The sequence below is a fragment of the Methyloterricola oryzae genome, from assembly GCF_000934725.1.
Lineage (GTDB): Bacteria > Pseudomonadota > Gammaproteobacteria > Methylococcales > Methylococcaceae > Methyloterricola > Methyloterricola oryzae.
Map to the genome: position 1 here is coordinate 1 of NZ_JYNS01000009.1, position 55733 is coordinate 55733.

Here is a 55733-nt window from a genome sequence, read left to right on the forward strand (position 1 = left end):
CCGCCGGATATCTGGAGGCACTTACGCTGCCCGATTCGCGCAGCCAACGCCGCGCCAGGTTGGCGTTGATGCCGTGTGCCAGCGCGACCGCGGCAATTGAGGCACCGGGCTGTCGGCAGGCGTCCACCACCTGCCGCTTGAAATCAACGCTATGGAAGCGTCGGGTACGCTTGGGAGATGAGTCCATGAAAGTGTCCACTAAAAACTGAAGTGGACACTATCTTGCGCAATCCATCGGGCGCCTTACAGATGGGATTACCGGACGGATACGGTGCACATGCCTGCCAGCAAAGTAACCGAGGCCAGTTCGCTGGGGGGTCAACTATACTTTTTCCATCAGAGATCAGCGTTTAGCTTCCATCGGGGCATGCGCCGACCTGACCGATGTGAGGGTGCTGCAATGGCACTCTGTCGTAACCCCCCGTATGTGAATGACCGAGTGGTCGGGAGTGTTTTGCTGTGGCTGAACAAAGCGGATCGGTGACAGAGGTCGTGGACCGGGCTCATAACGAAGAATTTGAAGTTTATTCCTCCCCCAAGCCAACGGTAGCGGAAGAAGCGCTTCCCTCGCTGCGGCTTCAGTATCTGGTCGATAACACTCCAGCCATCATCTACTGCGCGGTACCCAGCGGCGATTTCGCCATGACCTTTGTCAGCAAGAACGCGCTCAACGTGTTGGGGTATCGACCGGAAGAAATGGTGGCGGATCCCAACTTCTGGTTCGATCACATTCATCCGGATGACGCCCCCAATATTTTTTGCAGTTTGGCCTCGTTGTTTTCCGAGGGGGAACGGGCATACGAATATCGATTCCGGATTGCCGATGGCAGTTACCTGTGGATGCATGATGCCTTGCGCCTGATCCGGGATGAGCAAGGGGCACCATTGGAGGTGATGGGGTCCATGACGGACATAACGACCCGCAAGCAAATGGAGGAGGAGCAACAGCGCCTGATTTCAGAGTTACAAACGGCCCAGGAGCAACTGCTGCAGTCGGAGAAAATGGCAGGAATTGGACAACTGGCTGCCGGCGTTGCTCATGAAATCAATAATCCGATTGGCTTCGTCTATTCCAACATGAGTTCGCTGCAGCACTATGTTGAAACGCTGTTCAGGGTGATCGAGCAGTACGAGGTAGCGACGGCGGCCGTTCCGGAACTGGTCAAACAATTTGAAGTGATTCGGAGGGACGCGGATCTGGAATTTTTGAAAGACGATATCGGGAGCCTAGTGGAGGAGTCGCGGGACGGTTTAGTGCGCGTCAAGGATATTGTCCAGGCCCTCAAGGACTTCTCGCGCGTCGGCGAGATGGAGTGGCAGGTGGCCGACTTGCACCAAGGTTTGGAAAGCACCCTGAAGATCGTTGCCAATGAACTCAAGTACAAAGCAACCATCCGTAAGGAGTTCGGAAATCTTCCGCAGATCAAGTGCCTGCCTTCCCAGTTGAATCAGGTGTTTATGAACCTGCTGGTCAACGCAGGACATGCAATCAAGGACGATGGGGTGATTACTATCCGTACGGGGACTGAGTCCGCCTGGGTATGGATTGAGATCGCTGATACCGGCTGTGGCATTGCGCCGGCCAACCTCAAGCGCATTTTCGAGCCATTTTTCACCACAAAGCCGATAGGAACTGGCACGGGGTTGGGTTTATCGCTGTCCTACGGCATCATCAACAAACATGGTGGCAAGATCGAGGTTGACTCTGAGGTCGGTAAGGGCACACGATTCGTCATCAGGCTTCCTACGACACAGGATTAGTGCCGCTTGCCGGCACTCATTGGTTAATGCCAGCTCCTCTTGGCCGGCTGTTAGCTCCATTTGTCTGCTCAAGCCCCCTGCTCTGCATCCGCGGCGTCCAAGCGGACATAGACATTCAATTTTATATCCTCGGTTTTTTCCAGACTGATGAGGTGCTCGATCTGGAATTCCGTGAGCTTTTGTCCTTTCGGCATGAGCAGGAAGCCGCCTGGTGTCACGAGGTGCCGCGCGAGGACCATACCGGGTTCCAGCCGGGCAGGCCGTATCGCCGTCATGGTTTTAGCGCTGGTGGTTTCGGGCTTTTCATCAAGGCCGCTAAGAGCGGCGCCTTTCTTGACTGCAACGAAGGCATCGACGACAGCCGGGTCGTATCGCTTGCCTTTGTGCTCCTGCATGTAGGTCAAGGCAGCCTGTGGATCATATTTTCGGTTCAGGAGTTTGCCCGAGAGCAGGCCATCATACTCGTTGGCCACGCAGATGATTCTGGCGCCCAAGGGAATCTCATCGCCTTTTATGCCTTTGGGGAATCCGCCACCGTCATAGTGTTCATGATGGGCGGAAATCAACGGCATTGCAGCTTGAAACTGCTCGAGGCCCATCAACACCGCGGCACCGCGCTGGGGGTGCTTCATGAACTCCTGCTTTTCATCCGCGGTCATGGTTGGGAAGGGGCGGTTGAGTAGGGGGGATGGTAGTCCTATGTTGCCGATATCATGCAGCAGACTGGCAAAGATGATGTCTCTGATCACGGGTTTGGAGCAATCTAATGCTTCGGCGATGTTCCGGGCATCCTCTGCCACGCGCCGTGCATGGCCGGCCAGTTCCTTCTCGCGCAGTTCAAGCAAGGAGGCAAAGGTTTTCACGGTCGCCATGAAGCCCTTTTGCAATTGGTCCTGGGCGAGTTCGAGGAAGGTGACGGTCTGCCGCAACTCCTCAGTTCTGGCGATGACTTTCCGGTCCAGGCTCGCATTCAAGGCCTTGAGTTCTTCGTTCTGCTGACGCGTCAGTTGCTCGAGTCTGCGTTTCTCCCGCTCCAGTTTCTTTTGGTCGAGGGCGTGCCTTACGACCAGCAGGATGTCATGCTCCTCCCAGGGTTTGGTGATGTATTGATAGATCTGTCCCTGATTGATGGCTTCTATGGTCGATTCCATGTCCGCGTAGCCGGTCAGCAAGATGCGCACAATCTCCGGGTAGTTCTGGCGCACCTTGCCAAGAAACTCTGCACCGCTCATGTTGGGCATGCGCATGTCGGAGATGACCAGATCGACACTTTCGCGCTCAAGCAGGGTTAGGCCATCCTGCCCGGAGGGCGCGCTCAGAATGCGATAACCGTGGGGACGGAAGAGCCGCGTGAGCGATTTCAGGACACTGGCTTCATCATCCACCAGCAACAGGGTGTCCAAATGCTCGGACCGGCTATCTGATTCTTTCGTTTCCGTTTCCATGGCCGTACTCGCTTAGCCTAGTTACCCGAAATGCCGCTGAACCGTGCCCGTACAGTGAGCAATTTGTCGGACCGCAACCGCTGAGTCACTTTTAGGGCCACAGCAGCGATTGCAATTGAGCACAACTGCTTCTGGCCAATTCGTTCAGTGCGTCGGCCTCGGCGCCCGCCAAATCCATCATTTCCAACGCGTAGCGATAATCTTCCGAATGTAAGGCCTCAGGCAATTGGTCGCGCTCCAGTTCGTCGCCTATCACATTGGCCAGATAGACCACGGCATTAAGGGACATTGCGGTCTCGCGGGTCGGTCGTTCATGGTGGCTGCGGATAGCGTTTTTTATCGCAATGGGAAAATTCCAGCGCTCGGCCACCTGTTCACCCAGCGTCATGTGGTCCATGCCGATTACGTGCCGCTCCGCCTCGATAAGACTGACATTATTCTTGCTCTGAAAAGTTAAAATGCGGGCATACCACTCCTGAAAGCGGCAGCCCAGAACCAGATGGCCGATGTCGTGCAACAAGCCTGCGGTGAATGCCGCTTCTTTGCTGATACCCGCATGGCCGGCGATCGTTCGCGCACACGTTGCGACCACCAGGCTGCGGCACCAGAATTCTGCCGGCTGGAATGAGCCGTTTTCGAATGGAATAACCCGAGGGAAGCAGGCGCTAACAACCAACTCACGGATGCGATCGATGCCCACCAGAATCAGCGCTTCTCTTAGTGAGGCGATCTGTCGGGGCATTCCGAAGAAGGGCGAATTGGCTACCCGCAATAACCGCGCCGAAAGTGGCGGGTCTTGACCGATCTTCTCGACGAGTTGGGTGGCGGCGGCACTTTGATCATCCAGATGTGCGAGGGCATCCATCAAAACGGCGGGCAACGAGGGCAAGTCGCCTACGCCGGCAAGGATTTCGGTCGCTGGAACGCCGTTGGCTACAGCTCTGGACGAAGAATTCATTTCGATCACCCCTCGCTGCCGGAGACGGGTAGAAACATGACAATAGTCCCTTTGGAACGACTGCTTTCACCCATGGTATGCATAAAAACTTGGTACTCGTGCTCGTTCTCCAGGCGCACCTTTCCCGCATCCACCAATGCGCCGCCTGATTCGGGAGTGTTCTGCACTAGCGGCAGAATGGATGGGGGAAAGCGACCGTCTGCCGTGTCTCCAAGTAAGCCGCCCTGGAAAAGACTATCGGCCTGTCGGTTGGAGAAAGCAATCATGCCGTGCTCGTCTATTCCGACGATGCCGATAGGCAGAGACTCCAGTATTTCCTGCGAAACCTGCAGCATACCGATGTTGTGCGCAATTTCCTGCACCTTCTCCGCTACTTGCTGCTCAAGCGATCGATTGATGCGTGACAGAGCGTCATTGGCCAGGCGCAACTCATCGGTGAGGCGCTGATTTTCCTGCTCCATCTTGAAGCGGCGGAATGCCTCATTGACGTTTTCCCTCAACTGTTCATCCTCCCAAGGCTTGGTGAGGAACTTGTAGATGGCGCCTTCATTGATGGCCGAAGTGACGGAATCCAGTTCGGTGTAGCCGGAAAGGACGATACGGATGGTTCTCGGATAGAGTTCCTTGACGCGACGTAGAAACTCCACCCCGGTCATTTCGGGCATGCGCTGGTCGGAGATGATCACCCCGACTTCCTCTCTGGCGAGGATGTCAAGTCCCTCGCGGGCACTGTTCGCCATGAGGACTCGGTATCCATCCAGCCGCAAGGTTCGCCACAGCGCGCGAAGCAGGCTGGGTTCGTCATCCACGAGCAGCAGTGCGGGTTGTTGTTCGGGACTGCTCATATTCGAATTTCCTGGATCGGCAAATTTTTTCAATATCTCCGTACATGTCTCGGGCGGAACGGGGGGGCTTATGAGGTAACCTTGGATCCCATCGCAGCCGTGGCGGAGTAGAAAGGTTTTCTGCATGTCCGTCTCGACACCCTCCGCTATAACCCTGAGTTTCAATCCGTGCCCCATGGATATCACGGCGCGCGTGACCGCAGCATCTTCCGGCTGGGTCGTCACATTCGTAATGAAAGACCGATCAATCTTGACCTTGGTAACCGGGAAGCGCCGCAAATAGCTCAAGCTGGAATATCCCGTGCCAAAATCATCGACCGATACTTGCAGACCCAATTCGCGAAGCTTAAAGAGCGCCCTGGATACATCGTCGGGATTGCTCATCAGGGAACTCTCCGTTAACTCGAGTTCGAGGTAGCGAGGGTCCAAGCCGGTTTCACTAAGGATAGTCTTTATTGCGCCAACCAGGTCGGGCTGTCGAAATTGATGAGCCGACAAGTTAACGGCCACAGTGATGGAGGGGTGTCCCCGCTGATGCCATGCGACGGCTTGCCGGCAGGCCTCGCGCAGGACCCATTCACCCAACGCAATGATCAATCCGCTCTCTTCGGCGGCAGGAATGAACTCGGCAGGAGATATCCAGCCCAATTGGGGGTGCTGCCAGCGCAGAAGACTTTCTACTCCTGTAATTCGGCCCGAAGCCAGTTCCAACTGCGGCTGATAATACAAACACAATTCCTGGCGCTCGAACGCCAGTCGGAGATCGTGCTCCAGCAGTCGGTGCCGGCTGGCAGCCTCATTCATGTTCTGGGCGAAGAATCTGCAGTTGTTCCGGCCCTCCAGCTTTGCCTGATGCATGGAGATAGCCGCGTTTTGCACCAGGAGTTCCGGGTCATCGCCGTCCGATGGATATACCGCAATGCCAAGGCTGGCGGTGACACTTTGTGGTGCCGGTGCCATGGGAAATGGAACGGCGAGACATGCTTTGAAGTGAGCAACCGACTGGGAAATCGATGGGGTATCCTGCACACCTTTCAGCAGCATAGCGAACTCGTCGCTGCCGATCCGGGCCAGAGTATCACCGGCACGCAGGGACGCACTGAGTCGGTCGGCGGTTTCCTTCAATATTGCGTCTCCGACGGCGTAGCCCAGGCTCTCGTTGATAACCTTGAGCCGATCGATCCCGAAATAGAGGACTGCGCATTGAGTCCCGGCGGCGGCACTCTGCGCCATGGCCTGACCGACTTTGTCAATCAAGAGGGCTCGGTTGGGTATTCCGCACAGTTCGTCGTGGGTCGCGAGATACAACAAGCGCTCTTCTGCTTCCTTGCGCTCCGTTATATCGTTGAGTATGCCGATGTAGTGGGTAACATGGCCGCGGTCGTCCTGAATGGGCGAAAGCGCTATTTCGTTCCAAACTAAGCGGCCGTCCTTCACACGAGTGCTAATGACCGCGTGTCCATCGCACTGATGACTGAAGGTGTCCCGGATTTTCACGAGTTCCGGCTGATTTTGCTTGCTTTCCAGAATGACCGTGACATTTTGCCCCACCGATTCATCGGGCGAGGAGCCGGTCACCGCTTCGAAGGCCGGGTTTGCGTAGATAATGGGGTGCCCTTCCTGGCGGGAATCAATGATGATGATCGGCGTCTTGCTGCAGTCCAGGGCCTTCTTGAACAGGTCACCATGGGCGAGTTTGTTAGTGTCGTGGGTATCCTCGGCACGCATGAAAGCGAATAAAGCCGGCCCGTTACTAACTGGCCGAAGGGAAACGACGGTTGCTGAAGCCTGTACGCGATAACCGTCCCGGTGTGTCAGAACGACGGTCCCTTGCCAGTTTCCGCCACTGCTTGCCAGAGATGCCAGCAAATCTTCAAAGGAGGCGCTGGCGTCTGCTAACTTCAAATTGTCGAGCCGTGCTCCGAAAATGTCCTCGTCGGCGGGAAAACCCAGCATTCTGCGTCCTGTCGGATTCATGTAGTGAATGTTCCGGCTCGCATCGAAAATCACAAATATGCCTTTCATGGCATTGGCGATGCCGACGTATGCGCTATCCGGCTGGTCAGATACTGCGGGGGTCGGCCTATCGGGTTTGTCTGGGCGCATCCAATCACTCTCTGAAGTTTTGATAACAGCGCTCTGCTTTCAGGTGAGCCAAGGGCGCGGGACTTGTATGGCTTGTCGAATGCTTGAATTCCTCGGTTTTGGCCAGCGTCAGCCCGACTTGGCTTCTTGTGCCAGCGATCTGTGCGCGGCCTGACGAAGGCGCCGCACGGATCGAACATTTTTTCGGAAAGCAACCGCAAGGGTTCTCTAAACTGGAAATTGCCGGACGAGCGCGCGCTTTGGACTTCTAACACGCGAAGCTATTGATCTTGAAATATAGTCCAGAAGTTTCAGCAAGCTGTTCTGCCGGGTATTGGCACTGCGGGCTTTTTTGCGTCGAGGATGAGAGCCGCGGTAATGGCAAGCAAGGGGCCGATTAGCTGACATACTTACACTAGTGCGCCTGCATGCGCATCGAGCCCTCGAGCCAACCATTTCCGCTGATGAACGTCTTCAGTGCGGTCGTATTGAATTCATCCGATCTGCGGTGCTTTCTTTCGCAAGCGCCGGTATTAGATGCCGTGCAGGCAGCGTCGAATAGCCTGGTCCAGTTCTATGTGGGCAGCAGTGACGTCGCCGACGTCCAGTGCCTCGCAAAAGTGGTCGCGGAGATCATCCCCCACGCTGTCGTGGTCGGGGCGTCCTCGGCGGGCGAAATCTGTCAGGGTAGCGTGTCGCAGGGGACCATCCTGGTCTCCGTCGCAAGTTTTGCGTCGAGCCAGCTTTCCAGTTTTGGCGCGCCATGCAGCGCAGGGCAGGAGTTTGAGGCGGGACAATCGGCAGGCATTGCTTTCAAAGCGATTCCGCACCTGCGCGGGATCTTGTTGCTGGCGCCGCCAACACGGCTTGATTGCGCGCGAATCCTGGCCGGCCTGCAATCAGTCCTGCCGGATATAACGGTATTTGGGGGCGGAGCCGCCGACTCCGGCCATGACAGGATACCGCGCGTGTTTCTGGGTACGGATGTCTATGAGTCGGGGGTGGTCGCGGTCGCGCTTGCCGGCTCTGACCTGTGGCTGGAACACCATGTGATCTCGGGGTGGAAGGCCCTGGGGCCGAGCATGACCCTGACCGATGTCAGGGGGTTTGAGGTGTGCAGCATCGACGGCCGACCCGCGGTTGAAATGTATCGAAGATACTTGCGTATCGAGCCGGATGACCAGGATATCTTCCTGCTCGAATTTCCCCTGCTCATCGATCGTGGCGGAGTCCCCATTGCACGCAATCCTGTTGCCATGCATAAAGATGGATCGGTGGAGCTGGTGGCCGATGTGCGCGCGGGAGAAATTGCGCGCTTGGCGTACCTGGATATCGATGCGGTGCTCGCACGGGTACGCGGGCTTGTGGCGGAACTGGAACTGGCGGGCGCAGAAGCGCTGTTTCTGTATTCCTGCGTCTGCCGCCGCTTTACCCTGCAGCAGGATGTGGAGTTCGAGACACGCCCTTTTCGGACGATTGCGCCGGTGTCCGGGTTCTTCACTTACGGAGAGTTCTGTAGGCTGGGGCAGCAATTGCAGATTTTGAATTCGAGCCAGGTTGTGGTCGCCATGCGCGAGAGCGAGGCCAGGCCGGTCGGGCGTATGACCAGCGAATGGGCCCGGGCCGAAGAGGACAAGTACAGCTTCCGCCATTCCCGCATCACCAGTCGCCTTTTCGCGCTGGTTTCGGCATTGACCGACGAACTGGAACAGAGCAACAGCCTGCTACGCTTCCTGTCAGAGCACGATGCGCTGACCGGGGCGCTGAATCGCCGCTCTATGGACGACAATCTTGCGACCGAGTGGCAGCGTTCCCATCGCTATGGCTATGAATTTTCCGTGTTGATGCTGGATCTGGACAACTTCAAGCGCCTGAACGACGAATATGGGCATGCGGTGGGCGATTCCGTGCTGGGCCAATTCGGACGCGTGGTGCAGGGCAGCATCCGCGCCAGCGATTCCTTTTATCGTTATGGCGGGGAAGAGTTTCTTGTGCTGCTGCCTGAAACGGCGACAGTGGGTGCGTTGGAAGTGGCGGAAAAGATTCGTGCGGCTGTTGAATTCATGCATCAGGATAGAGGGGTTGCACTGCCCGCGGTGACCTGCTCGGTCGGAGTGGCTTGTTCTCCCGAGGATGGCGCCCAGGTCCAGACGCTACTGAAGGAGGCAGACCGGGCGCTTTACCGGGCCAAGGCAGAAGGACGCAACCGTATCGCGCGCTCGCCGTTTTCGGCCGAGCACGACCGCTTCGGCAAGAACTAAGCCTTAGACCGAAGGCTCTCGACGCGGCTGGTGCGTCGGCGCGCATCATGTCTCAGTGAAGAAAATCCTGATGCAGGAGCAAAGCTGCCACTCCCGTAAGGCGTGGAACGTTGATCCGTGCCGAAGGAAAAAATTGCAGCGTGGCCCGGACTAATTACCATGCATATAGTGGGTTATTTGGGGGCTTCGATGGGGACTCATTTACGCGAAGATTACGGTGCGCTGGCCTTTTTCAAGGCACAGAAGCACGCATTTGCCGATACGCTAAAGCGGGGAGCCGCGCGAGAGAGCCTGGTGGACGCCCTGTTGGGCCAGGCCTACGATAGTTTCGAGCGCAATGTGGAGATCCAGGGGGATGGACTGCCGCCCCTGGCGTGCCACAAGGGCTGCGCCACCTGTTGCACGCTGCGCGTGACCGCCACGGCGCCCGAAGTACTGATGATCGGCCGTTATATCCGCTGGAGCGCGGGTGCACTGCGGGAGATGGAAATCGACTTGGTGGAGCGGATCTACTCCGCCGATGTAAAGACGCGGGGACTTGACGAAGGCGATCGCGTAAAGCTGCGGCTGCGCTGCCCCTATATACACAAGGGCAACTGCCTGATTTACCAAGTAAGGCCGTTGGCCTGCCGCGGACATGCTTCCTATGACGTCCGCACCTGTGTCGAGGCTGCAGGCGGTCGAATTGCCGAAGTGCCCTACTCCCTGCCGCACATGACCGTGCGCAGCCTGGTTCAGAATGCCATGCAGGCAGCCTTGCGCGACGCGGGGCTGGCTTTTGGCCTGTACGAACTGAATCACGCCGTGGTTCTGGAATTGCAGGATGGGCAGGCCTGCGCCGGATGGCTGGCGGGGGCCGATATCTTCGCATCCGCCCGGGTGCACGAGGTCAGCGACGAGGAGATGGCCCGCACTTACGATTCCCTCAACGCGCTGTAGAACAGCGTCCCGAGCGGCCTTCGGGGCGCTCGTCATTGTCCTCTGGATAGGTTGCGGACTGGCGTGCGCTCAGCCCGCACATCCCCGCATGGCAATCGAGTTGACTCCCATCATGGAAGTCATGGAGAATGCCATCTTTTTTATACCGAAAACCAATTCGCCTCATGACGGATCTTTTTGCCGAAGAAGACATCCTGGTGTCCATTCGCGACCTGGTGTTCTTTCGCGGCGGCAGGAAGATTTTCGACGGAATCAACATGGACATTCCGCGCGGCAAGGTCACGGCGATCATGGGACCCAGTGGCACCGGCAAGACCACCTTGCTGAAGCTGATCGGCGGCCAGTTGCGGCCCGCGCGCGGCACCGTCCATGTGGATGGCGAATGGGTACATGGTCTCAAGCTCGGCGAGCTTTACGAATTGCGCAAACGCATGGGCATGCTGTTCCAGAGCGGCGCCCTGCTGACCGATCTTAATGTGTTCGAGAATGTCGCATTCCCCTTGCGCGAGCATACCCGGCTGCCTGAATCGATCATCCGCACCGTGGTGCTGATGAAGCTGCACGCCGTGGGCCTGCGCGGCGCGCGGGACCTGATGCCGAGCCAGCTCTCCGGCGGCATGGCGCGGCGGGTGGCGCTGGCCCGCGCCATCGCGCTGGATCCCATGATGATCATGTACGATGAACCCTTTACGGGACAGGACCCTATCTCCATGGGCGTGCTGGTCAAGCTCATTCGCACCTTGAACCTGGAACTGGGGCTGACCAGCATTGTCGTGTCCCATGACGTAAAGGAAACGGCCTCCATCGCCGATTACATCTACCTGATTTCCGATGGCAAAGTGGTCGGACAGGGGACCCCCGCCGAAATCGAGGCGTCCGGTTCACCCTGGGTCGATCAGTTCATGCATGGTTTGGCGGACGGCCCTGTGTCGTTTCATTATCCTGCACCCGATTACGCGGCGGATTTGCTGCGTCCTTGAAACCTGCCCCCATCGGTTGCTGATTCCGCATCTATGTTTCTGACTCCACTGCAACATCTCGGGCGTGCCACTTTGGTGGCCCTGCGCAAGCTGGGGCGCGCGAACCTGTTTTTGCTGCACATTCTGTCCGGTTTGCCCGATGTGCTGAGGCGGCCCATGCTGCTGGTGGCGCAGGTCTACTCGGTCGGCGTGCTCAGCATCCTCATCGTAGGCATCTCCGGCCTGTTTGTCGGCATGGTGCTGGCGCTCCAAGGCTACTACGTGCTCTCCGATTTCGGGGCCGAACAGACCCTGGGCGTGATGGTGGCCGCCTCCCTGGTTCGCGAACTAGGGCCTGTCGTTACGGCCCTGCTGTTTTCAGGGCGCGCCGGGTCCGCATTGACGGCGGAGATCGGCCTGATGAAGGCGACGGAGCAACTGTCCGGCATGGAAATGATGGCGGTGGATCCGATCAAGCGCATCATCGCGCCGCGCTTGTTCGCTGGCGTGGTTTCCATGCCGCTGCTCGCGGCGATCTTCATCATGGTGGGCGTCATCGGCGGGTTCTTCGTCGGCGTCGGCCTGTTGGGGGTGGACGATGGCGCCTTCTGGTCGCAGATGCGCGCCAAGATCGATTTTTATGATGATGTGATCAACGGCATCATCAAGAGTTTGGTGTTCGGGGTGGTGGTGACCTGGATTGCGGTGTTCGAGGGCTATAACGCCCTGCCCACCTCCGAGGGGGTGAGCCGTGCAACGACCCGGTCCGTGGTCAATTCGGCCTTTGCCGTGCTCGGTTGGGACTTCGTGCTCACCGCCCTGATGTTTGGAGACTAGCGATGCAGCAAGCGAAAGTATTGGAAACCTGGGTGGGCGTGTTCGTGGCTTTGGGCATCGTGGCCCTTTTCTTCATGGCCATGCAGGTCAGCAACCTGGGCGAGATCAGAACCGATGCCAAGAATTACCGGATCACCGCGCGTTTTTCCAATGCCGGTAGTCTGAAGGCGCGGGCGCCGGTCTCCATGGCCGGCGTGCGTCTGGGCAGGGTGGAATCCATCCGCTTCGACAAGGAAAGCTACGACGCGGTGGTCGAGATGCGCATCGACGCCCAGTATGACAGCCTGCCCGCCGACACCACCGCGAGCATTCTGACCCAGGGCCTGTTGGGTGAGCAGTACGTGGGGTTGACCCCGGGCGCCGACAGCGAATACCTGAAGGACGGCGACGAATTGGAGCTGACCCAGTCGGCCCTGGTGCTGGAGGAGGTGATCAGCCGCTTCCTGTTCAACAAGGCCGAAGGCGACGGCAAGCCCAAGGGGGAGGGGGCTGACGCGGAGGATGCCAAGCCGGTCGACGTTCAACCGACAGCAGCCATTCCCTCTAGTACGCCCGCGCCGCATGCCAAGCCACCAGCGAAGCCGGCTGAGGGCGGTGGCCGGGCTAACGTGCATCCCAAGGCGGAGGCCAAGGCGGGCGGTCCTGGGAAGAGCGACGCCAAGGCGGGTACGCCGGCGCGAAAAAATGCTGTCAAGCCGTAACCCGGGGGCGCGTGCTGTGTTTCAGTGGTGCGCATGAACAGTCGTCCCGAACTGTTCTCCCTGCAGGAAATGCAGCCCGGCCGCTTTCTGCTCAAGGGGGAATTGACCTTCAGGTCGGCGCAAGTCGCGCTGCGTCAGGTGGACGAGGCCTTCGACGCTCACCCCCGCGTTATCTTCGATCTGGGCGGCATCAGCCGGGCCGACAGTGCCGGCGTCGGCATCATGCTGGCCTGGCTGGCGCGGGTGCGTCAAACTGGCGCGCGCCTTAAGTTTGTGAACATGCCGGAGCAGCTCATGGCCATCGCCCACGTGGCGGGCGTAGACGGCCTGCTGCACAGTGACTGATCAACCGCACTTTGCGTGTGCAATGTAGCACGCCTCGAGAACGACACTCATGGACAAATTACTGATTTCAGGCGGAACCCCGCTTTCAGGCGATCTGCGCGTTTCCGGCGCCAAGAACGCCGCCCTGCCAATTCTGGCTGGCGCCCTGCTGTCGGAGGGGGCCGTCACCATCGGCAATGTGCCGCACCTGCACGATATCACGACCACCATGGAATTGCTGGGCCGCATGGGGGTCCATCTGGTGGTGGACGAAAAGCTCAATATCGAGGTGGATGCCAGCACCATCAAGAGCTTTTATGCGCCCTACGAGATGGTCAAGACCATGCGTGCCTCCATCCTGGTGCTAGGCCCCCTGGTCGCGCGCTTCGGGCGTGCCGAAGTGTCGCTGCCGGGCGGTTGCGCCATCGGCACGCGCCCGGTCAACTTGCACCTGCAGGGTCTGGCCGCCATGGGGGCGGATATCAGCGTCCGTAATGGCTACATCCATGCCACCGCCAAGCGCCTGAAGGGCTGCCGACTGGTGCTGGACCAGATTACCGTGACCGGCACCGAGAACCTCATGATGGCTGCGGCGTTGGCCGAGGGAACCACCATCATCGAGAACGCGGCTCGCGAGCCGGAGGTTGTCGATCTGGCCGATTTTCTCAATGAAATGGGCGCCAAGGTTTACGGTGCCGGCACCGATATCCTCGAAATCGAGGGGGTTCAGGCGCTCAGCGGCAAAGGCTTGCACTACAACATCCTGCCTGACCGCATCGAGAGCGGGACCTACCTCGTGGCGGCCGCCATGACCGGCGGGCGCATCCGCTTGAAAAACACCCGTCCGGATCTTCTGGACGCGGTGCTGATCAAGCTGCGCGAGGCCGGCGCTCACATTGACTGCGGCGAGAACTGGATCGAACTGGATATGCGCGGACAAAGGCCGAAGTCGGTTTCCCTGCGCACGGCGCCCTATCCGGCGTTTCCCACGGACATGCAGGCCCAGTTCACGGCCATGAACTGCATCGCGGAAGGCACGGCGACCATTACCGAGACCGTGTTCGAGAACCGCTTCATGCACGTCCAGGAGATGCAGCGCATGGGCGCCAACATCAAGCTGGAATCCAACACCGCCATCGTCACCGGCGTCAGCCGGTTGACAGGCGCGCCCGTCATGGCCACGGACCTGCGCGCCTCCGCCAGCCTGGTGCTGGCGGGGCTGGTGGCGGAAGGGCAGACCATCGTGGAGCGCATCTACCATATCGACCGCGGCTACGAGTGCATCGAGGAAAAGTTGTCCCAGCTCGGCGCCGAGATCAAGCGTATTCCCAGCTAGGGCCCGCCATATGCTGACCATTGCCATTTCCAAGGGCCGCATCTACGACGATACCGTGCCCTTGCTGCGGGCCGCAGGCATCGAGCCCACCCTGGACCCTGACAAGAGCCGCAAGCTGATCCTGCCGACACAGCGGGAGGATGTGCGGCTGCTGGTGATCCGCGCCACCGATGTGCCGACCTATGTGGAATACGGCGCCGCCGACCTGGGGATCGCCGGCAAGGACGTGCTGGTGGAATACGGTGCTGAGGGACTGTACGAGCCCTTGGACCTGGGGATCGCGCGCTGCCGCATGATGACCGCCGCGCGCGTAGGGTATCATCCACAGGGCAAGCGCCTGCGCGTGGCCACCAAGTATGTGCACACCACCCAGCGCTATTTCGCCAAGCGAGGCGAACAAGTCGAGATCATCAAGCTTTACGGCTCGATGGAACTGGCGCCGCTGGTGGGCCTGGCCGATCTGATCGTGGACCTGGTGGATACCGGTAACACCTTGAAGGCCAATGGCCTGGAACCCAGGGACCTGATCATGGACATCTCCAGCCGCCTGGTGGTGAACAAGGCGGCCATGAAAACCAAGCACCGGCATGTGCGGGGGCTGGTGGAAGAATTGACTCGCATCGTTTCCAATCAACGTAGTGTGGCGGCGTAATGACTGACAGCGAAAACCTCCTGACACGGCTGGATTATTCTGCGGCGGACTTCTGGCAGCGGCTGGACCATCTGTTGGCTTGGGATGAGAGCGAGGATGCGGCCATCCATACCCGTGTCAGAGAGATCATTGCACGGGTGCGCAGCGAAGGCGACGCCGCCTTGCTGGACTACACGCGGCAGTTCGATCGTTTCGAGGCAAAGAACGCCGCTGAACTTGAACTTCCCAAGGAGGCACTGCGCGCAGCCTGGGAGGGCCTTCCGCGCGAGCAGGCCGACGCGCTGGAGAAGGCGGCGGAACGTATCCGCGCCTACGCCGAGCACCAGAAGATGAGTTCCTGGAGCTACACCGAGGCGGACGGCACCCTGCTCGGCCAGCAAGTGACGCCATTGGACCGTGCCGGCGTCTACGTGCCGGGGGGCAAGGCCGCTTACCCTTCGTCGGTGTTGATGAATGTGATTCCGGCCAAAGTCGCCGGGGTGCCGGAAATCGTTATGGTGGTTCCGACACCGGGCGGTGAGTTGAACGAATTGGTGCTGGCGGCTGCCTATCTGGCCGGCGTCGATCGCGCCTTCCGCATCGGTGGCGCGCAGGCGGTCGCCGCTCTGGCCTACGGTACGGAGTCGGTGCCGAAGGTCGATAAGGTCGTGGGTCCCGGCAATATCTATGTCGCCACCGCCAAGCAATTGGTATTCGGTCAGGTCGGCATCGACATGATCGCGGGTCCCTCGGAAATACTGGTGATCAGCGACGGCGTGACCGATCCCGACTGGATCGCCATGGACCTGTTCTCCCAGGCCGAGCACGACGAGGACGCCCAGGCGATCCTGGTCACCGACAATCCCGAGCACCTGACGGCGGTACATGCCAGCATCGCCCGGCTGCTCCCGGGGATGGAGCGGCGCGAGGTGATCGCCACCTCGTTGCGAAGGCGTGGCGCCCTCATCCAGGTCGCCAGTCTGGCCGACGCGGCAAAGGTCGCCAACCGCATCGCCCCGGAGCATCTGGAACTGTCCGTGGCCGAACCCAAGGCGCTCCTGAGCCAGATCCGCAACGCGGGTGCCGTCTTCATGGGCAGCTACACCGCCGAAGCCCTGGGTGATTATTGCGCAGGACCGAACCATGTGCTGCCCACTTCGGGCACGGCACGCTTTTCCTCGCCCCTCGGTGTGTATGACTTCCAGAAACGTTCCAGCCTGATATTCTGCTCGCGTGAGGGTGCGGATCAACTGGCGCGAACCTCTTCGATTCTGGCCCGCGGCGAGGGCCTCACAGCGCACGCCCGTTCCGCAGAGTATCGAATCCGGGACTGACGCCGTTTCGACACATCCTGCCAAACGGCCCGGCGCGCCTTCGGCAGGGCATCCCATTTCCCCTTGACACCCGGGCAATCCGAGCCGGCCGGCTTTGTGCTGAATTTGGGCAACCAGCTCTTTGCTTGGCGGCCGTGGATTGTCTCGGTGCTTGGATTTCCCATACAATAAGAAACAAAACGTTTCCTTTGAATAAGAAGAACGAAGGCAGTTCAGGACTTCCGATGGAGCAGCTCATGAGTGACAACGTGGATACCGGCCGGCGCTGGTTTCTGACCAAGGCCGCGGCGGTAGCCGGTGCCGTGGGCGCCGGCGCGGCCGTAACGCCCTTCATCGCTTCGATGCAACCCAGCGCCAAAGCGCAGGCGGCGGGTGCTCCGGTGGAAGTCGATATCGCGCAGATCGAGCCCGGTCAATTGATCCGGGTCATGTGGCGCGGGAAGCCTGTGTGGATCCTGCAGCGTACTCCCGAAACCCTCGCGACGCTGAAAACCCTGGACGACAAGCTGCGCGATCCGAATTCGAAGGAATCGGAACAGCCCGCGTTGGCTGCCAACGAGTGGCGCGCCATCAAGCCGGAGGTCTTCGTGGCGGTTGGGATCTGCACCCATCTCGGGTGTTCGCCCACGTACCGGCCGGATGTGGCGCCTGCCGATCTGGGGCCGGACTGGAAAGGCGGGTTTTTCTGTCCCTGTCACGGCTCGCGCTTCGACCTGGCTGGTCGTGTCTACAAGGGCGTGCCGGCGCCGACCAATCTGGAGGTTCCGCCCCACTACTACCTCAGCGACACGCGCCTCCTGATTGGAGAAAACGGAGGTAACAGCTGATGATCGCCGAGAAGTCCAAAAATCTGCTGGCTTGGGTCGACGAGCGCTTTCCGCTGAGTTCCTTCTGGAATGAACACCTGGCCAAGTACTACGCGCCGAAGAACTTCAATTTCCTTTATTTCTTCGGGTCGCTGGCACTGCTGATGCTGGTCAACCAGATCGTCACCGGCATCTTCCTGACCATGCACTTCAAGCCGGACGCCAACCTGGCGTTCGACTCCGTGGAGTACATCATGCGCGACGTCAGCTGGGGCTGGCTGATCCGCTACATGCATTCCACCGGGGCATCGGCGTTCTTCATCGTCATCTATTTGCACATGTTCCGCGCCCTCTTCTACGGTTCGTTCAAGAAACCGCGTGAACTGGTGTGGCTGTTCGGCATGGTGATCTTCCTCATGCTGATGGCCGAGGCCTTTTTCGGTTATCTGCTGCCTTGGGGGCAGATGTCCTACTGGGGCGCGCAGGTGATCATTTCCCTGTTCGGCGCCATCCCGGTGATCGGTGACGATCTCGCCCTCTGGGTGCGCGGCGACTATGTGGTGGCCGATGCGACCCTCAACCGCTTCTTCGCCTTCCATGTGGTTGCGATCCCCTTGGCGCTGCTGGCCTTGGTGGTATTCCATATCGCGGCCCTGCACACGGTGGGGTCCAACAACCCGGACGGCGTGGAAATCAAGAAGTACAAGGACGAAAACGGCATTCCGGTGGACGGAATTCCTTTCCATCCGTACTACACGGTCAAGGACCTGTTTGCTGCCGCTGTGTTCCTGACAATTTTCGCCCTGATCATCTTCTACATGCCCGAGGTGGGCGGGTACTTCCTGGAGCACCCCAACTTCGAGCCCGCCGATCCCATGAAGACCCCGGAGCATATCGCACCGGTCTGGTACTTCACGCCCTTCTATTCCATCCTGCGTGCGATTCCCGACAAACTGGGCGGGGTCCTTGCCATGGGCAGCTCCATCGTCGTGCTGTTCGCCCTGCCGTGGCTGGACCGTTGTGAGGTGAAATCCATCCGCTACCGCGGGGATGTGTACAAGTGGGCACTGGTCCTGTTCGTCATCTGTTTCATAGGGCTTGGCATCCTGGGTACCAAGCCGGTCTCGCCGGTGAGCACACTGCTGGCGCGGATCTTCTCCGTGGGCTACTTTGCCTTTTTCCTGGCCTTGCCCGTTTATTCCCGCCTGGAAAAGACCCGGCCCGTACCGGAGCGGCTCAACGAGCCGGTAATACCGCTGGAAAAGCGGACCGGCCGACACTGGGATCTGGTGCGCGCGCTGTTGGCCTGGGCGATGCAGACCAGCCTGGTCAAGAACCTGGCCGGATACCTCTGCGAACTGAACCAGAAGATCAAGAATAAATGCTGCAAGACGCAATCATGAGAACTGTACTCGGAGTGTTGCTGCTCGCCCTAGCCGTATCAGGCCAGGCTCTCGGGAGTTCCGGCATGTCGCTGGAGGATGCGGATGCGGATGTCTTCGACAAGGCCTCCGTTCGGCGTGGTGCGGCTCTGTATTCAAACTACTGTGCAGGTTGCCATTCGATCAAGCATTTGCGCTACTCCCGTTTTGCCGCCGACTTGAACTTGAAGGAGTCGGACCTGCGCAGGGATGTCATGCTCGGTGGGGCTTCCATCCATGACAGCATGCTCAGCGGCATGGCCAAGAGCGATGGCACCAAGTGGTTCGGGGTGGACCCGCCGGATTTGTCGCTGGTTTCCAGGGCACGCGGAGCAGACTGGCTGTTCAGTTACCTGAAGGGCTTTTATGTTGATCCTAGCAAGCCGACCGGCGTGAACAACGCGGTATTCCCCGACGTGGGCATGCCCAACGTACTGTGGGAACTGCAGGGTTTGCAGAAGCCAGTATTCAAGGAATCCGGGGGAGTCAAGGTGATCGATCGTCTCCAGTTGGTGGAAAAGGGCAGGATGACCACGGATGAGTTCGACCAGGCCATGAACGATCTGGTGAACTTCCTGGTCTATGCCGGCGAGCCGGCCTTGTATCAGCGCATCCCCCTGGGCAAATATGTGATCCTTGCGTTGCTCCTGCTGTCGGTGCTGCTCTACCAGTTGAAGAAGGAATACTGGAAAGATGTGCACTGATTTTTCGTGATAAAATGGCGGGCCTTTTCTTCGACTGACGGCGCGGTGGCACCTTGCGGTTCCCTCCGTTTCCTGGCGGCCACCTGGATCTATCCAGACGCCTGATGCTGCAGTCGGCCCATCGGTCGTTATTCGTGAGGATCTAAGCGTGGCAACTGCGGCTAGTCGCAAATCGGTGATGACGTTGTTCTGTTCCCCAACGTGTGCCTACAGTCATCGCGCCCGGTTCGTGCTGCACGAAAAGGGGATCGCGGCGGACGTGGAGTATGTTGACCCGCAGCAGCCTCCGGAAGACCTGCTTGAGCTGAATCCCTACGGCAGCACCCCGACCATGGTAGACCGTGACTTGGTGCTCTACGATTCGCGCATCATCATGGAGTATCTGGACGAGCGCTTTCCACACCCGCCCTTGCATCCCATGGATCCGGTGTCGCGGGCGCGGGCGCGCATGCTGGTGCACCGCATCGAGCAAGATTGGTACAGCCTGCTGGACGAGATCGAGAAGTCCGCCGACAAGAAGGCGACCAGGCCGAAGAAGATGCTGCGCGAGAGCCTGATCGCGGCGACACCGGTGTTTGCCGCCAAACCATTTTTCTTGAGCGAGGAATTCTCGCTGGTGGACTGCACCCTGGGGCCCCTGCTCTGGAGGCTGCCTTCCCTGGGCATCGATCTGCCGAAACAGGCCGAGGTCATCAAGAACTACGCTGTGCGCTTGTTCGAGCGAGACGGCTTCCAGGCCAGCCTGAGCGACCAGGAGCGGGAGTTCGGGGTAGGCGCAGAGCTGCTTACGGCCTGATGAAGCCTTTGAAGCCCTATTTGATCCGCGCCGTCTATGAGTGGATCGTGGACAACGACTGTACCCCCTATTTGCTGGTGAATGCCGATGCGGAGGGTGTGGTGGCGCCGAGGCAGTACGTGGAGGAGGGCCGCATCGTATTGAACCTTAGGCCGCAGGCGGTTCACGGTCTTTCCATGGGTGATCAGGAAATCGCCTTCAGTGCGCGTTTCGGTGGCCAACCCACGCAGGTGTCTGTTCCGACCCCCGCGGTTCTGGCGATTTATGCGCGGGAGAATGGCCGTGGCATGGTGTTCGATTCGACCGAGGGGGACGATGACACGCCGCCTCCCGCAGAGACGCCATCCCCGGTCGAGGGCAAGCCCAAGCGGGCGCGGCCAACCCTGAAAGTGGTCAAATAGCCGCGGGCGTTCTCGTCGTTCCGCAGCCTATCGGCTTAGCGCTTCCGCTTCTCCTCTTCCTCGGCGATGAACTGCTTGAGGCGCTCGTCGATCACGGCGTTCACATAGAAGTCCTTCCCCGCTAGACTTCGGGCGATTCGAAGCTGCAAGATGGCGGCCCGCGTCTGTCCATTGGCATAGTAGGCTTCCGCAACATAGCGGTGCGATTCCGCCTCCCGCCCCAGGGCCGCGTAACACTGCCCCATCAGGTTATACACTTCCGGGGAAACCGCCGCTTCGTGCACCATGTCCTCCAGAAGACTTTTCGCCTTGCGCGCGTTGCCGGTGAGCATGAGGGCCTTGGTGAAATTGAGGCGAATCGCGCGGTTGCTCGGGAATCTCTGCAGGGCCTGTTCGTAAAGGCGCAAGGCGCTGGGGTAGTCGCGTGAGTCGACCTCGGATTGCGCCAGGGCATTGATGAACTGGGACTGTTCAGGATATTTAGCCGTGAGCTGCTGCAGGATCGGTTGGCCCTCCTTGAATTTCATCGCCGCTATCAGTGAGAGCGCGAGGCCGTAGCGGGTCACGTCCTGCTGTTCGGGGGTGCCGTGGCCGGTGATCGCCCGAAAATAGGCCAGCGCCTGTTGCGGTGATGGGGCTGTCTGCACTCTCAGTTTGGCGCGTATGATCTGGTAGGCGAAGGAGTCCGGGTATTGGCGGTAGGTAAATTTCTCGGCTCGGCCTCGGGTATCGGAGATACGTGAAACGGTCACTGGATGGGTGAGGAGAAACTCGGGCAGGCCATGGCCGGCGAACCGCGTGGACTGCTGCATCTTTTCGAAAAAGTTGGGCATGGCGCGCGGATCGAATTCCGAGCGGGACAGGATCTGCATGCCGACGCGGTCCGCTTCCGCTTCGTTGTCGCGGGTGAAGTTTATCTGGTACTGCATGTTCGCCGCCTGCGCGGCGACAATAGCGGCTTGACTCATCTGACCCGAACCGGCCTTCGCACCCAGCAGCACCGCGGCCAGCATGGCCGCCGCCATCGGCAGGGTCATGCGGCCGGCGGCTTGGAACGTCTGGTAGAGATGGCGCTGGGTCACGTGGGCAATTTCGTGGGCCAGGACCGAGGCCAGTTCGCTTTCCTGCTCGGAGGTCAGAATCAGGCCGGAATTGACGCCGATGTAACCGCCGGGACCCGCAAACGCATTGATGTCGGGGTCGGTCACTACAAAGAAATGGTAGGCTTGAAACGGATTATCGCTGTTGGCCGCGAGCTTTTGGCCAATGGATTGAATGTAGTCGCTGATTTCAGGATCCTGGTTGATGTTGAGCTCATTGTGCAGGCTTCTGAAAAAGGCCTCACCCAGCGCCTTTTCCTGCAGCGGGGTGATGATAGTGCCGGAAGGGTCTCCGATTTCCGGCAACTGGATATCCGGTCGCTTGTCGCCGTTGCCTGCTCCCGCCTGCGCCGGTTCGATCACCTGGCCGGCGGTATCGGGCAACTGCAGGTCCAATTGCTCGGGCCGGACCACCGAGACCGGTGCGGCGAGAGCCGATTGGGATAGCAGCAAGAGGCAGGCAATCTGCTTTTGGGGTAAGAACTTCATGATGACAGTTTGGGTAACGACGCCGCTGCGCGATGCCGCGGGCGGGGGCCGCGGAGCGCCAGACATTCAGGGCTCCAGTCTGGTTTTGCGGGCGTCCGAATGAAATTTGCCATCCAGGTCCACGGGAGCCCTCAGGCCGGCGAGTGTGGTGACAGTGCCTATCAGTTTATCAGAGCGGCGCTGGCGCAAGGGCACGAGATTGTCTGCGTGTTTTTCTACCATGAAGGGGTCTATCAAAGCGTGAGGCAGGATCCTTCCCAGGAGGGCGGGGTCTCTTTCGCCGCGAACTGGTCGGAACTGGCCGAGCGCGAGGGCTTCGTGCTGGACGTGTGCATCAGCGCGGCGCAGCGCCGGGGCGTGGCACCCGAGGGCAGCGATCCAGGCTTGGGGCTGGCGTCCGGCTTTCGACTCAGTGGCTTGGGTGTGTGGGTGGACGCCTGCCTGAAAGCCGACCGGGTTTTGATTTTCCGCGAGTGACACTGTCTTATGCGCAGCTTTCTGTTTCTGATGGGACGCCCACCCTATGCCGGGCTTTGGGCTCAGGAAAGCCTTGATCATCTCCTGACCGTTGCTGCTTTCGATCAGACGGTGCGCGTTTTGTTCCTCGACGATGGCGTGTTTCAGTTGCTGGACGCGCAGCGCCCGCGCGGGCGAAGGTCGGTGGCGGCCCAACTGCAGGCCCTGGCGTTGTATGACGTGGACGAGGTATTCGCCGAGCGTGAATCGCTGCAGGAGCGTGGTGTGTCGACCAAGGACCTGGTATTGCCCGCCCGATTGGTTGCCCGGGCGGAGGTTCCCGCCTTGCTGGATGCCGCTGACATCCTGATAGCCTGCTGATGGCCATCTTACACTTGTTGCGCCGTTCGGCGTCATCCCCGATGGAACTGGCCGGCGTCTTGGGACGCGCTCGGATGGGAGACGGCGTGTTGCTGCTTGGCGATGCGGCCTACGCGGGACTGGCCGATGCCTGCGCGGCCGCCGCCGTAGCCGATGCCGGGGCACGCGGCATCGCACTGTATTGCCTTGCGCCGGACCTGGAAGCACGGGGCATCGTACCTCAGCGCCTGCGTTCCGACATTCAGGTGATCGAGTACTCGGACTTCGTGGACCTGAGTATCCAGTATCAACGTAATTGTTCCTGGTGAGCGGCATGATCGAGGTCAATGGCCGGTTTCTCCCCACGACGGAGAGCGGCTTTCTGGTCCATGTTGATGACTGGTGCGAGGCGGCGGCGGAGGTGCTGGCCGCGGGTGTCGGCATTGAATTGACCGAGGCGCATTGGGAGATCCTGCGCCACATCCGGAACTACTATCTCGAATACGACCACCTTCCCAACGCTCGCATGTTCGTCAAGCTGGTGCAAAAGCGATTTGGAGCGGAAAAAGGCAACAGCCGCTACCTGGCACTGTTGTTCCCTGACAGCGCGGTGCGGCAGGCCTGCCTCATCGCCGGCCTGCCCAAGCCTCCCGGCTGCCTGTAATCCGCGGCGCGGCCTTGATTGCTGCGCTGTTGCGGAAGCCTCATAATTCCAAGTTATTCATTCCATCGGAAACTGCCGCGCAGCGGCCGCATCAGGAGCATACATGTCGGATATCGAGATTGCACAGAAGGCAGACGTCAAGCCCATCATCCGCCTGGCGGAAGAACGCCTTGGCATAGCGCCGCAGCATCTGGACCCTTACGGCCACTACAAGGCCAAACTGTCTTTTGAGTATATCGAGAGTCTCAAGGACAAGCCCGATGGCAAACTGATCCTGGTCACCGCCATCAGCCCCACCCCGGCGGGTGAGGGCAAGACCACCACCACCGTGGGTCTGGGCGATGCCCTGAACCGCATCGGCAAGCGCACCATGATCTGCCTGCGCGAGCCGGCACTGGGGCCCTGCTTCGGCGTGAAGGGTGGCGCGGCGGGGGGCGGTTATGCCCAGGTGGTGCCCATGGAGGACATCAACCTGCACTTCACTGGCGATTTCCATGCCATCGGCGTGGCGCACAACCTGTTGTCGGCCATGATCGACAATCACATTCACCAGGGTAACGCCCTGGATCTGGATCTTCGCCAGATCCAGTGGAAGCGGGTGATGGACATGAACGACCGCGCCCTGCGGAACATCGTGGTGGGCCTGGGTGGCACGGCTAACGGCTTCCCCCGCGAGGACGGCTTCGACATCATAGCCGCCTCGGAGGTGATGGCCATTCTCTGCCTATCCAATACCCTCGCCGAGTTGAAGGAACGGCTGGGCAATATCCTGGTGGGCTACACGCGCAGCGGCAGCAAGCCGGTGTTCGCCCGCGACCTGAATGCGCACGGTGCCATGGCGGCGCTGCTCAAGGACGCCCTGCGCCCCAACCTGGTCCAGACCCTGGAGAACAATCCGGTTTTCGTGCACGGCGGTCCCTTCGCCAACATCGCACACGGCTGCAACACCATCATCGCGACAAAATCCGCGCTGAAAATGGCCGACTACGTGGTGACCGAAGCCGGGTTCGGCGCCGACTTGGGCGCGGAGAAATTCATCGACATCAAGTGCCGCAAGGCCGGCTTGAAACCCGACGCGGTAGTGCTGGTGGCTACGGTGCGAGCACTCAAGTCCCATGGCGGCGTGCCGGTTAAGGAACTGACCCAGGAGAATCTGCAGGCACTGGAGGCTGGCTTCGCCAACCTGGCGCGGCATATGACCAATATCAAGGAGCGTTTTGGTCTACCCTGCGTAGTGGCGATCAACCATTTCGTGTCCGATACGGACGCTGAGATTGCCTTGCTGAAGAGCAAGGTCGAGGAGTTTGGCGGCAAGGCGGTGATTTGCCGGCACTGGGCCGAGGGCGGCGCGGGTGCCGTCGAACTGGCCGAAGAAGTATTGCGCCTGGTGGACTCGGGCGAGTCCAGGTTCCAATTCCTCTATGACGAGAATGCTCCGCTGTGGGACAAGATCACGGCGATTGCCACCAAGGTCTACGGGGCATCGGAAGTGACGGCGGACATCAAGGCGCGCCAGCAACTGGCGCAGCTCAGCGAGGAATACAGCCACTTCCCGGTGTGCATCGCCAAGAACCAGTATTCCTTTTCCAATGACCCGGGCCTCAAGGGCGCGCCGACGGGCCATGTACTCTCCATCCGCGAGGTGCGCCCCTCCCATGGAGCGGAATTCGTGGTGGTGATCTGCGGTAATATGATGACGATGCCGGGATTGCCCAAGGTGCCGGCCGCCGAGCATATCGACATCGACGCCCAAGGACGCATCAGCGGCTTGTTCTGAAAGGAGCCGCGCGCGGTTCGGCTCAGGCGCTGAAGTGCTCGGCGGTCCAGCCGGACTGCGGGCTCCAGCACAGGGCCGAGCCGTCACCGTGCCACTCCGCCAGCACCCTGCGTGTGGCGGCCGCGCCATCCACTGTGAGTTCATGGATGGCGGGGCGGTGGGTGTGGCCATGTACTAGGGTCTTCACCCCGAAGCGGCGCATCACCTCGGTCACGGTATCAGGGTTGGCATCCATGATCTCCAGGGTCTTGCCGCGTTTGTCGAGGCCGCTCTTGACGCGGTACCAGCGCGCGTAAAGCTGGCGGACGAGCAGAGGCTTGGACAAGGCATTGCGTTTCCATTGCGCGCTGCGTACCCGGACCCGCGCGCTCTGGTAGGGCAGGTCGTCTGTGCACAGCAGATCGCCGTGGGTGACGAGGACGGTTTCCCCGCCGACCTGGACCAGGGCGTAATCCTCGAGTAGGTTAGCCCCGGTCTCCCGGCAGAAGCGTTCCCCCACGAGAAAGTCCCGGTTTCCGTGTTGAAAGAAGAGTTCGGTGCCGCTCTCAGCCAATGATCGCAGTGCGTGCTTGACCTGACGGTTGGGTGTCGAGTTGTCATCGTCGCCAATGTAGGCGTCGAACAGATCGCCGAGTATGTAGAGCTGGCGGGCGCCACGCGCTCGACCCTGTGCAAAGCTCAAAAAGCAGCGCGTGGTTTCGGGTCGCGCCGCGCTGAGGTGCAGATCTGATATGAAGAGAATGTCCTGGCGCACGGGAAGTGGGCCGTAGGGCAGGGGATTGCCCAGGCCTTCGTGGGGCCCGGGCGTAAGGGCTTCTATTCGCTGACGACGGTGGCCTTCTCGACCACGATGGGTGTTTGCGGCACATCGGTAGGCATGGGGCCACCAGGGCCCGTCGGCACCTTGGCCATGGCGTCCACGACGTCCATGCCCTCCACTACCTCGCCGAACACGGCGTAACCCCAGCCCTGCGGGGTCGGGCTGGTGTAGTTGAGGAAGGTGTTGTCCTTGAAGTTGATGAAGAACTGCGAAGAGGCTGAATTCGGGTCCGGCGTGCGCGCCATGGCGATGCTTCCGCGCTTGTTGGGCAAACCATTGTCTGCCTCATTCTTGATCGAGGCATGGGTAGCCTTCTGCTTGAAATCCTGGGTGTATCCACCGCCTTGTGCCATGAACCCCGGAATGACGCGGTGGAAGATGGTGCCGTTGTAATGGCCTTCCTTCACATAGGTGATGAAGTTTTTCACCGTGACGGGCGCCTTGGCGGGATCCAGTTGGAGGACGAAATCGCCCAGCGTAGTTTCGAACTTGACTTTGGTGGCAGTGGTTTCAGGCATCTTCTTGGAGCGTTCCGCGGCAAAGGTTAGGGATGAGAAGGCCAGAAGGCCGATCAGTCCGGTCGCAATCAGTTTCATGAATCTTCTCGGGATGGTCTTGGCTGAGGCCGCTGGCGCCTTTGCGCGAGCCAAGTTGCGGTTCACCGCGGGCCAGGGGCGTCCGTGCGCCGGTCGGTTGATAAGTCGCAGCCGGGCGCGTTGGGCGCTTATTCTAAGTCATATTGATAAAGCGGGTCGAGTTGCATCTCCGGCGTCAGGGTGATCAACTCCTTGATGATGCCGTCGTGCAGGCCATAGATCCATCCGTGAATCAGCGGCAAGCGGCTCTTGATCCAGGACTTCTGGATGATGGCGGAATGGGCCAGGTTATGCGCCTGTTCGATGACGTTGACTTCCACCAGACGCCCCCAGCGGCCTTCCTCGGATTCCTCCGCGTCGATTTCACGCCGGTGCAAACGGTAGACATCCTTGATGTTCTTCAACCACTTATTGGCGAAAAAGAGATTGGGATTGGGCTTGTTCATGGCCGCCCGTACGCCTTTGCAGCGGTAGTGGCCGCACACGATGACATGCTCCACCTCCAGGATGTTCACGGCGTATTCCAGGGCGCCCAGCAGGTTGAAGTCGGAGTGGCTTACCTGATTGCCGGTATTCCGGTGGACCAGGATTTCCCCAGGTTCGCTGTTGGTGATCTCGTCCGCGTGCACCCGGCTGTCTGAACAGCCGATCCAGAAGACCTTGCACTTGCGGTCCTGACGCAAGTGATCCAGAAAGTTCGGGTCTTGCTCCAGCTTTTCCTGCGCCCAGGCCTTGTTTTCCAGTAACAGGCGTTCGATCGATTTCATCTCGTCCCCCTTTCAAACGATACTTCAATGGCCACTGCCGGAAGGGGCGAATCCCTCCCGTATGGCAAGATTTTTCAGTTCCACCGTGATGTTGTCGTCCTTGGCGGCTTCCACGAAGTCGACGATGGTTTCCAGGATGTCATCATCCACGAACTGGGCTCGGGTGCCGTCGATGATAACAAAGCCATTTTCCTCGATGCGATCGAGATAAGCGCGTAATAGCGCCTTGTTCAGGAAGGATACGTCTTTCTGCAAGCGGACTAGATAGTTGCGGCCATCCCGAGTGAAGGAAATGGCGGCGTGGAAATTGGCACGAATGACGAAGAACAGACCCACGGCGATGCCCACGGCAATGCCTTTCAGCAGGTCGGTCAACAGAATGGCCAGCAGGGTGACCAGGAAAGGGGCGAACTGATTGAAGCCCCGGCGGTACATGTCGCGGAACAGTTGCGGCTTGGCCAGCTTGTAGCCGGTGAGCAGCAGCACGGCCGCCAGGCACGAGAGCGGGATCAGATCCAGGTATTCTGTCAGGAACATGACGCTTAGCAGCAGAAGCACGCCATGCACAAAGCAGGCGACCTTGGTGCGTCCGCCGGCGCTCACATTGGCGGCGCTGCGCACGATCACGGCAGTCATGGGCAGCCCGCCGAGCAGGCCGCAGACGAGGTTCCCGACCCCTTGCGCCTTCAGTTCGCGATTGGTGGGCGCGACCCGTTTAAGGGGATCGATCTTGTCAACAGCCTCCAGGCTCAGCAAGGTTTCAAGGCTGGCGACGATGGCGATGGTCAGCGCCAGCGTGTAGACCTTCGGATTGCTGAGCTGCGAGAAGTCCGGGAGAGTAAACTGCCGGAAGAACTCCAGCGGATGATGAATTACCGGCAGGTTTACCAGGTGTTCCTTGGCTATACCCCATTCCGGCGCGTACGCCTGTGACCAGATATTGAAGCCCAATCCCCACAGGACGGCGACCAGGGGGCCGGGAAGCAGGGACAGCAGCTTTCTGCTCTTGAAGAACGGCGTTTCCCACAGCAGCATGATGATGATGGCTACGGCGCTGACGATGACCGCGCCCGGCGAAATCGCCTGAAGGGCATACGCCATCTCGGAAAATGTGGTGTGCGTGTCGGACTGGAGATAGGCCTCATCGCCCTCAAAATCGCTATCGTAGCCGACCGCGTGAGGAATTTGCTTCATGATCAGGATGATGCCGATGGCCGAAAGCATGCCCTTGATCACGGCCGCTGGAAAGTACGCACCGATCACCCCGGCCCTTAAAAAGCCCAGTAGCAGCTGCACGGCGCCGGCCAGGGCGACGCTCAGTAGCAGGGACTCGAATTTCCCCAATTGTTCTATGGCATTGAGGATGATGACCGTCAAGCCGGCCGCCGGTCCGCTGACGGAGAGTTGGGAGCCGCTCAGCCAGGAAACCAGAAGCCCGCCGACGACGCCGGCGATGACCCCGGAGAACAGAGGTGCGCCGGATGCCAGGGCAATGCCCAGGCACAAGGGCAATGCCACCAGGAATACCACGATGCCGGCGGGCAGGTCGTGGTGCAGATTCGCGAGATAGTACTGGAGCTGCTTGTGGACCATGGGAAGACTCCGCATGAAGGAGTAAGTTTGAATATGCGGGAAAGACTAACCCAAAGTCTTTTTGGTGTCGACCAAAAAATAGATGCTTGATGAATGTTATGGGCGGCGACCGGTTCCGTCTCATGTCTGCAGCTCAGGAACTGCAAGGCCTGGGCGTGTTGCCTGTCCTACGGATTGAATGCAGCGGCGCCGGCAAGCGCGTGCGATTCGACCGAGCTCCTTGCGCTATCCGCGAGTGATGGTGCTCAGCCGGGCGGCCAATGCAAGGCTCGTCCGCCCAGCACGTGCAAGTGCAGGTGGTAGACTTCCTGTCCGCCATTGGCTCGGCAGTTAATGACCGTACGATAGCCGTCACGGTCGAGTCCCTCCAGTTTGGCTACCTGCTGTACTGCCGCCAGCAAGGCGCCTGCCAGGGGGACATTTTCAGCCGGGAAGTCGTCGAGGGTGGCTATGTGTTGCTTCGGAATCACCAGCACATGGGTGGGCGCCTGGGGACGGATGTCCCGGAAAGCGAGCACGTGGTCGGTTTCCAGGACGATGTTCGGTTTGATATCGCCCGCGACCATCTTGCAGAACAGGCAGTCTGACATCGGCTTTACTCCTCGGTTCAAAAATCCCGGCGGCCCTTGAAGGCGTGAGCCAGGGTGGTCCCGTCAACATACTCCAGTTCGCCGCCGAATGGCACGCCGTAGGCGATGCGGGTGGCGCGCACCCCGTACTGCCTGGCCATTTCGCTGATGTAATGGGCTGTCGCTTCACCTTCCACGGTCGTGTTAGTCGCCAGGATCAGTTCACTGACCGAACCCGCCCCGAGGCGCTGCTCCAAAAGCTGCAGGTGGAGTTCGTCGGGACCGATGCCGTCCAGGGGCGAGAGTCGCCCATTGAGAACGAAGAAGCGGCCCTTGAAGCCGGTGGCTTGTTCGATGGCAAATACTTCGGAAGGGGATTCCACGACGCAGAGGGTACCCGTATCGCGGCGTGGGTCGCTGCAGACCGGGCAGAGTTCGCCCTCTGTCAGGGTGCGGCACAGGCGACAGTGGCCTATGTGTTCCAGCGCATCGAGCAAGGCTTCTGCCAGGGCTTGGGCGCCTTCACGATTGCGCTGCAACAGATGCAAGGTCATGCGCTGCGCAGACTTCGGTCCCACCCCGGGCAGGCAGCGGAAGGCCTGTATGAGCCGCTCGATCTTGCCGCCCCCGGCGCGCATCGCTCAAAATGGCAGTTTGAAGCCGGCCGGCAGCTCGATGCCTCCCGTCAGGCTCGCCATCTTCTCCTGCTTTAGCTTGCCCACCTTACGCACGGCGTCGTTGACGGCGGCAGCCACCAGGTCTTCCAACATGTCGCGGTCGTCCTTGACCAGACTGTCGTCGATGCTGAGCTTGAGGACCTCGCGCTTGCCATTCATGACGATCTTGACCAAACCACCGCCCGATTCTCCATGGACCTCGGTGCTGGCAAGCTCTTCCTGAGCCTTGCGGACATTTTCCTGCATTTGCTGGGCCTGCTGCATCAGGCTTGCCAGGGGATTCTTCATGCGTGTTCTCCGAATGGTGCGGTGAAATAACCCGGAGCGTGCTGCGGTCTTGAGCGCCAGCAGCCGCTAGTCCAAGGGTTTGATGGAGCCCGGAAGAACGCGCGCATCGAAACGCTCCTTCAAGGCGCGAATGTTCTCATCCTGCTCAATTTCCTGCTCGGCCTGTCGCTGGCGTTCTTCGCGCGCACGCTGAATCAGGGCGGCTGGCGTCTCCTGCTGCGGCGTATCGGCACTGAAGCTGAGTTTCACGGGGCGGCCGAAATGCTGCTGCAGGGCTTTCTCCAGCTTGCTTTCCAACTGTGCGGTGCGGACGCTGCCAAACTGGGGATCCAAGGCAAGGACGACGCGGCTGTCGTCCACGGTCACCAAGGTGCAGTTTTGCGCCAGTTGCTGAGTCAGGCCGGAAAGCCCCATGGCTCGGATCATCTGCGGCCAGTCGCCGGAATCTGCGTTGGCCTTGGGCGGCGGCGCGGGCGCTGTGGCGACGCTGGCCGGGAGGGGCGCCGCAACGGTGCGCGGCTTGGGCTGTTGCGCGAGGACAGGACGCGCCGGCGCCTGCGATTCACCGCCCGGTTCCGTGCCTGCAGTGTCCGGCCGGAAAGCCAGCATTCGCAACAGCACCATTTCAAAGCCGGCGCGCGGGTCCGGGGCCAGAGGCAGGTCGCGCTGGCCCAGCAAGGCAATCTGGTAATAGAGCTGCAGGTCATCTGCCGGGATGTGCTCCGCCAGCGCCAGCAGGGCGTCCGCGTCATCGTCGTGGCGCACAGCCTCCGGGACCCACTGCGCCAGCGCCGCATGGTGCAGGATGATCAGCATCTGCTGCAGGGCGTCGCTGAAGCTGGATGCATGGGCCGCCATGTCGGCGGAGATCTCCAGCAGCTTCGCCGCGTTGCTTTCGGCCAGCGCCCACAGCAGATCAAACAGGGGGGTACGCGCCACCGTGCCCAGCATCGCGCTGACCGGTTCCTCGGCTAAGCTGCCGCCACCGTGGGCGATGGCCTGATCGAGCAGGCTTAGGCCGTCGCGCATGCTGCCGTCGGCGGCACGGGCCAAGCTGCGCAGGGCGTTCGAATCGAAGGCAATCGACTCCTCGCGCAGTATTCGTTCCATCTGGCCACGAATTTGCTCGGCGCTCAGGCGCTTCAGGTTGAACTGCAGGCAGCGCGACAGGACGGTGACCGGGATCTTCTGCGGATCCGTGGTCGCCAGCAGGAACTTGACGTGCGGCGGGGGTTCTTCCAGGGTCTTGAGCAAGGCGTTGAAGCTGTGGCCGGACAGCATGTGCACTTCGTCTATCAGATAGACCTTGAAGCGCCCCTGGCTGGGAGCATACTGCACGTTTTCAAGCAACTCGCGGGTGTCCTCGACCTTGGTGCGTGAGGCGGCATCGACCTCGATCAGGTCTACGAAGCGGCCTTCGTCCACTTCGCGGCAAATCAGGCATTGCCCACAGGGATCGGCGCCCGAGCGGGCGTCACAATTCATGGCCTTGGCCAGGATGCGGGCCAAGGTGGTTTTGCCCACGCCGCGCGTGCCGGTGAAAAGGTAGGCGTGGTGGGTGCGGTCGAACTCCAGTGCGTGGGTCAGAGCCTTGACCACGTGCTCCTGGCCAACGACTTCCTTGAAGTTGCGCGGACGCCATTTGCGGGCAAGCGCCTGATAGGCCATGACTTGCGTCTACTGGAATCGGGGAAGAGATGGGGTGGCAAGCCAGGAAAGCCGCACCCCGGCACACGAATCCGCTACTACCGTTGCTCCCTTCCGGGCCTGGCGGGGTTCGCAGCGTATCATTGCGAGGGGACCAACATGGCTCGCCATAGAAATCTTACGTTTCTGCCTGATCCCGAGGGCCGGGCTAACGAAAGAGCGCGCATTATGCGGCAAGCGGTCCTGGATTACAAGCCGGCGTGAGGCAGTTTTCGCTCCCGCGCGTGCGAGCCATTACCTGGCCGCCTTACGGCGCAGCCGGATGGAGGACCACAGGGACATCAGGATCAGGCTCATGCCGATCAGACCGGTCGCCCACTCGGGGACGTGCGCGAAGGTATCGGCGAGCATCAGCAGGGCCAGTGCGCCAATGGCGTAATGAGCTCCGTGCTCGAGGAACAGGTACTCCTCCAGCATGTTCCGCTGCACCAGGAACAGAGTGAGGCTGCGCACGAACATGGCGCCAATAGTCAGCCCCAGCAGGATGACGACCACATCCTTGGTGATGGCGAAAGCGCCTATCACGCCATCGAAGGAGAAGGACAGGTCCAGCAGTTCCAGATACAGGAAAGAGACGAACCCCGCCTTGTGGACTGTATCGCTCGCTGGCCCGACGTGTTCGAAGAGGGTCGATACGCTCTTGATTACGACAAACAGGATGACGCCCGCCAGGCCCGCGATCATGGCCGGCAGGCGCTCGGATTCAGGCAGGAAATGCTGGATGCCTAGGAGCGCGAGCAGCGCCAGTACCACTTCGATGGATTCCAGCTTGCCCATGCTCGCCAGGCGCCGCTCCAGCCAGGACACCCAGTGCAGCGACTTGTTTTCCTGGAAGAAGAAAGCCAGGAAGACCAGGAGCAGGTACATCGCGCCGAATAGAGTGATCTCCGCGTGGGCTTCGCTCAGGTGGCGGGCATACTCATCCGGCTGTTTAAGGGCCATGACCACCACGCTGACCAGTTCATGCCCGGTGACCCAGGCCACGATCAGCACGGGTAGCAGAAAACGTACGCCGAACACCGCGATCAGCATGCCCCAGGTGAGGAATCGGCGTTGCCAGTGCGGGCTCATGTCACGAAGCACCGTAGCGTTGACCACGGCGTTGTCGAACGAGAGGCTCACCTCCATGATTCCCAGGAAGGTGGCCGTTAGCAGGGCGGCCGCTCCGCCCCAATAGTAGGCTGCCGACAAGCCGAGGGCGGTGACGATCAGTGAAGACAGGAAATGACGCATCGAGACTCCATGGGATTACGTCGCGGGCGAGGCACCGGGCGTCCGCGTGTGCGGACGCTCCGGCGGGCGGGCAGTTTTAACCGGCGGGTTTCAGTGTAGTCAACAAGTCCTCGATAAAACTGATTTTACTCTCGGGCGTATCGAAATCGCGCGTAAACCGAATTTTGTCGGGTCCATCCATGCGGAACACCTGCGGCTGGGTCTGGATCAGCATGATGACCTGGACCGGGTCGATGTTGGGCTTAGGCTTGAACAGGATGCGGCCCCCGGTCTGGGTTGCCTCGATCTTGCGCACACTGAGAGGGTCCGCCTTGAGCTTCATGGTGGTTACGGCAAACAGATTTTTGGTCGCGGGCGGTAGCAGTCCGAAACGGTCGATCATTTCCACCTGCAAGGCCCTGAGCTCCTCATCGTCACGGGCGCTGGAGATGCGCTTGTACAGCACCAGCCGGGCATGTACGTCGGGCAGATAGTCGTCCGGGATCAAGGCCGGGAATTGCAGGTCGATCTCGGGGCCGGTTTCCAGCGGGGCCTCGAGTTCCGGTTGCTGGCCGGAACGCAGGGCGTGCACCGCCCTTTCCAGCAACTCCGTGTAGAGACTGAAGCCGATCTCCTGGATCTGGCCGCTCTGATCCTCGCCGAGCAGCTCCCCGGCGCCGCGTATCTCCATGTCATGGGTGGAGATCATGAACCCGGCGCCCAATTCGCCCGAGGCTTCGATGGCTTCCAGTCGCTTGGCGGCATCGGCGGTTATGAGGGACTTGGGCGGCACCAGCAGGTAGGCGTAGGCGCGATGATGCGAGCGGCCGACCCGGCCCCGTAACTGATGCAATTGCGCCAATCCCAACTGGTCGGCGCGGTTAATGAGGATGGTGTTGGCGCTGGGAATGTCGATGCCGCTTTCGATGATGGTGGTGGAAAGCAGCACGTTGAAACGCTGGTGATAGAAGTCCAACATGATGCGCTCCAGCTCCCGTTCCGGCATCTGGCCATGGGCGATCTGTATGCGGGCGGCGGGCACCAGTCGCTCCAGGTCCCGCGCGGTTTTTTCCATGGTTTCGATCTTATTGTGCAGGAAATACACCTGCCCGCCGCGCTTGATTTCGCGGAGGATGGCTTCCTGAACCAGGGTGTCGCTCCATTCGCTGACAAAGGTCTGGATGGCGTGGCGGTTCGGCGGTGGCGTGGCAATGATGGATATGTCGCGCAGGCCTCCCAAGGCCATGTTCAGGGTACGGGGAATGGGTGTGGCGGTCAGGGTGAGGAAATCCAACTCGCTGCGCAGTTTCTTGAAGTGCTCCTTCTGTGCCACGCCAAAGCGATGTTCCTCGTCGATGATGGCCAGGCCCAGGTTCTTGAAGCGGATATCCTTCTGCAGCAGCTTGTGAGTGCCGATGAGGATATCGATCTTGCCTTCCGCCAGCGCCTGCGCGAACTCATCCTGCTGTTTCTTGCCGACGAAGCGCGACACGGTTTCGATACGCACCGGCCAGTCGGCGAAGCGATCGCGGAAGTTCTGGAAATGCTGTTGGGCTAGCAGGGTGGTCGGCACCAATACGGCAACCTGGCGGCCGTTCTGAGCGGCAATGAAGGCCGCGCGCATGGCTACTTCAGTCTTGCCAAAGCCGACGTCCCCGCAAACCACCCGGTCCATGGGGCGTGCCGCAGACATGTCATTTATGACATCGAGGATGGCATTTTCCTGATCCGGCGTCTCCTCGAACGGGAATGCAGCCGCGAATGCCTGATAGTCCTCGTTCAGCGTCTGATAGGCGTGTCCCGGTTTGGCCTCACGTTTGGCATAGATATCCAGCAGTTCGGCTGCCACGTCCCTTGCCCGCTCCATGGCGCGGCGCCTGAGCTTCTGCCATTGCTCGCCGCCCAACTTGTGCAGCGGAGCGTCGCTGTCGCCGGCTCCACTGTAGCGGCTGATCACATGCAGAGAGGACACCGGCACATACAGTTTGTCTTTGCCGGCGTATTCAATGGTGAGAAATTCCGCGTCGATGCCTCCGACAGTGAGCCGCTGCAGACCGAGGTAGCGGCCGACGCCGTGCTCTTGGTGCACCACCGGAGCGCCGATCTCCAATTCCTCCAGATTGCGCATCAGCGATCCGAAGTCCCTGTGCGCGGCCCGGCGGCGTCGGCGCTGCTGGACCTTGTCGCCTGACAACTGGGTCTCGGTGATGATGGCCAGCTGCGACGGTTGCTGTATCCAGATACCTTGATCCAGCGGCGCTACCAGTAGGCACAGTTCCTTTTCCGCGCGCAGGAAGTCCGGCCAGGATTCGATCAGGCGAGGACGAATTTTGTATTTGCCCAGTGTTTCCAGCAGTGCTTCGCGGTGACCGGCCGTTTCAGCCACGAATAGAACTTTGCCGTCGAAACTCTCCAGAAATCTGAGTAACTCCGCCGCCGGCTGTTTCTGCTTGGGCTCCAAGGCCAAATTTGGCAAAGGCTGGCAGTTAGCCATAGGCTTCGCGCTTGGCTCGGACTCCGGGGGAATATCCACTTGCCGGTGGGACTTCAGACGGGCATCCATTTCGTCTGGGCTCAAGTAGAGCATGTCCACGGGCAGGGCCGGTCGGTCGATATTGCCTTTGCGCAGGCGCTGCCGGTCGCAGGTTTCGGCGAAGAAAGCGTCCGCCGCGGCGCCGATGTTGCCATGCCGAACGATCGTGGTTTGTTGCGGCAGGTAGTCGAAAAGGGTATCGGTATGCTCCACGAACAGCGGCAGATAGTATTCGATACCGCCAGGGGAAAGCCCCTTGCTGACATCCTGATAAAGCGGGTTGTTTAGCGGTATGTCGGGAAACTGAGTTCGATAGGCGCGCCGGAACAACTTGACGGCTTCATCGTCCAATGGGAATTCACGGGTTGGAAAGAGGCTGATCTCATCAACCTTGCCCTCCGATCGTTGGGTTTCGGGCGAGAAAACGCGTATGGATTCCACTTCCTCGTCGAACAGTTCGATGCGGTAAGGAATACCGCTGGCCATGGGAAAAATATCGACGATCGAACCGCGAATGGCGAACTCGCCATGTTGCAGAACCTGGGAAACGCATTGATAGCCCACGCCCTCCAGGCGCAGGCGAGTTTCATCGATGCTCAGTCGACCACCTTTGCGCAGATTGAATGAATTGGCAACGATATGGGTGCGTGGCGCCAGTTTCTGCATGAGTGTGGCGGCGGTTACGACCAAGACTCCACGTTGTACCTCGGGTAATTGCACCAAGGTCCTAATGCGCTGCGACACGATTTCCGGCAGAGGCGAAAAGACGTCGTAGGGCAAGGTTTCCCAATCCGGGAAATGCATGACAGGCCAGTTGTCATCCAGAAAGAAGCGCAACTCCCGTTCCAGTCTTAGGGTCGTCTGCATATCGGCCGTGACAACCAGGTAAAATCCAGCGGAAGAACGTATGGCTTGGGCAAGGCAAAGGGAATCGCCACAGCCCGGAAGTCCTCCCCAATTGACTATGTCCCGCGGATGTTGTGGTAACTGCGGGTTTAGTGGTGAAAAGTCGCCGGTTTTTTGGATTGCGCCGTTCATATGAGCTAGAGGGTCATTGCGTAAGGTAGGCGGGGTGCTCGCTTGTCGATTGCAGGTGACAAACTAGAAAGAACTTCGTCTTGACTAAAGTTGATTGACTCTGTCAAGTACTGGAATATAAAGCGTGAAATCTGGAGAATAAATTCCTGTTTGCTTCGGATGGTTTTGGCTGCATTCTATTTGTATGATCTGGTAAATGCCATTAGAATAAAGCTTGGGCGTATTCATGAACAACAACCTAGATAGAGAGACCTAATTATGAAGAAAAACGAGTTGACTGAGCTTTCTGAATTGGAGCTAGCAGCAATGATCGAGGATGCTCAGAAAGTTCTGAAAAACAAGCAGGAAGGCAAGCGCAAGGAAGTCTTGGCGCAGATCAAGGAGTTAGCGGCTTCCATAAATGTTTCTGTCGAAATTACCGAGAATGTCAAGGCTACGGGCAGAAAAGGTGGTACGGTTCCGGTAAAGTATCGCAATCCGGACAATCCGTCCGATAAGTGGACCGGTCGAGGCATGAAGCCGCGGTGGTTGCGTGAGTTGATGGATCAGGGGCGTAGCCTCGAAGAGTTTGAAGTCTAACGTTCGTAAAAAGTAGTGGTCAGGGGCTAATTGTGCCCGACTTCACTTTGCCGCTTAAATTCTGGTGTTCCAGCGGTCTGGTTAGGTGTTGATGCTATTCTAACCTTGGTCCGGAGCGGAATGCTGCCGCCTGCGATGCTCTTACGCGCGGGCGGTGGTTTAAGATTGGTCGGGCCTCAGGGCTGCCGTGGCGAGTATTCACCGTCTCAGGCAGGACTATTCTAGTTACGAACCGCGTATTTTTACGCATTTCGTAGTCAACGTGACGCATCGTAATGCAGGAAATCTTTCGGTTCGATGCGGTCGCGTCTTTGGCTTTTTTCTCGTTTCTTAATGGTGTTTTTCATATCAGGTTCTATGTGGGGTTATCATGAGTAAAAAAACGCGCAAATCGTCTAGCAGATGCCGGGTCAGGAACATTGTTGCCAAGCATGCCCATATCCATAAGGGGGTTGTATTTAGGGATCGCACGGTTTACCGGCGGCGCGAAAAACACCAGGTCTCGGATTCTTTTCCGATGCTCATGCCGAATCTGGCGTGGGCATGGTAAAAGAAATCCGGCATTCGCGAGCTTTTGGTGATGGCGTTAAGCCGGGGCAATCTATTTGATGCATTGCCCTCGCTGGATGCACCGGGTGAATGTATTGAAATATTGTGGCGCACATCGACCATCACGCTGGAGCGCATCGTCTCGTTATCGTGCGCGACCCCGGTCGGTGAGTGGTACGACCAGGCTTGGGATGAGTGGGTCCTGCTCGTGCAGGGGGCGGCGAAGTTGCGTCTGGAGGGCGAGACGACGTTGCTCGAACTTCGGGCAGGCGACTATGTTCTGCTGCCCGCCCATCGGCGGCATCGGGTCGAATGGACCGACCCCGAGGGGCCGGTTATATGGCTGGCGCTGTATCACGCCCCCGGATCTTGAGTCAGCGCGTCCCCCAAGCAGTGGAGCAGTCTGCATGCAGCGGCCTCGGTGCTCCCGCCGTAGGCGATGATCCCGTCCTGATGCCCGAGCATGGCAAAAGTTCCGGCGGCTTGACTGCCCGCGAGGAGTCCCGCCTCGTGTGCCAGCGCCAAGGTGCCGTAAGCAGCACGGGCCGAGGTGGCCGGCAGTGCCCGAGCTTTGAAGTGACGCCAGATTTGCGGCGAATGAACGTGGATAACGCACTGGCAGCTTGGATTTGCCTGATAAACGGCTGCGTGTGTCAGCGCTTCTGAAGACGGGGCAAGCGGGCCTCGGTAACTGACCGCATTGCGGTTTATGTCAAAGTCCTCGATCACGCAAAAATCGACCGGTGCCAGGTGAGGCTTGCCCCCCGTCTGCGTCCCGCTGATTGCGAAGCTGTTGCCGGTAAGCCGCCGGCTGATGTTGCCGTAGGCAAGGCCCCCGTAGCGGCCCGCTGTCTGTCCTGTCAATTCCAGTCGGAACAGGACCGCGCGCCAGACGAGGGTTTCTCTAAGGATGTCCGCATCGGGACCGGGCCCCTCAATTCGTGCCAGATCAAATTTGATTATCCCTTCGGTCTCGGTGGCGGCGCTCATGGTGGATGGACTTGCGCTTCGTCTGTGGCGGCGGATTGAAATAGGTTCGCTGGCGGTGGTCAAAGGGTACGGGTGTCGCGTCGTGAAAAACCGGCCACGTCTCAATATAATGGAGACATGACGCGTCGGACTCGGCGCAACCCGCGGTTGATCGCCGTCATGGCAGTGCTCGCTCGTGCTAATCCGTCGGCAAAGTGACGCAAAGCGAGTATAATCGAGCGGACTTCCGCACGCGAATGTGGCGAAATTGGTAGACGCGCTGGATTTAGGTTCCAGTGGGGCAACCCTTGAGAGTTCGAGTCTCTCCATTCGCACCAGTATCAAGCGAACCAGACCCTTTCTAGATTTCACCGTCCCGTGGCTCCCTAACTTGGTTTCAAGACGCCCCCGCAGGAGTCGGGGAGCAGACTGCCGGTTCCACTGAGAGATTTTTCATTCCATTTTGAGGTTAGTACGATGCAAGTGTCCGTCGAGACGACATCCGAGTTGAGCAGAAAAATGACCGTCCAGGTTCCGGAGGAAAAGATCCAGGAACAAGTGAACACCCGCCTGCGCGGGCTAGCCGGAAGGGTCAAAATCGACGGTTTTCGTCCCGGTAAGGCACCACAGAGTCTGATCAAGAAACGCTTCGGACCCAGTGTGCGGGACGAGGTCGTGGCCGATCTGATCCAGTCGAGTTTCTACGACGCCGTCCGGGAAGAAAAGCTCAATCTGGCTGCCAGTCCCATGATCACGCCCAAGGAATCGGCCGAGGGCAAGGGCCTGGTTTATGAGGCGGATTTCGAGGTGGTGCCGGAGTTTTCCCTGGCTTCCCTTGAAACACTGGAGGTGACGCGTTTCGCTTCAACGGTGGCTGAGTCGGACGTGGACGGGATGGTGTTGCGCCTGCGCGAGCAACGCAAGACCTGGCAAGAAGCCGGGCGGCCAGCGGCTGAGGGTGACCGCCTGACCATCCACTTCGAGGGGGTCTGCGAGGGCGAGAACTTCACCGATGGCAAGGTGGAAAACTTTCAGGTGGTGATCGGCTCCAAGCAACTGATCCCCGGTTTCGAGGATGGCTTGGTGGGCGCTGCGGCCGGGGGCACCTTGAAGCTTGATCTGAGCTTTCCGGAAGATTACGGCAACAAGAAGCTGGCCGGCAAGACCGCCGAATTCACCGTGGAAATAGAAAAGGTGGAGGAGGGTGTGCTGCCGGAGGTCGAGTCAGAGGGGTTCCTGGAGTCGTTTGGTGTGGAGAACGGCGATGTGGCCTCCTTCCGTGATGACATCAAGGGCAACATGGAGCGCGAAATGAATCGCGCGCTGGCATCGCGTACCAAGACGTCGGTCATGGACGCCCTCTACGCAGCCCATTCCGCGTTGCCTCTGCCCCGTGTGATGGTGGATCAAGAGGTTGAACACATGTTGAATCCCTACCGCCAGACCGCCAAGAAGCGCCAGCAGCATTTGGACGAGTCCCCCTTGAAAGAGCGCTTTGAGCCCATCGCGCGGCGCCGGGTCTCCCTGGGCTTGGTGCTTGGCAAGATCATCGAGGCCGAAAAGCTTTCTGTCGACGCCAAGCGCGTGCGCGCCGCAGTGGAGGATCTCGCGGTCAGTTACGAGAGCCCTGAGCAGGTGGTTTCCTGGTATTACTCGAATCCGGAGCAACTGCGTCAGGTTGAAAGCATGGTCCTGGAAGACCAGGTGGTGGACGCGGTCCTGGCTAAGGCCAAGGTGAACGAGGAGCAGGTGGCGTTCGAGGAGTTGATGAAGTCGGCGCAACAAGATTCGGCCGCGGCATGAGACAGGACCCTAAAGGCATGAAAGAGACTACCGCTATGATGGAAACGCAAGCGACCGGGCTGGTGCCTATCGTTATCGAACAGTCGTCCCGCGGCGAGCGGGCTTTCGACATCTACTCGCGGCTGTTGAAGGAGCGCGTGATTTTCCTGGTGGGGCCGGTGGAAGATTACATGGCCAACCTGGTGATTGCGCAGATGTTGTTTTTGGAGTCGGAGAATCCCGACAAAGACATACACTTGTACATCAATTCACCGGGCGGCGTGGTGACTGCGGGGCTGGCCATCTACGACACCATGCAGTTTATCAAGCCGGACGTCAGTACCCTCTGTGTGGGCCAGGCCGCGAGCATGGGTGCGCTCCTGCTGGCAGGCGGCGCCGCCGGCAAACGTTACTCCCTGCCGCATTCGCGGGTCATGATCCATCAGCCTTTGGGCGGCTTCCAAGGGCAGGCCAGCGACATCGATATTCATGCGCGGGAGATCCTTGCGGTGCGTGAACGCCTAAACAAGATTCTGGCCAAGCATACCGGCCAGCCTCTGGAAAAGATTCAGGTGGACACCGATCGCGACAATTTCATGGGTGGCGAGGACGCGGTCCAATACGGTCTAATCGACAAGGTCTTGTCCAGCCGCGTTGCGGTAGGTGCCTGATCCGCGGGCATTGGCCTGCGTATCGAGCGAAAGTTGAAAACTTGCGGATTTTGGTTTCCGTGGGTAGTCTTGAACTGCGAATTGGTCCTGGCGATTAGGTGGCGAGGGCGACAGAGATAAGGGGTTTGCGATGAGTGACGAGAAGAATGGCAAGGAAGGGAGCGGGAAGCTCCTTTACTGCTCTTTTTGTGGCAAAAGCCAGCATGAGGTTCGTAAGCTCATTGCAGGTCCCGCCGTATTTGTGTGCGATGAATGTGTCGAGCTTTGCAACGACATCATTCGCGAGGAGCTGCAAGAGAATGTCTCCGCTGGGTCTGACAAACTGCCCAAGCCCAAGGAGATAAAGACGGTTCTGGACGAATACGTCATCGGCCAGGAAAAGGCCAAGCGCATCCTGGCGGTTGCGGTATACAACCATTACAAGCGGCTGCGCGCCCAAGGTAAGAAGAACGATGTGGAGCTGGCCAAGAGCAATATCCTGCTCATCGGCCCCACTGGCTCCGGCAAGACCTTGTTGGCGGAAACCCTGGCGCGCTTGCTGGATGTACCCTTCACCATCGCCGACGCGACCACGCTCACCGAAGCTGGGTACGTGGGCGAGGATGTGGAGAACATCATCCAGAAGATCCTGCAGAAGTGCGACTACGACGTGGAGAAGGCCGAGTCGGGCATCGTCTACATCGACGAGATCGACAAGATTTCCCGCAAGTCGGACAACCCCTCCATTACCCGCGACGTGTCGGGGGAAGGGGTACAGCAGGCGCTGCTCAAGCTGATTGAAGGCACCATTGCGTCGGTTCCGCCGCAAGGGGGGCGCAAGCACCCGCAGCAGGAGTTTCTGCAGGTCAATACCGCCAACATACTGTTCATCTGCGGCGGCGCGTTCGCGGGGCTGGACAAGATCATCCGTTCCCGCTCGGAGAAGGGCGGAATCGGCTTCTCGGCCGAAGTCAAGAGCAAGGACGAGCGGCCTAATGTGGGTCAGGTTCTGGCGGACGTTGAGGCGGAAGACCTGATCCGCTATGGGCTCATTCCCGAATTCGTCGGGCGTCTTCCGGTCGTGGCCACTCTGGAGGAGTTGGACCAGGATGCGCTGGTGAAGATTCTCACGGAGCCCAAGAATGCATTGGTCAAGCAGTATCGCAAGCTCTTCGAGATGGAAGGCTGCGAACTGGAGATTCGCGAGGATGCGCTGCGCTCCATCGCTCAGCGTGCCATGGAGCGAAAGACCGGGGCCCGCGGCCTGCGTACCATCCTCGAGCATACCTTGCTGGATACCATGTACGAACTCCCCTCCTCGGAGCATATCTCCAAGGTGGTGATTGACGATAAAGTGATTCGCGGCGAGTCGGATCCGTATCTGATTTATAAAGGGGGCGACAAGCAGTGCGCCTCTGGCGGAGACTGATGCGTTCCACTCTGGGCGCATGGATCCTGCCAGCCAGCTATCTCCGGCCGAGCGTAGCCCGGGCGAGGGACATGGCGCAATTTCAAGCCGGGCACTTCACAGAAGTGTGCCTTGACTGGCTGCAGCGGATCATCCGCGGGTGAGTCGCTGAAGGGTAAATCGCGATGGCGGACTGGCCGGGTGCCAGTCCGCCTAGCTCGAGTTCACCGGGGTGCAGCCGCGCAGTCATGCGGCCTGCTCGGATCATTGCGTGTCGGGCATTCGCCCCGACAATTCCAGCTGGTCTTGTATTTTGACAGACCGTCACATATATAAGATCCATCGTATATTCAATTCTCGGAAGGTTCCCCATGGAAAACGCGACGTCTGACAGCGCGAACAGCGCCGAAAAACTGGTTCCAGTCCTGCCGCTGAGGGACGTTGTGGTTTATCCACACATGGTCATCCCGCTGTTCGTGGGGCGCGACAAATCCATTCAGGCGCTGGATAACGCCATGCGCGACAACAAGCAAATCCTGCTGGTGGCGCAAAAGGATGCGGAGGTGGACGATCCCGGCTTCGACGATCTGTATCGTGTCGGAACCTTGTCCAACATCCTGCAACTCTTGAAGTTGCCGGACGGTACCGTCAAGGTGTTGGTTGAGGGCGGTCAGCGCAGTCTGGTCGAGAGCTTCAAGGTATCCGACAAGCATTATGTGGCCTCGGTTTCCCCCTTGAGCGACGAGCTCGGTTTGCCCGAAGCGGAGATCGAGGTGCTCACGCGCACCGCGATCAACACTTTCGACCAGTATGTCAAGCTCAACAAGCGCATTCCGCCGGAAGTACTCAACTCCTTGTCGGGTATCGATGATCCAAGTCGGCTGGCGGATACCATTGCCGCCCACATGACCATCAAGATTGACGACAAGCAGGCGATCCTCGAGATGGGCGACATCGCCGCGAGGCTGGAACGCCTGATGACCCTCATGGAGGGCGAGGTCGACATGCTGGAGATGGAGAAGCGCATCCGTGGCCGCGTCAAGCAGCAGATGGAGAAGAACCAGCGCGAGTATTACCTGAACGAGCAGATGAAGGCGATCCAGAAGGAGTTGGGGGAGATGGACGATGTCCCCAACGAGATCGACGAGCTGACCCGTAAGGTCGAGAAAGCCGGCATGCCGCCTGCTGCGCGGGCCAAGGCCGACGCCGAACTGAACAAGCTCAAGCTGATGTCTCCCATGTCCGCCGAAGCCACCGTGGTGCGTAACTACATCGACTGGATGGTGGGCGTACCCTGGAAGAAGCGGACCAAGGTCAGTCACGATCTGAAGAAGGCCGAAGAGGTGTTGGAAGCGGATCACTTCGGGCTGGACAAGGTGAAGGAGCGCATCCTCGAATACCTGGCGGTTCAGCAGCGCGTGAAGAAGATGAAGGGTCCGATACTGTGCCTGGTCGGCCCGCCCGGAGTGGGCAAGACCTCATTGGGCCAGTCCATTGCACGCGCAACCAACCGCAAGTACGTGCGTATGGCCTTGGGCGGTGTGCGCGACGAGGCGGAGATCCGCGGACACCGCCGCACCTATATTGGTTCACTGCCCGGGAAGATTCTGCAGAACCTGTCGAAGGTGAAAACCCGAAATCCCATGTTCATGCTGGACGAGATCGACAAGATGGCCATGGACTTCCGCGGCGATCCGGCCTCGGCCCTGCTTGAGGTGCTTGATCCGGAGCAAAACCACACGTTCAATGACCACTACCTTGAAGTCGATTTCGACCTGTCGGAGGTCATGTTCGTGGCGACCGCCAACACCATGAACATTCCCGCGCCTCTGCTCGACCGCATGGAAGTCATCCGCATCGCCGGATACACCGAGGACGAAAAGGTCAGCATCGCCCTGCGTTATCTGATTCCCAAGCAGATCAAGAACAATGGTTTGAAGGACAAGGAAATCCAGATCAGCGAATCGGCGGTGCGCGACATCATCCGCTACTACACCCGCGAGGCAGGGGTGCGCAGTCTCGAGCGCGAAATCGCCAAGATTTGCCGAAAGGTGGTGAAGAACCTGTTGCTCAAGCCGAGCACGAAGAAAGTGATGGTGACCCACAAGAACCTGGATCAATACCTGGGTGTGCAGCGTTTCCGTTATGGACGCGCGGAGGAGAATGACCAGATCGGCCAGGTTACCGGACTGGCCTGGACTGAGGTGGGAGGCGAGTTGCTGACCATCGAGGCTGTGATCATGCCCGGGTCGGGCAAGCAGACGTACACCGGAAAACTCGGTGAAGTCATGCAGGAGTCCATCCATACAGCCATGACCGTGGCACGCACCCGGTCCGAAGTGCTGGGCATCGATCCGGCGTTCTATCAGAAGCACGACGTGCACATTCACGTGCCGGAAGGTGCAACACCGAAGGATGGCCCCAGCGCCGGCATCGGCATGTGTACCGCACTAGTCTCGGCGCTAACCAAGATTCCGGTCCGTTCGGATGTTGCCATGACCGGCGAGATCACCTTGCGTGGCGAAGTGTTGCCCATAGGCGGACTCAAGGAGAAATTGCTGGCGGCGCACCGCGGCGGCATCGAGGTGGTTTTGATCCCGAAGGAAAACGAAAAGGATTTGGCGGAGATCCCGAAGAACATCAAGCAGGATCTGAAGGTCATTCCCGTGCGATGGATCGATGAAGTACTGAAAGTAGCGTTGCAGCATATGCCCGAACCTCTGGAGGTCGGAGCTGGCGTGCCGGTAGAAGGCGATGCGCAAATGGCACCCGGCGGCACCGTGATGGCTCATTGATGGGTAATGGCAGTTTTTTTAGCTTTTTGCCGGGAATTCCGTCATTGGCCGGCAAAATTCCTAGGCAGCGCGCGGAAGGCCTGCTATGTTTGAGTTCGTGTTGTCCGAGACGCCAGAAGGCTTGGATTTCCAAGGGAGGGCGCGGGTTTGGCCCCTTCTTGCAGATGTCGGGATCGGCGTTTGCGCAAAAGCGGCCCAGGCGGGTCCATCAAGGCCTTTAAGAATCCTGGCGAGTTGTTCGCGTGGGGCTTAAATGCCCTGGAACCCAGGCGGAATGCGCCTTGACAGCGCTTTTGGACTATTGCTACATTGCCCGGCGAGTATTTCTTGCGTGGCCGGGAAGGCGTTATCTGTGCGAGAGGTTGAGTCAAGAACCACTCCACTTCACATTATTGATCTTCAGGGGGAATGAATGAACAAAGCGGAACTTATCGAGGCAATCGCAGATGCAGCCAACCTGACCAAGGCCGACGCAGGTCGCGCGCTGGACGGGATGGTGAATGCAGTCACGGATGCCCTGAAGAAAGGGGACACGGTGTCTCTGGTGGGTTTTGGTTCCTTCGCGGTCAAGGAGCGCGCCGAGCGTCAGGGACGCAATCCACAGACTGGAAATTCGATTACGATCAAAGCAGCAAAAATTCCTTCATTCAAGCCTGGCAAAGCACTAAAGGATGCTGTAAACTAGGCGGCTCTTGAGTGACGGAATGGGTGCTTAGCTCAGCTGGGAGAGCATCGCCCTTACAAGGCGAGGGTCGTAGGTTCGATCCCTACAGCACCCACCAAGAGAAAACAAATTTGGAGCGGTAGTTCAGTTGGTTAGAATACCGGCCTGTCACGCCGGGGGTCGCGGGTTCGAGCCCCGTCCGCTCCGCCAATTTCACAAACCCCGGACAATTGTCGCGGGGTTTTTTATGGGCGATGAAAAGCCGCGCCGCGACAGATTTTCTGCATGAGGTTCTGGATTTATGCTGCAAGCGATTCGTAACCGAGCACAAGGAATTTTCGCCTGGATCATCCTGGTTCTGATCTGTGTGCCATTCGCCTTGTGGGGAATACAAAATTATCTGGATTCCGGGAAGGAGCTTCCCGTCGCCGTGGTCGGCGATCGCGACATCTTTGAACGCGATGTGAACCGTGTCTACGAGCAGAGTCTGGCTAATCTGGTGGGCCTGGGTCAGTACGACGAAGCGGAGTTGAAGCGCGAGGCGCTGAACCGGGTGATCAAGGAGGAGGTCATCACCCAGAATGCCCAGGATAAAGGCCTGGCCGTCAGCGACGAGGATGTCCGGGCATTCATCCAGACCCTGCCGTACTTCCAGACCGACGGGAAGTTCGACAAGGAGAAATACCGCCTGATGCTCTCTTCCCAGGGTCTCAGCGCTGCCCAATTCGTCATGCAGATACGCAAGGCCCTGCTGATGGAGCAACTGCAGCGCAGCGTCAGTGACACGGGCTTTACCACGCAAAAAGACCTGTCCGAATTCTACCGGCTGCGGAATCAGGAGCGCAGCATCGAGTACCTGACCCTGCCCGTGGTCAAGTTCGAGGGTGAAATTCCCCAGCAGGAGATCGCGGCCTACTACGAGCAGAACCCGGCGGAGTTTCAAACCCCGGAGAAGGTTTCCGTTCAGTACCTGCTACTCTCGCTTGAGCAGATCGCCAGTACCATGGAACCCGGCGAAGACGAAATCAAGGCCCTTTACGAAGAGCAAAAGAGCCAGTTAACCACGCCGGAACGCCGTAAAGTCAGCCACATCCTTATCACCACGGATTCCGAACATCCGGAGGACGACCCCAAGGCGCTGGAGAAGGCGCAACAGATTCGTCAGCGCCTGGCTAAAGGTGAAGATTTTGCCAAGGTGGCCAAGGAGGCGTCTCAGGACAAGTTGTCTGCGGAGAAGGGTGGCGATCTGGGATTTATCAACAAGGATGCGATGGAGCCGAATTTTGCCGACGCGGCTTTTGCCCTGGGCAAGGGGGCCCTGTCGGAGCCGGTCAAGACGTCTTTCGGCTACCACCTGATCAAAGTGACGGAACTCGAGCCGGCCTCGACCAAGCGCTACGAAGAGGTGCGGGATGAACTGGCCAAGAACCTCAAGCGCAGCGCCGCAGAAAACAAGTTCTACGAATTGGGGCAGACTCTGACGGAGCAGAGCTTCGAGCATCCGGACACTCTGGAGCCGGCTGCCAAGGCACTGAACCTGTCGATCCAGGAGACGGCGTTGTTCACCCGCGATTTGGGAACAGATGCTGCTGCCGAAAAGGAAGTTCGGGAGGCAGCCTTCAATTCCGACGTGCTGAGCGGCAAGAATAGCGAGCCAGTGGAAATCGGAGGCGAGAAGGTTTACGTGGTGCGCGTGAAGGAGCACCAGCCGGCCGCAGCCAAGCCGCTGGACTCGGTAAAGCAGGAAATCGTCGCAAAGCTGCGTGACAAGAAGGCGCGCGAAGCGGCAAAGGAGCGGACGGACAAGCTCTTGGCTGGCCTCAAGACCGACGGCACCTTGGCGGACCTGGCTAAGGGCGCCGGGGTGAGCTTGAACCAGCCGCAACCGTTCCAGAGAAATACCGACAAGCTGCCTTTGCCGCTGGTAGCTGCGGCCTTCAAGGCGCCGCGGCCGTTGCAGGCTGGCAATGCCAGGCCGGAGCGGCTGGTGCTGGAAAATGGCGATCAGGTGCTGTTCCGCGTGCTGGCGGTAAAGGATGGCACCACCCAGAGCGTCGATCCCAAGGAGCTGGAAATGGCGACCGAGTATCTGCAAAAGAACATGGGGCAGGAGGAGTATGCGGCCTTTGTGGAACAACTGCGGGTCGGCGCGGACGTGTACATCAAGCCACAACAGTGAGGCCGCGCCAGTCGGATCCAATGCAGAGCAGTGAATTGTTGGCCGTCGTGCTGGAGGCGCTTGATGACGGCAAAGCCAAAGACGTCAAAGTCATTGACGTGCGCGCCAAGACCAGCGTTACCGACTACATGGTGATCGCCAGCGGCACCTCGGAACGCCATGTGAAGTCCCTGGCGGACCAGGTCGTTGAAAAAGCCAAGGAGCATGATGTCCCGCCGCTGGGCGTGGAGGGACAGAACGTCGGCGAATGGGTTCTGGTGGATCTGGGTGACGCGATCGTGCACGTCATGAAGCCGCAGATCCGGGAGTTCTACCAGCTGGAGAAGTTCTGGCAGGGCGATTACCGGACGGAAGGCGTCGCCGCCGCGGGCTGAGCGGGCGCGCGCCGGCGCTCAGTCGATGGCGCGCACTTCCACTGGCACGACGCCATCAATTTTGAGTGCGCGCGCGGCCCCCTGAGATAGATCGATGATCCGGCCAGTTACAAAGGGGCCGCGGTCATTCACCAGCACGTCGATAGCGCGCCGGTTGCGCAAATTGGTGACACGCACCCGCGTCGGCAGAGGCAGCGTTCGGTGCGCTGCGGTCAGACGGCGCGGGTCGAAGTGCGCGCCGGTGGCCGTGCGGTTGCCGGACTCCCAGCCATACCAGGAAGCCAGTCCGCGCTCCTTGTAGCCCTTGGCGCTGTCCATCGGCACATAGGTCCGTCCCTTGATCGCGTAGGGGCGGTTGTAGGCGGCGCGGTGCCGGTGGCTGGTGGCGTGGGCGGCCTGTTTATGGTCGCCGCTGTGTTCGCTTTGCTTAGGTGCGCTCGCACAACCAGCCAACAGGGTGACGGCCAGGAAAGAGATGGCCCAGAATCGCCCCCTCTGTTTGCAAGGCTCACCTGGTGACGGTGGCATACCCATGCAAGTCCCGTCTCAGCCGAAGTGGCAGATATAATTCACCACATCCGTGGCTTCTATCTCGAAGCGGCTATCTGCCGGGACGCTGAAGGTCTGCTCGGGGCCGTACGACGTCCATTCACTCTCGCCGCTCAGCCGCACCCTGCAGTGGCCGCCGGTAATTTCCATGATTTCCGGGGCGGCCGTATTGAACACCAGGATGGACGGCATGAGCACCCCCAGCGTTTTGCGGGTCCCATCGGGAAAAAGTACGGTATGGCTGACGCACTTGCCGTCGAAATAAACGTTCGCCTGCTTCAGGACGGTGACATTGTCGAATTGAGACATGGGGGAGTCCGAGTCTTGAAAAAGCCGGCATTATAACCTTCGGTGTCCCATCCGTGTTCAATCACCTTCTCTCGTTCCCGGCGAGGCGGGCCATGGCTTCCACGGCTTGGCCGAAGGACAACCCGGCATCGTTGGCCGGCACCCGTTTCGGGATGGCGACCTCGAATTCTTCCGCAGACAGGTATCGTATGGCCATTTCAGTCAAGAGCCGATTCTGAAAGACCCCACCGCATAAGCCAACCCTGCTGAAGCCCTTTGCCTCGCGTAAGACCACGGCCTGATCGAGCATCGCACGGGCCAGGGACGCATGGAAAATGCCGCCGCGCTCGGCCACGCTGAGAGAGGTATCGCACAGCATGGATAGGAGTGGTGCGAAATCGCTATGCAGGAGGCCTGCGTGCCCAAGTTCCAGGGCCAGGGGGATGGGTGGCGCGCCGTAGTCACTGATGGCCTCCAGGCACATCGCTGCCTGTCCCTCGAAGCTGCACTCCTGCATCAGGCCGGTCATGGCCGCGGCTGCGTCAAAGATTCGGCCTACGGACGACGAGACCGGGCAGTTGAGGCCGCGCTCCCACGCCTGGCGCAAGAGGGCGGCCTCTGGCCTCTCCAGCGGAGTGTCAAACCCGACCTCCCAAAGGAGAGCAAGGGCCGAGCGCCAGGGTTGCCGGCTGGCCTGATCGCCTCCGGGGAGTCTGAATGGTCGCCACGATGCGACGCGTGTCCAATCGCCCGGACGGCCCCATAGAGCCTCGCCGCCCCAGATGCTGCCATCCTCGCCGTACCCGGTGCCATCCCAGGTGAACACCAGCATGGGGTTCTCGATTGCGCCAAGTTCGCCCGCGAGGGCCGAGGCATGAGCGTGATGGTGATACACGCGAACCACAGGCAGTCCCGTCGCCTGGGCCCAGCGGGTATTGGCGTAATCCGGGTGGGCGTCGCAGGCGATGATTTCGGGCTTCACACCGTACAGGTCCGCCAGTTCCCGCGTCAGTTGCTCGAATACGGCTTGGCTGCGCCGTGAGCCCAGTTCGCCTACGTGGGGCGAAATGACCGCGCGTTCCCCCCAGGCTAGGGTCACGGTGTTCTTCATCTGTCCGCCTAGGGCGAGCAGAGGCTGTGGGCTTGAAACCGGCAAGGCGAGTTCCAGTGGGGCGCAACCGCGGCCTAGGCGGAGCGGGCGGGGGGCTCCCGCGATGGATCGAAACACGGCATCATCCGCCGGGCGACGAATGGGGCGATCATGGTGTAGGAAGGCATCGGCGATATTGCCCAGCCGTTGTTCCGCCTCATCCGGATCGGTGAGTACAGGCTCGCCGCTCAGGTTGGCCGATGTGGCCACGAGGGGGCCTCGGAAGTCCCCGAGAATTAAATGGTGCAGCGGACTATAGGGCAGCATCAGGCCGATTTCCGCCATGCCCGGTGCCACCGAGGGGGCCAAGGTGCTGTCCTCACGGGCGGGCACCAGCACGATGGGACGCAAGGGGTCGCGCAGCAAGGCCAATTGCTCGGGGGCCGGGTCTGCAAGTTTCATCACCCAGGCGAGTCCATCGTCGCCATGCCACGGCAGCATCACCGCGAAGGGCTTGTGCGGGCGATGCTTGCGATCCCGAAGGCGAGCCACGGCGGCTTCCTGACTGGCATCGCAGAGCAGATGATAGCCACCCACCCCCTTGGCGGCGACGATCAGGCCGCGCCGAAGCGCATCGACGCAGGCTGCAAGAGCCATCTCCGTGTCGGTGATCGCGCTGCCGCCTCCGCGAAAGAGCAGTTTCGGTCCGCAGACCGGGCAGGCCAAGGGCTGCGCATGGTAGCGGCGGTCCGCGGGATCCTCGTATTCGCGGCGGCAATCGGAACACAGAGGAAAGCCCGCCATGCTGGTATGGGGGCGGTCGTAGGGCAGGCGGTCAATGATGGTATAGCGCGGTCCGCACTGGGTACAGTTGATGAAGGGATAGCGGTAGCGGCGCTGCGCCGGATCCTGCATTTCGGCCAGGCAGTCATCGCAGAGAAAATAGTCGGGGGGAATGTGGTTCCGCGCCTCACCCCGCGCCTCGCTGTGCAGTATGACGAAGCCGCCCAGTGGCTCAGGCGACACGGTTTGGGATGAAACCCGTTCGGGACGGGCGAGGGGAGGGGCCTCGGCCACCAGCAGGTGTTCGAAGGCCTTGATGGCGTCGGGGCTTCCCTGCACAAGTATCTCGACCTGCCCGACGCTATTGCGAACCCATCCGTTCAGTTGCAGCCGCAGGGCTAGCCGGTTCACAAAGGGCCTGAAGCCGACCCCCTGGACTCTACCGGTGACGGTCAGGGATTTTGCAGAGACGCCGTTTCCTGTCGTTCCCTCCAATGTGGGCGTCGTCATGTGGCCGCCGGGCTGGCTAGGAAAGACTCAGGCCGCCTCGTCCTTGCGCTGGCCCGAGGTCCACCAGATATGGCAAGCGCCCTCGTCGGAAACCATGCAAGGTCCCACGGGGTTACGTGGCGTGCACGGCTGGCCGTAGATGCGGCACTGGGTGGGGGTGATCTTTCCCAGCACGACCCGGGCGCAATCGCAGCCGGGGGGCATCTCGCCGGCCCGTCGGCGGGTCGGCTCGGCGTAATCGGGCAGCACCTTGCGGGCATTGTGGGTGGCGTAATCGGGCTTCAGTTCGAGCCCCGAGGCGGCAATGTGGCCGATACCGCGCCAGGGCGCCTCCACGATATCCATGGTTTCGCTCAACAACCGGCGCGCCAGAGCGTTGCCGCCAGGTTTCACCGCCTGGCTGTAGCAGTTGTCCAGGAAGGGTCGCTGTTCGATGTGCTGCCTCAGCACCGAGTAGGTGGCGGCCAGGAGGCTTTCCGGGGTGAAGCCGGCCACCGCTGCGGGCAGGCCGTGCTTTTCCACCACGAACGACCATTCCTCCGGGCCCATGACCGTGGATACGTGGCCCGGCGCGATTAAGGCATCGAAGCCGGGGTCTTCCGAGTCCAGCAATAATTGCACGGCGGGCCAGGTGAGTCGGCCGCTCATGAGCAGCAGCAGGTTCTCGGGCAGGCCCTCGGCAATCATGCCAGCCACCGGCGCGCAGGTGGTCTCGAAGCCCGCGACGAAAAACACCACGCGGCGTGGCGCCGCCTCGCGAGCGATTCTCACCGCTTCCAGGGGCGAGGCGATGGGCCGGATGTCGGCGCCAGCGGCACGCGCCTGTTCCAGAGACCTTACCGTGTCCTTCGGGGTGTTGACCGGGACCCGGAGCATGTCGCCGAAAGCCACCAGGACCACGTCCTCCTGGAGCGCCAACTGGATGGCCTGGTAAATGTCCTCCTCGGGGCATACGCACACGGGACACCCGGGGCCCGGGATCAGTTCGATGCTGGCGGGCAGGGCGCGGCGAAGGCCCGCCATGCTGATGGAGCGCTCGTGGCCTCCACACACGTTCATCACCCGGATGCGGGGCGGCAGGGGCAGGGCGCGGATGCGCTCCAGCCAGTCCTTCGCGCTAGTCGACATGGTCGTGTACCGGCTTGACCGGGCGGAAGCGGACGGCCGGCGCAGCCTGGTGCAGCGCACGTCCCTCTTTCTGCACCCTGGGCTTCAGGGTTTCCTGCTGCGCGACCCGCGATTTGTGCGCAACCACCTGCTCCTGCAGCCACTGCAGCCAAACCTCCATGCCTTGATTCTTGCGCGAGGACAAGGTGAGCACCGGGGCGGGGTTGGCCAGGGCCCTGAGGTGCTGCTCGGCGCGCTGCGGCGAGAAGTCATCCAGGTGGGGCAGCAGGTCGCTCTTGGTGACCAGCATCAGATCTGCCGCGCGGAACATGACGGGGTACTTGGCGGGCTTGTCGTCGCCTTCGGTCACTGAAAGAAGGGTGACGTTCAGATGATGGCCGAGGTCGAAGCTGGCCGGGCAGACCAGGTTGCCGACGTTCTCGATGAACAGTAGGTCGATCTGGCCGAGGTCGATTTGGTCGAGCGCCCCTTCCACCAGATGAGCGTCCAGGTGGCAGGCAGTGCCCGTGGTGATCTGGTGGGCGACGACGCCTTGGGCGCGGATACGCGCCGCGTCGTTTTCGGTCTCCAGATCGCCCTCAATCACAGCAATCCGCAGGCGGCTCTTGAGTTGGGCGATGGTGGCCTCCAGCAGGGCCGTTTTTCCCGAACCCGGCGAGGACATCAGGTTGACCGCGAGGATGCCTTGCCGGTCCAGGCGGGCGCGGTTGGTTTCCGCCTGTTTATCGTTATGGGCGAGCAGAGTGCTCAGCACGGAGACCGGGGTGGTTGCCTTGGGCATGTCCAACAACAGATGGCGGTTTCCGGACGTGATATTACAGCCGCAGGTGTCACACATGACTGGTTACCTCACTGAGGGAAAGCCCTCATTCCTCGTTCAACAGTTCCACGCGGGCGAGAATCAACTCGTCCCCGCTGATCAGGGCCGTTTCGAACGCGCCGCAGGCGCGGCACAGTAGATTGTTGACGCTTGCCTCGGACTCGGCGCCGCAGCGGCGACATCGCACCCGCACCGGTTGGGGCTCGATGAGCAGTTCGGCGGTTTCCGCGACGCTCCCCGCCCGGCTGATCTCGAAAGCGTTACGCAGCAGGTCCGGCTCGACCCCTGAAAGCGGACCCATCCTCAAGGTGATGCTGGCGACCCGGCGCGCCCGGTGCTCGGCGGCGAGTGCGGTCACCTGCCGCATCAAATCGTCGCACAGGGAAAGCTCATGCACTCAGGATTTCTTCCCCGCCCATCTGGTCGAACAACTCCCAGGCAGACTGCGCTTCTTCCGCCGTGAGCTTCTGAATGGCGTAGCCGACATGGATCAGAACGTAATCACCCTGTTGCGGCGGCTCGTCCTGAAGCAGGAACAGGCTGACGTCCCGCTCGACGCCACGGGCAGCGCAGCGGGCCTGCAGACCTTCGATCCGGGTGATTTGCATGGGTATAGCCAGACACATGGGAAGAACCTCGCCTCGAAGATCGATAAGCTCAGCGCAATGGCGTGCGCCAAAATCAACTTGCATAGTATAAGAGCAATGGGCCTGTATTGCCTGCGCATGCTTTTCGGAGTTTGAGATAGGGACGCCGGGGCCTTACAATCGGCGCTTCGCGTTTTTCCATGAGGCCATCGTGTCCCACGACGAGTTTCTGGCCCGCGCCGATGAATTGATCGAGGCCGGGCACTTCATCCACGCGCGCGGCTGGGTGCCCGCCACCAGCGGCAATTTCTCGGCGCGGCTCTCCGACGGGCGGATCGCCATTACGGTGTCGGGACGGCACAAAGGCGATCTGAAGCGGGAGGACATCATGCTGGTGGATGCCGGCGGGCATTCCCTGGACGGTGGCAAGCCGTCGGCGGAAACCCTTTTGCACACCTCGCTTTATCGGCGGTTCCCGGGGGTGGGCGCGGTCTTGCATCCTCATTCGCCCAGCGCCACCCTGATTTCGCGCTGGTTCACGGGGGAAGTGGTCCTGGAGGACTATGAACTGCTGAAGGCCCTGGAAGGCATCGACACCCATCAAGCACGGGTTGTCGTACCCATTTTCGGCAACGACCAGAACATCGCGCGCTTGACGGCTCAGGTGGAAAATTACATGGAGGACCACCCGGACCTCATGGCCTATATCATCGCCGGCCACGGCTTCTATACCTGGGGCAGCAGCGTGAAAGACGCCCTCCGTCACGTGGAGGCCCTGGAGTTCCTGTTCGACCTGGAAACGCGCCTACACGGAGCCAAGCCATCATGAGCCTATTGAA

55 protein-coding genes, 3 tRNA genes and 1 other RNA gene (1 of these 59 running past the window's edge) are annotated in these 55733 nt (G+C 60.0%); 35 read left to right on the top strand and 24 right to left on the bottom strand.

Features of this window, described 5'->3' with window-relative positions; all coding sequences use genetic code 11:
- Positions 1-187 (bottom strand): transposase (locus EK23_RS12760; RefSeq protein WP_045225908.1); only part of this gene is annotated, 187 nt, incomplete at its 3' end.
- A gap of 272 nt (positions 188-459) precedes the next feature.
- Here EK23_RS12760 and EK23_RS12765 point away from each other — a divergent pair.
- Complete coding sequence (locus EK23_RS12765) at positions 460-1761, top strand: ATP-binding protein (protein WP_200892156.1); 1302 nt, start codon at positions 460-462, stop codon at positions 1759-1761.
- A 68-nt stretch (positions 1762-1829) separates the two neighbouring features.
- Here EK23_RS12765 and nosR read toward each other — a convergent pair whose 3' ends face one another.
- From nosR to EK23_RS12780, 3 genes are all read right to left on the bottom strand, one after another.
- Positions 1830-3206 carry a response regulator c-di-GMP phosphodiesterase, NosR family gene (gene nosR / locus EK23_RS12770; protein ID WP_045225775.1) on the bottom strand — a complete coding sequence of 459 codons (1377 nt, stop codon included), beginning with the start codon at positions 3204-3206 and terminating at the stop codon, positions 1830-1832.
- Positions 3207-3297: 91 nt separating this feature from the next.
- Positions 3298-4164 carry an HDOD domain-containing protein gene (locus tag EK23_RS12775; protein WP_145998655.1) on the bottom strand — a complete coding sequence of 289 codons (867 nt, stop codon included), beginning with the start codon at positions 4162-4164 and terminating at the stop codon, positions 3298-3300.
- Between the two features lie 5 nt (positions 4165-4169).
- Positions 4170-7115, bottom strand: a complete 2946-nt coding sequence (locus tag EK23_RS12780) for an EAL domain-containing protein (protein ID WP_082054167.1) — start codon at positions 7113-7115, stop codon at positions 4170-4172.
- A 443-nt stretch (positions 7116-7558) separates the two neighbouring features.
- Between EK23_RS12780 and EK23_RS12785 the strand changes: the two genes are divergently transcribed.
- The 14 genes from EK23_RS12785 to EK23_RS12850 all read left to right on the top strand — a co-directional run bounded on the left by EK23_RS12785 (position 7559) and on the right by EK23_RS12850 (position 20544).
- The gene (locus tag EK23_RS12785; RefSeq protein ID WP_045225776.1) at positions 7559-9355 is read left to right on the top strand and encodes a sensor domain-containing diguanylate cyclase; all 1797 of its coding nucleotides are present in this window, start codon (positions 7559-7561) and stop codon (positions 9353-9355) included.
- A gap of 189 nt (positions 9356-9544) precedes the next feature.
- Positions 9545-10294: a YkgJ family cysteine cluster protein gene (locus tag EK23_RS12790; RefSeq protein WP_045225912.1), complete on the top strand. Its 750-nt coding sequence runs from the start codon at positions 9545-9547 to the stop codon at positions 10292-10294.
- Between the two features lie 164 nt (positions 10295-10458).
- The gene (locus tag EK23_RS12795; RefSeq protein WP_045225777.1) at positions 10459-11274 is read left to right on the top strand and encodes an ATP-binding cassette domain-containing protein; all 816 of its coding nucleotides are present in this window, start codon (positions 10459-10461) and stop codon (positions 11272-11274) included.
- 33 nt (positions 11275-11307) lie between these two features.
- Complete coding sequence (mlaE, locus tag EK23_RS12800) at positions 11308-12090, top strand: lipid asymmetry maintenance ABC transporter permease subunit MlaE (RefSeq protein WP_045225778.1); 783 nt, start codon at positions 11308-11310, stop codon at positions 12088-12090.
- 2 nt (positions 12091-12092) lie between these two features.
- On the top strand, positions 12093-12791 hold the full coding sequence (gene mlaD, locus EK23_RS12805) for an outer membrane lipid asymmetry maintenance protein MlaD (protein ID WP_082054169.1): 699 nt from the start codon (positions 12093-12095) through the stop codon (positions 12789-12791).
- Positions 12792-12824: 33 nt separating this feature from the next.
- Positions 12825-13136 carry an STAS domain-containing protein gene (locus EK23_RS12810; protein WP_097990965.1) on the top strand — a complete coding sequence of 104 codons (312 nt, stop codon included), beginning with the start codon at positions 12825-12827 and terminating at the stop codon, positions 13134-13136.
- Positions 13137-13185: 49 nt separating this feature from the next.
- Entirely contained in the window at positions 13186-14451 is a 1266-nt protein-coding gene (gene murA, locus EK23_RS12815; RefSeq protein WP_045225779.1) for a UDP-N-acetylglucosamine 1-carboxyvinyltransferase, read from the top strand.
- 10 nt (positions 14452-14461) lie between these two features.
- Positions 14462-15103 (top strand): ATP phosphoribosyltransferase, encoded by a 642-nt coding sequence (gene hisG / locus EK23_RS12820; RefSeq protein ID WP_045225780.1) that lies wholly within the window; start codon positions 14462-14464, stop codon positions 15101-15103.
- Positions 15103-16416: a histidinol dehydrogenase gene (gene hisD / locus EK23_RS12825; RefSeq protein WP_045225781.1), complete on the top strand. Its 1314-nt coding sequence runs from the start codon at positions 15103-15105 to the stop codon at positions 16414-16416. Before hisG ends, hisD begins: the two co-directional genes overlap by 1 nt.
- A 236-nt stretch (positions 16417-16652) precedes the next feature.
- Positions 16653-17243, top strand: coding sequence for a ubiquinol-cytochrome c reductase iron-sulfur subunit (petA, locus tag EK23_RS12830; RefSeq protein WP_045225915.1), 591 nt, complete (start codon positions 16653-16655; stop codon positions 17241-17243).
- Complete coding sequence (locus tag EK23_RS12835) at positions 17243-18625, top strand: cytochrome b (RefSeq protein ID WP_082054170.1); 1383 nt, start codon at positions 17243-17245, stop codon at positions 18623-18625. Before petA ends, EK23_RS12835 begins: the two co-directional genes overlap by 1 nt.
- On the top strand, positions 18622-19347 hold the full coding sequence (locus EK23_RS12840) for a cytochrome c1 (protein WP_045225917.1): 726 nt from the start codon (positions 18622-18624) through the stop codon (positions 19345-19347). Before EK23_RS12835 ends, EK23_RS12840 begins: the two co-directional genes overlap by 4 nt.
- A 148-nt stretch (positions 19348-19495) precedes the next feature.
- Positions 19496-20143, top strand: coding sequence for a glutathione S-transferase N-terminal domain-containing protein (locus EK23_RS12845; protein WP_045225782.1), 648 nt, complete (start codon positions 19496-19498; stop codon positions 20141-20143).
- Positions 20143-20544: a ClpXP protease specificity-enhancing factor gene (locus EK23_RS12850; protein WP_045225783.1), complete on the top strand. Its 402-nt coding sequence runs from the start codon at positions 20143-20145 to the stop codon at positions 20542-20544. The genes EK23_RS12845 and EK23_RS12850 overlap by 1 nt, the downstream gene beginning before the upstream one ends.
- A gap of 35 nt (positions 20545-20579) precedes the next feature.
- On the opposite strand, the gene EK23_RS12855 is transcribed toward EK23_RS12850, so the two are convergent.
- On the bottom strand, positions 20580-22199 hold the full coding sequence (locus EK23_RS12855) for a beta-barrel assembly-enhancing protease (RefSeq protein ID WP_235282044.1): 1620 nt from the start codon (positions 22197-22199) through the stop codon (positions 20580-20582).
- A 33-nt stretch (positions 22200-22232) separates the two neighbouring features.
- Between EK23_RS12855 and tusD the strand changes: the two genes are divergently transcribed.
- The 5 genes from tusD to EK23_RS12880 all read left to right on the top strand — a co-directional run bounded on the left by tusD (position 22233) and on the right by EK23_RS12880 (position 25390).
- Positions 22233-22610 (top strand): sulfurtransferase complex subunit TusD, encoded by a 378-nt coding sequence (gene tusD, locus EK23_RS12860; protein ID WP_045225784.1) that lies wholly within the window; start codon positions 22233-22235, stop codon positions 22608-22610.
- 9 nt (positions 22611-22619) lie between these two features.
- Positions 22620-22970 (top strand): sulfurtransferase complex subunit TusC, encoded by a 351-nt coding sequence (gene tusC / locus EK23_RS12865; RefSeq protein ID WP_045225785.1) that lies wholly within the window; start codon positions 22620-22622, stop codon positions 22968-22970.
- The gene (gene tusB, locus EK23_RS12870) at positions 22970-23278 is read left to right on the top strand and encodes a sulfurtransferase complex subunit TusB (protein ID WP_045225786.1); all 309 of its coding nucleotides are present in this window, start codon (positions 22970-22972) and stop codon (positions 23276-23278) included. The genes tusC and tusB overlap by 1 nt, the downstream gene beginning before the upstream one ends.
- 5 nt (positions 23279-23283) lie before the next feature.
- Positions 23284-23613, top strand: coding sequence for a TusE/DsrC/DsvC family sulfur relay protein (locus tag EK23_RS12875; protein ID WP_097990969.1), 330 nt, complete (start codon positions 23284-23286; stop codon positions 23611-23613).
- A 103-nt stretch (positions 23614-23716) separates the two neighbouring features.
- Positions 23717-25390 carry a formate--tetrahydrofolate ligase gene (locus tag EK23_RS12880; protein ID WP_045225787.1) on the top strand — a complete coding sequence of 558 codons (1674 nt, stop codon included), beginning with the start codon at positions 23717-23719 and terminating at the stop codon, positions 25388-25390.
- A 22-nt stretch (positions 25391-25412) separates the two neighbouring features.
- Here EK23_RS12880 and EK23_RS12885 read toward each other — a convergent pair whose 3' ends face one another.
- The 11 genes from EK23_RS12885 to mfd form a co-directional block, all read right to left on the bottom strand.
- Complete coding sequence (locus tag EK23_RS12885; RefSeq protein WP_045225788.1) at positions 25413-26144, bottom strand: UDP-2,3-diacylglucosamine diphosphatase; 732 nt, start codon at positions 26142-26144, stop codon at positions 25413-25415.
- Between the two features lie 62 nt (positions 26145-26206).
- Entirely contained in the window at positions 26207-26728 is a 522-nt protein-coding gene (locus tag EK23_RS12890) for a peptidylprolyl isomerase (protein ID WP_268748183.1), read from the bottom strand.
- 206 nt (positions 26729-26934) lie between these two features.
- Positions 26935-27573 carry a carbonic anhydrase gene (locus tag EK23_RS12895; protein ID WP_045225789.1) on the bottom strand — a complete coding sequence of 213 codons (639 nt, stop codon included), beginning with the start codon at positions 27571-27573 and terminating at the stop codon, positions 26935-26937.
- A gap of 24 nt (positions 27574-27597) precedes the next feature.
- The gene (locus EK23_RS12900) at positions 27598-29166 is read right to left on the bottom strand and encodes a SulP family inorganic anion transporter (protein ID WP_045225790.1); all 1569 of its coding nucleotides are present in this window, start codon (positions 29164-29166) and stop codon (positions 27598-27600) included.
- A 245-nt stretch (positions 29167-29411) separates the two neighbouring features.
- On the bottom strand, positions 29412-29756 hold the full coding sequence (locus tag EK23_RS12905) for a histidine triad nucleotide-binding protein (RefSeq protein ID WP_045225791.1): 345 nt from the start codon (positions 29754-29756) through the stop codon (positions 29412-29414).
- A gap of 17 nt (positions 29757-29773) precedes the next feature.
- The gene (recR, locus tag EK23_RS12910; RefSeq protein ID WP_045225792.1) at positions 29774-30373 is read right to left on the bottom strand and encodes a recombination mediator RecR; all 600 of its coding nucleotides are present in this window, start codon (positions 30371-30373) and stop codon (positions 29774-29776) included.
- Between the two features lie 3 nt (positions 30374-30376).
- Positions 30377-30700 (bottom strand): YbaB/EbfC family nucleoid-associated protein, encoded by a 324-nt coding sequence (locus tag EK23_RS12915; protein ID WP_045225793.1) that lies wholly within the window; start codon positions 30698-30700, stop codon positions 30377-30379.
- Positions 30701-30766: 66 nt separating this feature from the next.
- Positions 30767-32368 carry a DNA polymerase III subunit gamma/tau gene (gene dnaX, locus EK23_RS12920; protein WP_045225794.1) on the bottom strand — a complete coding sequence of 534 codons (1602 nt, stop codon included), beginning with the start codon at positions 32366-32368 and terminating at the stop codon, positions 30767-30769.
- Positions 32369-32410: 42 nt separating this feature from the next.
- Positions 32411-32507: signal recognition particle sRNA small type (gene ffs, locus EK23_RS22545), an RNA gene on the bottom strand.
- A 134-nt stretch (positions 32508-32641) separates the two neighbouring features.
- Entirely contained in the window at positions 32642-33640 is a 999-nt protein-coding gene (locus tag EK23_RS12925) for a DUF475 domain-containing protein (RefSeq protein ID WP_045225795.1), read from the bottom strand.
- A gap of 76 nt (positions 33641-33716) precedes the next feature.
- The gene (gene mfd, locus EK23_RS12930; RefSeq protein WP_045225796.1) at positions 33717-37190 is read right to left on the bottom strand and encodes a transcription-repair coupling factor; all 3474 of its coding nucleotides are present in this window, start codon (positions 37188-37190) and stop codon (positions 33717-33719) included.
- Positions 37191-37448: 258 nt separating this feature from the next.
- On the opposite strand from mfd, the gene EK23_RS12935 reads away from it, so the two are divergent.
- From EK23_RS12935 to EK23_RS12940, 3 genes are all read left to right on the top strand, one after another.
- Entirely contained in the window at positions 37449-37769 is a 321-nt protein-coding gene (locus tag EK23_RS12935) for an H-NS histone family protein (RefSeq protein WP_045225797.1), read from the top strand.
- Positions 37770-38139: 370 nt separating this feature from the next.
- On the top strand, positions 38140-38319 hold the full coding sequence (locus EK23_RS24860; protein WP_438941140.1) for a DUF7230 family protein: 180 nt from the start codon (positions 38140-38142) through the stop codon (positions 38317-38319).
- Positions 38320-38349: 30 nt separating this feature from the next.
- Positions 38350-38691 carry a cupin domain-containing protein gene (locus EK23_RS12940; protein WP_045225798.1) on the top strand — a complete coding sequence of 114 codons (342 nt, stop codon included), beginning with the start codon at positions 38350-38352 and terminating at the stop codon, positions 38689-38691.
- On the opposite strand, the gene EK23_RS12945 is transcribed toward EK23_RS12940, so the two are convergent.
- Complete coding sequence (locus EK23_RS12945) at positions 38673-39308, bottom strand: class II aldolase/adducin family protein (protein WP_045225799.1); 636 nt, start codon at positions 39306-39308, stop codon at positions 38673-38675. The genes EK23_RS12940 and EK23_RS12945 overlap by 19 nt on opposite strands.
- 232 nt (positions 39309-39540) lie before the next feature.
- Here EK23_RS12945 and EK23_RS12950 point away from each other — a divergent pair.
- The 10 genes from EK23_RS12950 (at position 39541) to rsfS (ending at position 49139) form a co-directional block, all read left to right on the top strand.
- Positions 39541-39625 (top strand) — tRNA-Leu (locus EK23_RS12950).
- 139 nt (positions 39626-39764) lie between these two features.
- A complete protein-coding gene (tig, locus tag EK23_RS12955; RefSeq protein ID WP_045225800.1) occupies positions 39765-41090 on the top strand; it encodes a trigger factor in 1326 nt (441 codons plus the stop codon).
- A 17-nt stretch (positions 41091-41107) separates the two neighbouring features.
- Complete coding sequence (clpP, locus tag EK23_RS12960) at positions 41108-41740, top strand: ATP-dependent Clp endopeptidase proteolytic subunit ClpP (RefSeq protein ID WP_327037054.1); 633 nt, start codon at positions 41108-41110, stop codon at positions 41738-41740.
- 130 nt (positions 41741-41870) lie between these two features.
- Positions 41871-43148, top strand: coding sequence for an ATP-dependent Clp protease ATP-binding subunit ClpX (clpX, locus tag EK23_RS12965; protein ID WP_045225801.1), 1278 nt, complete (start codon positions 41871-41873; stop codon positions 43146-43148).
- 350 nt (positions 43149-43498) lie between these two features.
- The gene (lon, locus tag EK23_RS12970; protein ID WP_045225802.1) at positions 43499-45922 is read left to right on the top strand and encodes an endopeptidase La; all 2424 of its coding nucleotides are present in this window, start codon (positions 43499-43501) and stop codon (positions 45920-45922) included.
- A 412-nt stretch (positions 45923-46334) separates the two neighbouring features.
- Entirely contained in the window at positions 46335-46607 is a 273-nt protein-coding gene (gene hbs / locus EK23_RS12975) for a non-specific DNA-binding protein Hbs (RefSeq protein ID WP_045225803.1), read from the top strand.
- 21 nt (positions 46608-46628) lie between these two features.
- A tRNA-Val gene (locus EK23_RS12980) sits at positions 46629-46704 on the top strand.
- Positions 46705-46719: 15 nt separating this feature from the next.
- Positions 46720-46796: transfer RNA gene (locus EK23_RS12985), tRNA-Asp, on the top strand.
- A 91-nt stretch (positions 46797-46887) separates the two neighbouring features.
- A complete protein-coding gene (locus EK23_RS12990) occupies positions 46888-48765 on the top strand; it encodes a SurA N-terminal domain-containing protein (RefSeq protein ID WP_045225804.1) in 1878 nt (625 codons plus the stop codon).
- A gap of 20 nt (positions 48766-48785) precedes the next feature.
- The gene (rsfS, locus tag EK23_RS12995) at positions 48786-49139 is read left to right on the top strand and encodes a ribosome silencing factor (RefSeq protein ID WP_045225805.1); all 354 of its coding nucleotides are present in this window, start codon (positions 48786-48788) and stop codon (positions 49137-49139) included.
- A gap of 18 nt (positions 49140-49157) precedes the next feature.
- On the opposite strand, the gene EK23_RS13000 is transcribed toward rsfS, so the two are convergent.
- The 7 genes from EK23_RS13000 to EK23_RS13030 all read right to left on the bottom strand — a co-directional run bounded on the left by EK23_RS13000 (position 49158) and on the right by EK23_RS13030 (position 54933).
- On the bottom strand, positions 49158-49667 hold the full coding sequence (locus EK23_RS13000; RefSeq protein WP_045225806.1) for a septal ring lytic transglycosylase RlpA family protein: 510 nt from the start codon (positions 49665-49667) through the stop codon (positions 49158-49160).
- Positions 49668-49685: 18 nt separating this feature from the next.
- A complete protein-coding gene (gene ppnP / locus EK23_RS13005; RefSeq protein ID WP_045225807.1) occupies positions 49686-49997 on the bottom strand; it encodes a pyrimidine/purine nucleoside phosphorylase in 312 nt (103 codons plus the stop codon).
- A 61-nt stretch (positions 49998-50058) separates the two neighbouring features.
- A complete protein-coding gene (gene hypF / locus EK23_RS13010; protein WP_045225808.1) occupies positions 50059-52359 on the bottom strand; it encodes a carbamoyltransferase HypF in 2301 nt (766 codons plus the stop codon).
- 27 nt (positions 52360-52386) lie between these two features.
- The gene (gene hypD, locus EK23_RS13015) at positions 52387-53487 is read right to left on the bottom strand and encodes a hydrogenase formation protein HypD (protein ID WP_045225809.1); all 1101 of its coding nucleotides are present in this window, start codon (positions 53485-53487) and stop codon (positions 52387-52389) included.
- Complete coding sequence (gene hypB, locus EK23_RS13020; protein ID WP_045225810.1) at positions 53477-54325, bottom strand: hydrogenase nickel incorporation protein HypB; 849 nt, start codon at positions 54323-54325, stop codon at positions 53477-53479. The genes hypD and hypB overlap by 11 nt, the downstream gene beginning before the upstream one ends.
- A gap of 28 nt (positions 54326-54353) precedes the next feature.
- Entirely contained in the window at positions 54354-54704 is a 351-nt protein-coding gene (gene hypA, locus EK23_RS13025; RefSeq protein WP_045225811.1) for a hydrogenase maturation nickel metallochaperone HypA, read from the bottom strand.
- Positions 54697-54933 (bottom strand): HypC/HybG/HupF family hydrogenase formation chaperone, encoded by a 237-nt coding sequence (locus EK23_RS13030; RefSeq protein ID WP_045225812.1) that lies wholly within the window; start codon positions 54931-54933, stop codon positions 54697-54699. Before EK23_RS13030 ends, hypA begins: the two co-directional genes overlap by 8 nt.
- Before the next feature lie 169 nt (positions 54934-55102).
- Here EK23_RS13030 and EK23_RS13035 point away from each other — a divergent pair, with 169 nt between their 5' ends.
- Positions 55103-55723 carry a methylthioribulose 1-phosphate dehydratase gene (locus tag EK23_RS13035; protein ID WP_082054172.1) on the top strand — a complete coding sequence of 207 codons (621 nt, stop codon included), beginning with the start codon at positions 55103-55105 and terminating at the stop codon, positions 55721-55723.
- Positions 55720-55733, top strand: the 5' end (the start) of a protein-coding gene (locus tag EK23_RS13040) for a 1,2-dihydroxy-3-keto-5-methylthiopentene dioxygenase (protein ID WP_045225814.1). It continues 547 nt past the right edge of the window; 14 of the gene's 561 nt are visible here — the first part of the coding sequence; the start codon lies at positions 55720-55722; its stop codon lies beyond the right edge, outside the window. Before EK23_RS13035 ends, EK23_RS13040 begins: the two co-directional genes overlap by 4 nt.

What these genes read in the sequence shown, in the direction of transcription:
- EK23_RS24860 (WP_438941140.1), top strand. Translation starts at nt 38,140, where the DNA reads ATGAGTAAAAAAACGCGCAAATCGTCTAGCAGATGCCGGGTCAGGAAC.
- mfd (WP_045225796.1), bottom strand. Translation starts at nt 37,190, where the DNA reads ATGAACGGCGCAATCCAAAAAACCGGCGACTTTTCACCACTAAACCCG.
- ppnP (WP_045225807.1), bottom strand. Translation starts at nt 49,997, where the DNA reads ATGTCTCAATTCGACAATGTCACCGTCCTGAAGCAGGCGAACGTTTAT.
- clpP (WP_327037054.1), top strand. Translation starts at nt 41,108, where the DNA reads ATGAAAGAGACTACCGCTATGATGGAAACGCAAGCGACCGGGCTGGTG.
- hypD (WP_045225809.1), bottom strand. Translation starts at nt 53,487, where the DNA reads ATGTCGACTAGCGCGAAGGACTGGCTGGAGCGCATCCGCGCCCTGCCC.
- EK23_RS12880 (WP_045225787.1), top strand. Translation starts at nt 23,717, where the DNA reads ATGTCGGATATCGAGATTGCACAGAAGGCAGACGTCAAGCCCATCATC.
- hbs (WP_045225803.1), top strand. Translation starts at nt 46,335, where the DNA reads ATGAACAAAGCGGAACTTATCGAGGCAATCGCAGATGCAGCCAACCTG.
- hisD (WP_045225781.1), top strand. Translation starts at nt 15,103, where the DNA reads ATGACTGACAGCGAAAACCTCCTGACACGGCTGGATTATTCTGCGGCG.
- hypF (WP_045225808.1), bottom strand. Translation starts at nt 52,359, where the DNA reads ATGACGACGCCCACATTGGAGGGAACGACAGGAAACGGCGTCTCTGCA.
- lon (WP_045225802.1), top strand. Translation starts at nt 43,499, where the DNA reads ATGGAAAACGCGACGTCTGACAGCGCGAACAGCGCCGAAAAACTGGTT.
- EK23_RS12940 (WP_045225798.1), top strand. Translation starts at nt 38,350, where the DNA reads ATGGCGTTAAGCCGGGGCAATCTATTTGATGCATTGCCCTCGCTGGAT.
- recR (WP_045225792.1), bottom strand. Translation starts at nt 30,373, where the DNA reads ATGCGCGCCGGGGGCGGCAAGATCGAGCGGCTCATACAGGCCTTCCGC.
- tusD (WP_045225784.1), top strand. Translation starts at nt 22,233, where the DNA reads ATGAAATTTGCCATCCAGGTCCACGGGAGCCCTCAGGCCGGCGAGTGT.
- mlaD (WP_082054169.1), top strand. Translation starts at nt 12,093, where the DNA reads ATGCAGCAAGCGAAAGTATTGGAAACCTGGGTGGGCGTGTTCGTGGCT.
- rsfS (WP_045225805.1), top strand. Translation starts at nt 48,786, where the DNA reads ATGCAGAGCAGTGAATTGTTGGCCGTCGTGCTGGAGGCGCTTGATGAC.
- hypB (WP_045225810.1), bottom strand. Translation starts at nt 54,325, where the DNA reads ATGTGTGACACCTGCGGCTGTAATATCACGTCCGGAAACCGCCATCTG.
- EK23_RS13030 (WP_045225812.1), bottom strand. Translation starts at nt 54,933, where the DNA reads ATGTGTCTGGCTATACCCATGCAAATCACCCGGATCGAAGGTCTGCAG.
- EK23_RS12900 (WP_045225790.1), bottom strand. Translation starts at nt 29,166, where the DNA reads ATGGTCCACAAGCAGCTCCAGTACTATCTCGCGAATCTGCACCACGAC.
- tig (WP_045225800.1), top strand. Translation starts at nt 39,765, where the DNA reads ATGCAAGTGTCCGTCGAGACGACATCCGAGTTGAGCAGAAAAATGACC.
- petA (WP_045225915.1), top strand. Translation starts at nt 16,653, where the DNA reads ATGAGTGACAACGTGGATACCGGCCGGCGCTGGTTTCTGACCAAGGCC.
- EK23_RS12795 (WP_045225777.1), top strand. Translation starts at nt 10,459, where the DNA reads ATGACGGATCTTTTTGCCGAAGAAGACATCCTGGTGTCCATTCGCGAC.
- EK23_RS12835 (WP_082054170.1), top strand. Translation starts at nt 17,243, where the DNA reads ATGATCGCCGAGAAGTCCAAAAATCTGCTGGCTTGGGTCGACGAGCGC.
- clpX (WP_045225801.1), top strand. Translation starts at nt 41,871, where the DNA reads ATGAGTGACGAGAAGAATGGCAAGGAAGGGAGCGGGAAGCTCCTTTAC.
- mlaE (WP_045225778.1), top strand. Translation starts at nt 11,308, where the DNA reads ATGTTTCTGACTCCACTGCAACATCTCGGGCGTGCCACTTTGGTGGCC.
- EK23_RS12790 (WP_045225912.1), top strand. Translation starts at nt 9,545, where the DNA reads ATGGGGACTCATTTACGCGAAGATTACGGTGCGCTGGCCTTTTTCAAG.
- murA (WP_045225779.1), top strand. Translation starts at nt 13,186, where the DNA reads ATGGACAAATTACTGATTTCAGGCGGAACCCCGCTTTCAGGCGATCTG.
- hisG (WP_045225780.1), top strand. Translation starts at nt 14,462, where the DNA reads ATGCTGACCATTGCCATTTCCAAGGGCCGCATCTACGACGATACCGTG.
- EK23_RS12780 (WP_082054167.1), bottom strand. Translation starts at nt 7,115, where the DNA reads ATGCGCCCAGACAAACCCGATAGGCCGACCCCCGCAGTATCTGACCAG.
- EK23_RS12775 (WP_145998655.1), bottom strand. Translation starts at nt 4,164, where the DNA reads ATGAATTCTTCGTCCAGAGCTGTAGCCAACGGCGTTCCAGCGACCGAA.
- EK23_RS12895 (WP_045225789.1), bottom strand. Translation starts at nt 27,573, where the DNA reads ATGAAATCGATCGAACGCCTGTTACTGGAAAACAAGGCCTGGGCGCAG.
- nosR (WP_045225775.1), bottom strand. Translation starts at nt 3,206, where the DNA reads ATGGAAACGGAAACGAAAGAATCAGATAGCCGGTCCGAGCATTTGGAC.
- EK23_RS12875 (WP_097990969.1), top strand. Translation starts at nt 23,284, where the DNA reads ATGATCGAGGTCAATGGCCGGTTTCTCCCCACGACGGAGAGCGGCTTT.
- EK23_RS12905 (WP_045225791.1), bottom strand. Translation starts at nt 29,756, where the DNA reads ATGTCAGACTGCCTGTTCTGCAAGATGGTCGCGGGCGATATCAAACCG.
- EK23_RS12810 (WP_097990965.1), top strand. Translation starts at nt 12,825, where the DNA reads ATGAACAGTCGTCCCGAACTGTTCTCCCTGCAGGAAATGCAGCCCGGC.
- EK23_RS12850 (WP_045225783.1), top strand. Translation starts at nt 20,143, where the DNA reads ATGAAGCCTTTGAAGCCCTATTTGATCCGCGCCGTCTATGAGTGGATC.
- EK23_RS12840 (WP_045225917.1), top strand. Translation starts at nt 18,622, where the DNA reads ATGAGAACTGTACTCGGAGTGTTGCTGCTCGCCCTAGCCGTATCAGGC.
- EK23_RS12925 (WP_045225795.1), bottom strand. Translation starts at nt 33,640, where the DNA reads ATGCGTCATTTCCTGTCTTCACTGATCGTCACCGCCCTCGGCTTGTCG.
- EK23_RS12785 (WP_045225776.1), top strand. Translation starts at nt 7,559, where the DNA reads ATGAACGTCTTCAGTGCGGTCGTATTGAATTCATCCGATCTGCGGTGC.
- EK23_RS12915 (WP_045225793.1), bottom strand. Translation starts at nt 30,700, where the DNA reads ATGAAGAATCCCCTGGCAAGCCTGATGCAGCAGGCCCAGCAAATGCAG.
- EK23_RS13000 (WP_045225806.1), bottom strand. Translation starts at nt 49,667, where the DNA reads ATGCCACCGTCACCAGGTGAGCCTTGCAAACAGAGGGGGCGATTCTGG.
- tusC (WP_045225785.1), top strand. Translation starts at nt 22,620, where the DNA reads ATGCGCAGCTTTCTGTTTCTGATGGGACGCCCACCCTATGCCGGGCTT.
- EK23_RS12945 (WP_045225799.1), bottom strand. Translation starts at nt 39,308, where the DNA reads ATGAGCGCCGCCACCGAGACCGAAGGGATAATCAAATTTGATCTGGCA.
- dnaX (WP_045225794.1), bottom strand. Translation starts at nt 32,368, where the DNA reads ATGGCCTATCAGGCGCTTGCCCGCAAATGGCGTCCGCGCAACTTCAAG.
- EK23_RS12935 (WP_045225797.1), top strand. Translation starts at nt 37,449, where the DNA reads ATGAAGAAAAACGAGTTGACTGAGCTTTCTGAATTGGAGCTAGCAGCA.
- EK23_RS12855 (WP_235282044.1), bottom strand. Translation starts at nt 22,199, where the DNA reads ATGTCTGGCGCTCCGCGGCCCCCGCCCGCGGCATCGCGCAGCGGCGTC.
- EK23_RS12890 (WP_268748183.1), bottom strand. Translation starts at nt 26,728, where the DNA reads ATGCCTGAAACCACTGCCACCAAAGTCAAGTTCGAAACTACGCTGGGC.
- EK23_RS12990 (WP_045225804.1), top strand. Translation starts at nt 46,888, where the DNA reads ATGCTGCAAGCGATTCGTAACCGAGCACAAGGAATTTTCGCCTGGATC.
- tusB (WP_045225786.1), top strand. Translation starts at nt 22,970, where the DNA reads ATGGCCATCTTACACTTGTTGCGCCGTTCGGCGTCATCCCCGATGGAA.